Source organism: Prochlorococcus sp. MIT 0701, assembly GCF_000760295.1.
In the GTDB taxonomy this organism is placed as follows: domain Bacteria; phylum Cyanobacteriota; class Cyanobacteriia; order PCC-6307; family Cyanobiaceae; genus Prochlorococcus.
In genome coordinates this window covers 54,561-109,425 of record NZ_JNBA01000027.1, presented here as the reverse complement: position 1 = coordinate 109,425, position 54,865 = coordinate 54,561, and the positions used below count along the sequence as shown (strand labels likewise).

60 protein-coding genes, 2 tRNA genes and 1 pseudogene (2 of these 63 only partly in view) are annotated in these 54,865 nt (G+C 53.5%); 30 read left to right on the top strand and 33 right to left on the bottom strand.

All coding sequences use genetic code 11. From position 1 onward, the window contains the following. Positions 1–1,108, bottom strand: the 5' portion of a protein-coding gene (gene mtnA / locus EV12_RS06840; protein ID WP_036913699.1) for an S-methyl-5-thioribose-1-phosphate isomerase. Its footprint begins 5 nt before the window's first position; only the first 1,108 of its 1,113 coding nucleotides appear in the window; it begins with the start codon at positions 1,106–1,108; its stop codon lies beyond the left edge, outside the window. Positions 1,109–1,811: 703 nt separating this feature from the next. On the opposite strand from mtnA, the gene mtnP reads away from it, so the two are divergent. Beyond that, positions 1,812–2,726, top strand: coding sequence for an S-methyl-5'-thioadenosine phosphorylase (mtnP, locus tag EV12_RS06830; RefSeq protein ID WP_036913696.1), 915 nt, complete (start codon positions 1,812–1,814; stop codon positions 2,724–2,726). Between the two features lie 92 nt (positions 2,727–2,818). On the opposite strand, the gene EV12_RS06825 is transcribed toward mtnP, so the two are convergent. The 6 genes from EV12_RS06825 to EV12_RS06800 form a co-directional block, all read right to left on the bottom strand. Further along, positions 2,819–3,016 (bottom strand): photosystem II reaction center protein J, encoded by a 198-nt coding sequence (locus EV12_RS06825; protein WP_036913695.1) that lies wholly within the window; start codon positions 3,014–3,016, stop codon positions 2,819–2,821. A gap of 12 nt (positions 3,017–3,028) precedes the next feature. After that, positions 3,029–3,148 carry a photosystem II reaction center protein L gene (locus EV12_RS06820; RefSeq protein ID WP_036913693.1) on the bottom strand — a complete coding sequence of 40 codons (120 nt, stop codon included), beginning with the start codon at positions 3,146–3,148 and terminating at the stop codon, positions 3,029–3,031. A 16-nt stretch (positions 3,149–3,164) separates the two neighbouring features. Beyond that, entirely contained in the window at positions 3,165–3,314 is a 150-nt protein-coding gene (gene psbF, locus EV12_RS06815; RefSeq protein ID WP_011131263.1) for a cytochrome b559 subunit beta, read from the bottom strand. Positions 3,315–3,317: 3 nt separating this feature from the next. Then, the gene (psbE, locus tag EV12_RS06810; RefSeq protein WP_036913692.1) at positions 3,318–3,566 is read right to left on the bottom strand and encodes a cytochrome b559 subunit alpha; all 249 of its coding nucleotides are present in this window, start codon (positions 3,564–3,566) and stop codon (positions 3,318–3,320) included. A 107-nt stretch (positions 3,567–3,673) separates the two neighbouring features. After that, positions 3,674–4,681, bottom strand: a complete 1,008-nt coding sequence (locus EV12_RS06805) for a photosynthesis system II assembly factor Ycf48 (protein ID WP_036913691.1) — start codon at positions 4,679–4,681, stop codon at positions 3,674–3,676. 12 nt (positions 4,682–4,693) lie between these two features. Continuing rightward, positions 4,694–5,122 (bottom strand): rubredoxin, encoded by a 429-nt coding sequence (locus EV12_RS06800; RefSeq protein ID WP_036913690.1) that lies wholly within the window; start codon positions 5,120–5,122, stop codon positions 4,694–4,696. Between the two features lie 83 nt (positions 5,123–5,205). Between EV12_RS06800 and EV12_RS06795 the strand changes: the two genes are divergently transcribed. From EV12_RS06795 to EV12_RS06785, 3 genes are read left to right on the top strand one after another with little or no spacing between them, the layout of a single operon-like run. Beyond that, a complete protein-coding gene (locus tag EV12_RS06795) occupies positions 5,206–5,568 on the top strand; it encodes an NAD(P)H-quinone oxidoreductase subunit 3 (protein WP_036913689.1) in 363 nt (120 codons plus the stop codon). 4 nt (positions 5,569–5,572) lie between these two features. Further along, entirely contained in the window at positions 5,573–6,325 is a 753-nt protein-coding gene (gene nuoB, locus EV12_RS06790; RefSeq protein ID WP_036913687.1) for an NADH-quinone oxidoreductase subunit NuoB, read from the top strand. Continuing rightward, complete coding sequence (locus EV12_RS06785; RefSeq protein ID WP_036913685.1) at positions 6,322–6,879, top strand: NAD(P)H-quinone oxidoreductase subunit J; 558 nt, start codon at positions 6,322–6,324, stop codon at positions 6,877–6,879. Before nuoB ends, EV12_RS06785 begins: the two co-directional genes overlap by 4 nt. On the opposite strand, the gene EV12_RS06780 is transcribed toward EV12_RS06785, so the two are convergent. Further along, positions 6,873–8,231: a gluconeogenesis factor YvcK family protein gene (locus EV12_RS06780; RefSeq protein ID WP_052039483.1), complete on the bottom strand. Its 1,359-nt coding sequence runs from the start codon at positions 8,229–8,231 to the stop codon at positions 6,873–6,875. The two genes, EV12_RS06785 and EV12_RS06780, sit on opposite strands and share 7 nt — an antisense overlap. Positions 8,232–8,434: 203 nt before the next feature. Here EV12_RS06780 and EV12_RS06775 point away from each other — a divergent pair, with 203 nt between their 5' ends. Together EV12_RS06775 and EV12_RS06770 are read left to right on the top strand one after the other, a co-directional pair. After that, on the top strand, positions 8,435–9,178 hold the full coding sequence (locus tag EV12_RS06775) for an ABC transporter ATP-binding protein (RefSeq protein WP_036913911.1): 744 nt from the start codon (positions 8,435–8,437) through the stop codon (positions 9,176–9,178). Further along, a complete protein-coding gene (locus EV12_RS06770) occupies positions 9,178–10,047 on the top strand; it encodes an MlaD family protein (RefSeq protein WP_036913681.1) in 870 nt (289 codons plus the stop codon). The genes EV12_RS06775 and EV12_RS06770 overlap by 1 nt, the downstream gene beginning before the upstream one ends. 40 nt (positions 10,048–10,087) lie before the next feature. On the opposite strand, the gene EV12_RS06765 is transcribed toward EV12_RS06770, so the two are convergent. After that, positions 10,088–11,179, bottom strand: a complete 1,092-nt coding sequence (locus EV12_RS06765; protein ID WP_036931169.1) for a nucleoside hydrolase — start codon at positions 11,177–11,179, stop codon at positions 10,088–10,090. A gap of 52 nt (positions 11,180–11,231) precedes the next feature. Then, entirely contained in the window at positions 11,232–13,370 is a 2,139-nt protein-coding gene (locus EV12_RS06760; RefSeq protein ID WP_036913678.1) for a putative cobaltochelatase, read from the bottom strand. Between EV12_RS06760 and folK the strand changes: the two genes are divergently transcribed. Beyond that, positions 13,306–14,001 carry a 2-amino-4-hydroxy-6-hydroxymethyldihydropteridine diphosphokinase gene (gene folK / locus EV12_RS06755; protein ID WP_152562989.1) on the top strand — a complete coding sequence of 232 codons (696 nt, stop codon included), beginning with the start codon at positions 13,306–13,308 and terminating at the stop codon, positions 13,999–14,001. The two genes, EV12_RS06760 and folK, sit on opposite strands and share 65 nt — an antisense overlap. A gap of 69 nt (positions 14,002–14,070) precedes the next feature. Beyond that, entirely contained in the window at positions 14,071–14,631 is a 561-nt protein-coding gene (locus EV12_RS06750; protein ID WP_036913907.1) for an NUDIX hydrolase, read from the top strand. Between the two features lie 295 nt (positions 14,632–14,926). On the opposite strand, the gene EV12_RS13205 is transcribed toward EV12_RS06750, so the two are convergent. The 3 genes from EV12_RS13205 to EV12_RS06735 all read right to left on the bottom strand — a co-directional run bounded on the left by EV12_RS13205 (position 14,927) and on the right by EV12_RS06735 (position 18,616). Continuing rightward, the gene (locus tag EV12_RS13205; protein WP_072014290.1) at positions 14,927–16,447 is read right to left on the bottom strand and encodes a glycosyltransferase family 39 protein; all 1,521 of its coding nucleotides are present in this window, start codon (positions 16,445–16,447) and stop codon (positions 14,927–14,929) included. Between the two features lie 267 nt (positions 16,448–16,714). After that, positions 16,715–17,941 carry a DegT/DnrJ/EryC1/StrS family aminotransferase gene (locus EV12_RS06740; protein WP_036913667.1) on the bottom strand — a complete coding sequence of 409 codons (1,227 nt, stop codon included), beginning with the start codon at positions 17,939–17,941 and terminating at the stop codon, positions 16,715–16,717. A 54-nt stretch (positions 17,942–17,995) separates the two neighbouring features. After that, entirely contained in the window at positions 17,996–18,616 is a 621-nt protein-coding gene (locus EV12_RS06735; protein WP_241477277.1) for a thioredoxin family protein, read from the bottom strand. A gap of 33 nt (positions 18,617–18,649) precedes the next feature. Between EV12_RS06735 and EV12_RS06730 the strand changes: the two genes are divergently transcribed. The 4 genes from EV12_RS06730 to EV12_RS06715 all read left to right on the top strand — a co-directional run bounded on the left by EV12_RS06730 (position 18,650) and on the right by EV12_RS06715 (position 22,345). Then, positions 18,650–19,213, top strand: a complete 564-nt coding sequence (locus EV12_RS06730) for a hypothetical protein (protein WP_052039521.1) — start codon at positions 18,650–18,652, stop codon at positions 19,211–19,213. Between the two features lie 99 nt (positions 19,214–19,312). Continuing rightward, entirely contained in the window at positions 19,313–20,095 is a 783-nt protein-coding gene (gene fabI, locus EV12_RS06725; protein WP_036913663.1) for an enoyl-ACP reductase FabI, read from the top strand. Between the two features lie 27 nt (positions 20,096–20,122). Beyond that, a complete protein-coding gene (gene hisB / locus EV12_RS06720; protein ID WP_036913661.1) occupies positions 20,123–20,749 on the top strand; it encodes an imidazoleglycerol-phosphate dehydratase HisB in 627 nt (208 codons plus the stop codon). Positions 20,750–20,821: 72 nt separating this feature from the next. Then, positions 20,822–22,345, top strand: a complete 1,524-nt coding sequence (locus tag EV12_RS06715) for a carotenoid oxygenase family protein (RefSeq protein ID WP_036913902.1) — start codon at positions 20,822–20,824, stop codon at positions 22,343–22,345. 90 nt (positions 22,346–22,435) lie between these two features. Here the strand turns inward: EV12_RS06715 and EV12_RS12915 are convergent, their stop codons facing one another. After that, positions 22,436–23,152: a calcium-binding protein gene (locus EV12_RS12915; protein ID WP_052039522.1), complete on the bottom strand. Its 717-nt coding sequence runs from the start codon at positions 23,150–23,152 to the stop codon at positions 22,436–22,438. 58 nt (positions 23,153–23,210) lie between these two features. Between EV12_RS12915 and EV12_RS06705 the strand changes: the two genes are divergently transcribed. From EV12_RS06705 to EV12_RS13670, 3 genes are read left to right on the top strand one after another with little or no spacing between them, the layout of a single operon-like run. Further along, positions 23,211–23,927: an SIMPL domain-containing protein gene (locus EV12_RS06705; protein WP_036913659.1), complete on the top strand. Its 717-nt coding sequence runs from the start codon at positions 23,211–23,213 to the stop codon at positions 23,925–23,927. A 52-nt stretch (positions 23,928–23,979) separates the two neighbouring features. Further along, complete coding sequence (locus EV12_RS06700) at positions 23,980–25,188, top strand: MFS transporter (RefSeq protein WP_036913658.1); 1,209 nt, start codon at positions 23,980–23,982, stop codon at positions 25,186–25,188. Between the two features lies 1 nt (position 25,189). Next, entirely contained in the window at positions 25,190–25,624 is a 435-nt protein-coding gene (locus EV12_RS13670) for a mechanosensitive ion channel (protein WP_036972752.1), read from the top strand. On the opposite strand, the gene rdgB is transcribed toward EV12_RS13670, so the two are convergent. Then, a complete protein-coding gene (gene rdgB, locus EV12_RS06690) occupies positions 25,532–26,164 on the bottom strand; it encodes an RdgB/HAM1 family non-canonical purine NTP pyrophosphatase (protein WP_036913654.1) in 633 nt (210 codons plus the stop codon). The two genes, EV12_RS13670 and rdgB, sit on opposite strands and share 93 nt — an antisense overlap. After that, the gene (locus EV12_RS06685) at positions 26,161–27,624 is read right to left on the bottom strand and encodes a phosphoglucomutase/phosphomannomutase family protein (protein WP_036913652.1); all 1,464 of its coding nucleotides are present in this window, start codon (positions 27,622–27,624) and stop codon (positions 26,161–26,163) included. The genes rdgB and EV12_RS06685 overlap by 4 nt, the downstream gene beginning before the upstream one ends. Before the next feature lie 53 nt (positions 27,625–27,677). Between EV12_RS06685 and EV12_RS06680 the strand changes: the two genes are divergently transcribed. Next, positions 27,678–29,183 (top strand): TM0106 family RecB-like putative nuclease, encoded by a 1,506-nt coding sequence (locus EV12_RS06680; RefSeq protein WP_036913650.1) that lies wholly within the window; start codon positions 27,678–27,680, stop codon positions 29,181–29,183. A 181-nt stretch (positions 29,184–29,364) separates the two neighbouring features. On the opposite strand, the gene EV12_RS14640 is transcribed toward EV12_RS06680, so the two are convergent. From EV12_RS14640 to pyrE, 5 genes and pseudogenes are all read right to left on the bottom strand, one after another. Next, positions 29,365–29,619 carry a hypothetical protein gene (locus tag EV12_RS14640; protein ID WP_036913648.1) on the bottom strand — a complete coding sequence of 85 codons (255 nt, stop codon included), beginning with the start codon at positions 29,617–29,619 and terminating at the stop codon, positions 29,365–29,367. Positions 29,620–29,724: 105 nt separating this feature from the next. Continuing rightward, positions 29,725–29,793, bottom strand: a pseudogene (locus EV12_RS14945) (hypothetical protein); the annotation flags it as partial. Positions 29,794–29,795: 2 nt separating this feature from the next. After that, a complete protein-coding gene (locus EV12_RS06670) occupies positions 29,796–30,302 on the bottom strand; it encodes a hypothetical protein (protein WP_036913646.1) in 507 nt (168 codons plus the stop codon). A 239-nt stretch (positions 30,303–30,541) separates the two neighbouring features. Further along, a complete protein-coding gene (gene ygfZ, locus EV12_RS06665) occupies positions 30,542–31,393 on the bottom strand; it encodes a CAF17-like 4Fe-4S cluster assembly/insertion protein YgfZ (RefSeq protein WP_036913643.1) in 852 nt (283 codons plus the stop codon). Further along, positions 31,390–31,980, bottom strand: a complete 591-nt coding sequence (gene pyrE, locus EV12_RS06660; protein ID WP_036913640.1) for an orotate phosphoribosyltransferase — start codon at positions 31,978–31,980, stop codon at positions 31,390–31,392. Before pyrE ends, ygfZ begins: the two co-directional genes overlap by 4 nt. Here pyrE and EV12_RS06655 point away from each other — a divergent pair. The 5 genes from EV12_RS06655 to EV12_RS06640 all read left to right on the top strand — a co-directional run bounded on the left by EV12_RS06655 (position 31,980) and on the right by EV12_RS06640 (position 35,942). After that, on the top strand, positions 31,980–32,594 hold the full coding sequence (locus EV12_RS06655) for a hypothetical protein (protein ID WP_036913637.1): 615 nt from the start codon (positions 31,980–31,982) through the stop codon (positions 32,592–32,594). The genes pyrE and EV12_RS06655 overlap by 1 nt on opposite strands. Before the next feature lie 12 nt (positions 32,595–32,606). Then, a tRNA-Ile gene (locus EV12_RS13665) sits at positions 32,607–32,679 on the top strand. Between the two features lie 15 nt (positions 32,680–32,694). After that, a complete protein-coding gene (locus tag EV12_RS06650) occupies positions 32,695–33,978 on the top strand; it encodes a hemolysin family protein (protein WP_036913634.1) in 1,284 nt (427 codons plus the stop codon). A gap of 36 nt (positions 33,979–34,014) precedes the next feature. Continuing rightward, a complete protein-coding gene (locus tag EV12_RS06645) occupies positions 34,015–35,019 on the top strand; it encodes a Gfo/Idh/MocA family protein (protein WP_036913896.1) in 1,005 nt (334 codons plus the stop codon). Positions 35,020–35,198: 179 nt separating this feature from the next. Beyond that, complete coding sequence (locus tag EV12_RS06640) at positions 35,199–35,942, top strand: WecB/TagA/CpsF family glycosyltransferase (RefSeq protein ID WP_036913631.1); 744 nt, start codon at positions 35,199–35,201, stop codon at positions 35,940–35,942. 14 nt (positions 35,943–35,956) lie between these two features. Here the strand turns inward: EV12_RS06640 and EV12_RS06635 are convergent, their stop codons facing one another. Further along, a complete protein-coding gene (locus tag EV12_RS06635; RefSeq protein WP_011131230.1) occupies positions 35,957–36,100 on the bottom strand; it encodes a photosystem II reaction center protein K in 144 nt (47 codons plus the stop codon). 30 nt (positions 36,101–36,130) lie between these two features. Further along, positions 36,131–37,249 carry a tRNA guanosine(34) transglycosylase Tgt gene (gene tgt, locus EV12_RS06630; RefSeq protein ID WP_036913628.1) on the bottom strand — a complete coding sequence of 373 codons (1,119 nt, stop codon included), beginning with the start codon at positions 37,247–37,249 and terminating at the stop codon, positions 36,131–36,133. 92 nt (positions 37,250–37,341) lie between these two features. On the opposite strand from tgt, the gene cobS reads away from it, so the two are divergent. After that, on the top strand, positions 37,342–38,124 hold the full coding sequence (cobS, locus tag EV12_RS06625; protein ID WP_081939905.1) for an adenosylcobinamide-GDP ribazoletransferase: 783 nt from the start codon (positions 37,342–37,344) through the stop codon (positions 38,122–38,124). Here cobS and EV12_RS06620 read toward each other — a convergent pair. Next, positions 38,084–39,223, bottom strand: a complete 1,140-nt coding sequence (locus EV12_RS06620) for a sensor histidine kinase (RefSeq protein ID WP_036913625.1) — start codon at positions 39,221–39,223, stop codon at positions 38,084–38,086. The genes cobS and EV12_RS06620 overlap by 41 nt on opposite strands. Before the next feature lie 430 nt (positions 39,224–39,653). Here EV12_RS06620 and EV12_RS06610 point away from each other — a divergent pair, with 430 nt between their 5' ends. Then, the gene (locus EV12_RS06610; protein ID WP_036913890.1) at positions 39,654–40,022 is read left to right on the top strand and encodes a DUF3155 domain-containing protein; all 369 of its coding nucleotides are present in this window, start codon (positions 39,654–39,656) and stop codon (positions 40,020–40,022) included. 15 nt (positions 40,023–40,037) lie between these two features. On the opposite strand, the gene EV12_RS06605 is transcribed toward EV12_RS06610, so the two are convergent. After that, positions 40,038–40,643, bottom strand: a complete 606-nt coding sequence (locus tag EV12_RS06605) for an alpha/beta hydrolase (protein WP_036913620.1) — start codon at positions 40,641–40,643, stop codon at positions 40,038–40,040. Positions 40,644–40,703: 60 nt separating this feature from the next. Here EV12_RS06605 and purH point away from each other — a divergent pair, with 60 nt between their 5' ends. Beyond that, positions 40,704–42,257: a bifunctional phosphoribosylaminoimidazolecarboxamide formyltransferase/IMP cyclohydrolase gene (gene purH / locus EV12_RS06600; protein WP_036913617.1), complete on the top strand. Its 1,554-nt coding sequence runs from the start codon at positions 40,704–40,706 to the stop codon at positions 42,255–42,257. 41 nt (positions 42,258–42,298) lie between these two features. Here the strand turns inward: purH and EV12_RS06595 are convergent, their stop codons facing one another. The 5 genes from EV12_RS06595 to sfsA all read right to left on the bottom strand — a co-directional run bounded on the left by EV12_RS06595 (position 42,299) and on the right by sfsA (position 47,370). Beyond that, entirely contained in the window at positions 42,299–42,859 is a 561-nt protein-coding gene (locus tag EV12_RS06595; protein WP_241466538.1) for a DoxX family protein, read from the bottom strand. 73 nt (positions 42,860–42,932) lie between these two features. Beyond that, positions 42,933–43,565, bottom strand: a complete 633-nt coding sequence (locus EV12_RS06590; RefSeq protein WP_036913613.1) for a DUF1997 domain-containing protein — start codon at positions 43,563–43,565, stop codon at positions 42,933–42,935. Between the two features lie 62 nt (positions 43,566–43,627). After that, positions 43,628–44,824, bottom strand: coding sequence for a 4-hydroxy-3-methylbut-2-enyl diphosphate reductase (locus tag EV12_RS06585; RefSeq protein ID WP_036913612.1), 1,197 nt, complete (start codon positions 44,822–44,824; stop codon positions 43,628–43,630). 106 nt (positions 44,825–44,930) lie between these two features. Then, positions 44,931–46,409 carry an ammonium transporter gene (locus EV12_RS06580; protein WP_036913609.1) on the bottom strand — a complete coding sequence of 493 codons (1,479 nt, stop codon included), beginning with the start codon at positions 46,407–46,409 and terminating at the stop codon, positions 44,931–44,933. Between the two features lie 181 nt (positions 46,410–46,590). Next, positions 46,591–47,370 carry a DNA/RNA nuclease SfsA gene (gene sfsA / locus EV12_RS06575; RefSeq protein ID WP_036913884.1) on the bottom strand — a complete coding sequence of 260 codons (780 nt, stop codon included), beginning with the start codon at positions 47,368–47,370 and terminating at the stop codon, positions 46,591–46,593. A gap of 59 nt (positions 47,371–47,429) precedes the next feature. Here sfsA and murJ point away from each other — a divergent pair, with 59 nt between their 5' ends. Then, entirely contained in the window at positions 47,430–49,037 is a 1,608-nt protein-coding gene (murJ, locus tag EV12_RS06570) for a murein biosynthesis integral membrane protein MurJ (RefSeq protein WP_036913606.1), read from the top strand. On the opposite strand, the gene EV12_RS06565 is transcribed toward murJ, so the two are convergent. The 3 genes from EV12_RS06565 to EV12_RS06555 are packed head-to-tail and all read right to left on the bottom strand — an operon-like array spanning position 49,024 to position 49,900. Then, positions 49,024–49,287 (bottom strand): hypothetical protein, encoded by a 264-nt coding sequence (locus EV12_RS06565; RefSeq protein ID WP_036913603.1) that lies wholly within the window; start codon positions 49,285–49,287, stop codon positions 49,024–49,026. The two genes, murJ and EV12_RS06565, sit on opposite strands and share 14 nt — an antisense overlap. 25 nt (positions 49,288–49,312) lie before the next feature. Further along, a complete protein-coding gene (locus tag EV12_RS06560; protein WP_036913600.1) occupies positions 49,313–49,603 on the bottom strand; it encodes a DUF3181 family protein in 291 nt (96 codons plus the stop codon). Positions 49,604–49,645: 42 nt separating this feature from the next. Beyond that, positions 49,646–49,900 carry a hypothetical protein gene (locus tag EV12_RS06555; protein ID WP_036913597.1) on the bottom strand — a complete coding sequence of 85 codons (255 nt, stop codon included), beginning with the start codon at positions 49,898–49,900 and terminating at the stop codon, positions 49,646–49,648. A gap of 92 nt (positions 49,901–49,992) precedes the next feature. Between EV12_RS06555 and EV12_RS06550 the strand changes: the two genes are divergently transcribed. From EV12_RS06550 to leuC, 5 genes are all read left to right on the top strand, one after another. Then, positions 49,993–50,066, top strand: a tRNA-Arg gene (locus tag EV12_RS06550). A gap of 126 nt (positions 50,067–50,192) precedes the next feature. Next, on the top strand, positions 50,193–51,482 hold the full coding sequence (gene glyA, locus EV12_RS06545; RefSeq protein WP_036913594.1) for a serine hydroxymethyltransferase: 1,290 nt from the start codon (positions 50,193–50,195) through the stop codon (positions 51,480–51,482). 88 nt (positions 51,483–51,570) lie between these two features. After that, on the top strand, positions 51,571–52,716 hold the full coding sequence (locus tag EV12_RS06540; protein ID WP_036913591.1) for an MraY family glycosyltransferase: 1,146 nt from the start codon (positions 51,571–51,573) through the stop codon (positions 52,714–52,716). After that, positions 52,709–53,980: a competence/damage-inducible protein A gene (locus EV12_RS06535; protein ID WP_193742172.1), complete on the top strand. Its 1,272-nt coding sequence runs from the start codon at positions 52,709–52,711 to the stop codon at positions 53,978–53,980. The genes EV12_RS06540 and EV12_RS06535 overlap by 8 nt, the downstream gene beginning before the upstream one ends. Positions 53,981–54,005: 25 nt before the next feature. Next, on the top strand, positions 54,006–54,865 hold the 5' portion of the coding sequence (leuC, locus tag EV12_RS06530) for a 3-isopropylmalate dehydratase large subunit (RefSeq protein WP_036913585.1). 577 nt of this gene lie beyond the right edge of the window; only the first 860 of its 1,437 coding nucleotides appear in the window; its start codon is at positions 54,006–54,008; its stop codon lies off the right edge, out of view.

Sequence of the window (54,865 nt, the reverse complement as noted above, 5' to 3'; positions counted from 1 at the left end):
CATCGCAGTAAAGCTCCATGAGACCCGTCTCGCTTGCTGCCGCGACTCCGCGTTCGGTGATTAGGGCCGTTACGAGGCGCGCAGGGGTTACATCAAAAGCAGGGTTGAAGCCTTCGCTTTGATCGGGGGTGAGTTGCACGGTGGTGAGTTGGTTGTTGCTAGAAGCGTTGTTGTTTCGTCCTTGGATGTGGGTCACTTCCATCGCCGAGCGGGTTTCGATAGGGATTTCTGCGACCCCATCCGAGATTGACCAGTCGATTGTTGAGGCGGGTAGGGCCACATAAAAGGGCACGCCGTTGTCTAGGGCCGCTAAGGCCTTGAGATAGGTGCCGATTTTGTTGCACACGTCACCGCTGCGTGTGGTTCTGTCGCTACCTACGACGACTGCGTCAACATATCCTTGCTGCATAAGGTGCCCACCTGCGTTATCCACGATCACGGTATGGGGTACGCCTTCACGACCTAGTTCGTAGGCAGTGAGGCTCGCTCCCTGGTTGCGGGGGCGTGTCTCGTCAACCCATACATGAATGTTTAGGCCAGCCCGGTGGGCCTTGTAAATCGGTGCCAGCGCGGTCCCCCAATCAACGGTGGCCAGCCAGCCAGCATTACAGTGGGTGAGCACTTGTATGGGCTCTTGTCGTCGCACGCTTGGTCTGCCTGCAGCAAGCTTTTGGATGATTCCTAAGCCATGGTTGCCGATGGCTTCACACATGGCCACGTCCTCCTCGGCAATGAGGGCAGACTCGGCTCTGGCGGCCTCTGCCCGCTTAGCTGGTTGAAGGGGTTTTACTTTGTCTCGGATTCGTTTGAGGGCCCAGCGCAGATTGACTGCTGTTGGCCGGGTGGCATTGAGTTGCTTAAAGGCAGCCTCTAGGGCGTCATCGCTGGGGTCTTCTTGTAGGGCCAGCATTAATCCATAGGCGCCGGTGACTCCGATCAATGGAGCCCCACGCACCACCATGGTGCGAATTGCGGTTGCGGCCTCTTGGCAGTTGCTGAGCTTGAGGGTGCTGAACTTGTGGGGCAGCTGGGTTTGATCGATCACGCCGACTGAATGACCATCTTTTTCGAGCCAGATGGTGCGCCAGGCTGTGCCATCAATGTTCATGACATTGCACCATTTAGATGATCCTGGGCAGTGTTAACCGAGTCGATGTTTTGCCTGGGCAGATCCCAATTCTTAAAGCGGTCAGGTTGCATGACTAATTCATTCTGGTGTAATCGCCCATTACGATATTTGGCTACTAATACATTGAGTCTTGCTGCCCTCATGATTTCTGCGCTGAAATCATAGTTGAAGATTAGCTCAAGTGTGGCTTGTTGATCATTGCTGGGCCCAGTAATCACGCAGGCTGAATGAAAGCATTCGGCCTGGTCTAACCTTTGCCTGGGCTAGGCCTTTTGCGATCATGAGTTAACTCTTTTTTAGATTAACCTTGCCAAGATAAGTCTTGCCCTCAGGTTTAAAATGTTTTTTAAGCCAGTTATGATTTCTTCTGTTTCAACCCAATGCAGTGGATCAAGGTGGCTCTGTAGACGTTTGCCCGCTTGAATAGTTTAATTGTTGTTTCACGTGGGTACATGCATCTTGATGGCAAACACTTTATAAGGCAGCTAAGAGATTTATGGATTCCTTCTGCTGGAGACCTTGGCCAGTTCGATTCTTTGAAGATTGAATAAATATTTGCTAATTAAACTCATGACTTGATGTGATGCTTTGACTTATCAGTCGTTTATATTAAGCCCTTCAAGGCTATAAGTATTGATGGAGTTATTGACGGGCTATGCTATTTAAAGCTGAAAGACGTTAATTGAATCGCCTAACAACTTCTCCTCTCGAAGGTGCTCGTTTGGGAGTTTTGGGAGGCAGTGGGCTCTATGCCATCGAAGGCCTTGAGAACATTCAAGAATTGGAGATTGATACTCCCTTTGGAAAGCCTTCGGATGCTTTTCGACTCGGCACCCTTGACGGTATGGAGGTGGTATTTCTTGCTCGCCATGGGCGTAATCACACTTTTTTGCCTACGGAAGTTCCCTATCGAGCGAATATTTGGGCGATGCGTTCGCTTGGTGTGCGTTGGATCCTTTCGCCTTCAGCAGTTGGTTCATTGCAGGAACAGGTGCGCCCCTTAGACATGGTGGTACCTGATCAATTCATTGATCGGACTCATCAGCGACCACTGACTTTTTTTGGAGATGGGGCGGTGGCTCATGTGGCAATGGCTGATCCTTTTTGCCTCACGCTTTCTCGCTTATTAGCGGATGTTGGCGAAAGCCTGATGCCGGACGGACGCCAATTGCATCGTAGTGGTACCTATCTGGCGATGGAAGGTCCGGCCTTTTCCACTCGGGCGGAATCGAAACTTTATAGGAGTTGGGGCTGCATGGTGATCGGAATGACCAATCACACTGAGGCTCGACTGGCTCGGGAAGCAGAGATTGCCTATGCTTCTTTATCAATGGTTACTGATTACGATTGTTGGCATGGTCACCATGACAGCGTGACTGTGGAGATGGTGCTTGCAAATCTGAGGGCCAATGCACAGGTGGCCACAAAGATCGTTCGGGCAACAGCCAAAATGGTTGCAGATATTCGCCCCGTCAGCACAGCTCACAATGCTTTGGAAGATGCTTTGCTAACCGCCAAAAAACATGTAACTGACACAACTCGCCGCAAACTTGACCTCTTTACAAGGCCTTACTGGGGCGAGTTTGGCGGTAGTTGATGGTCAGTTTTTGTTCTTTTTAGAAGATCTAATTCTGCATGTAAATCCCCACCCTGCTAGGTAGGGTTTACACACAGAATCTTGACTCTAAATCAAGCTGAACCGACTCCAGTGAAGGAGCCGAAGAAGAAGAGGCCTAGGACTGAGAGGACAGCCATGCCGCCAACTGTGGCCACTAACCATAGAGGTAGGGCTCCTTCTGTCCAACGGCGTTCCCATGAAACGGCTGGAGTGCCGTCTGGAAGACGGTCAGGGATACGTCCGTCAGGGCCTTTAAGTTTCGTACTCATGCTTCAGATCCCTCAGTTGAAGAAGTAGCTGGTAAACAGCACGGCAGTAACAAAAACCAGCAAAAGCCCTAAGTAAAGGCTGGTGCGGTTCATCTCTGCCGGCAGGTTGTTCGGGTTTGGGTTTTGCTCCATGGTTTGGGAGAGTTGATCAGCGACGGATGAGCTGCATGGCGGTTATGGCGCCAAGAAAAAACACTGTGGGTACACCTAGGACGTGTACAGCCAGCCAACGCACCGTGAAAATCGGATAGACACGGACGTTGAGAGCTTGAAGAGGTGCGGAAGAAGATTGAGCCATGGCTTATTGCAGGCGCAGGTCGAGTTGGGATTTGGCTTCGTAGCGTTGACTAACGACAGGAGCCTTACTTTCGCTTGCCTGGAAATAGGCATCAGGGCGAGGTGTCCCGAATGTGTCATAGGCAAGGCCCGTGGACACAAACAGGTAGCCGGCGAGGAAGATCGCAGGCAGGGTAACGGCGTGGATCACCCAGTAGCGGATGCTAGTGACGATCTCGAAAAAAGGGCGTTCCCCGGTGGAGCCAGCAGCCATGGCCTCAGGCGTATCAGCTTTTAGATCTTATAAGGCTGAGCCTCAACACTGCGTCTGGTGAACGGGCATGGTTACAGAGCGTTGCTCATTTGGCTGAAGGTCAAGCCTTAGCCAACCCAGCGCAGAAGGTGGCCGCGTTCTCCAAGGACAAAGCCCTTGGCTTGGCTTTCAGAGCTGGTGTCGAACAGGATCCTGATCAAGTTCGAGGGCTGTGTGTCGCCCATGGGATCGATCTGCCAGCTTTTACCGTCGTCCTTGGTCTTAATAAGCGTTCCGTTGCCGCCCGCTGCCCAGATGCCCCCATTGGGATCCCAGGAAAGATCCAGATAGTTGTAGCCATTGGTGATTGGAATAATCGGTTTGCCCCAGCTGTCGACGTTTCCGGGTTGATCGTTGAGGCGGATCTCGGCCCCCCTGGCCACCATCCATAGTTCACCGTTGGGTTGATAACCCAGGCTCTGCACCCGCTTGCTGCTCACCCTCTCATGGTTTTGCCAAACATCCTGGCCTATATCCAAGGTGGAGAAGAAATTGCCGAGACTGCTCACGCTCACGTAATTGCCAGCTGCACTGCGCCTGAGGTCGCGCACTGCTCCCGCCGCTTCACTCACAGTTGCTTTCCAGGTGGTGCCACCATCGCTTGTGCGATAGATGGCACCTGCATTGGTGGCAAGCTCAGCATTATTGGGACCTAGGTTGGTAATCAGATATGGATCCCCTGGGAGTTTGTTTTCAAGCTTCAGTCGTGACCAGTTCTTGCCTGCGTCGGTGCTGTGCATCACCAGCCCTGGCTGCCCAGCGATCCAACCCTCATTGCCGTTGAAATCGATACTGATTAGCCGGAAGTTTTCCTCCTCTTCAAGATCCAAGCTGCGCTTCTTCCAGCTGACACCGCCATCATTTGATTCCATGATTAAGCGGTTGGTACCAACAACGAAGCCGTGGTTGGCGTCAGAGAAACTGATGTCCAGCGGATTTGACTCAGTGTTCAACTCCAAGGGTTGCCATGGGCTGGTGCTGGCGACCGGAAGCCGGCTGGTGACGCACCCACTGAGGCCGAATCCGATGGCCACAATCAGCACCAGGTTGAAAAGGTTCGAGAACAGGCGGATCATGGGAGGGATGCGTTAACGCAGTGAGTAGAGGGAGAGGAAGAAGGCGAAGGCCAGAGCCAGGCCTCCAAAGATCAGGACATTCTTTTGTCCAGGTGTTAGGCGGTTGACGCCGATGCCGTAGTTGAGATTCTCGTCAAAGCCGCTAGGCGCACTGCGAGGACCGATGTTTTTGAAGGCGTCGATGCGGGCACGGCATACGGGGCAGCGAAAGTTGGTTGGATCGAGATCCTTGAAAGCTGTTCCGGAAGTGATACCAAGCTTCTTTACTCCTTCCTCTGGGTCATAGACGTAACCGCAACTGCGGCACTCAAAGCGATGGGTGAGCTGGTCGGTGTCGGACTCTGCTGAGACGATGGATTCTGTGGCCATACCATCAACGTCAGTTTGAGCAACTGATTCGGCTTCTGTCGAGTCTTCGGCAGATGTGGTTTTGTCGCTCACAGCTGCTCTGTCAGGTGGAATAACTCTATCGGCGTTAGCCCATGGCAGTGAATGCCAGACTGAGTAGCAAGTCGTACTTGTCCATGTTTGCGCTGCCGGGTTATGACGCTTTTCTCGGCTTTCTGCTGATCTCAGCGGCAGTACCGATCTTGGCGCTTGTCACCAACAAGCTCTTGGCGCCTCGCAGTCGCAGCGGCGAGAGGGAGCTGACCTATGAATCAGGGATGGAGCCCATTGGTGGTGCCTGGATTCAGTTCAACATTCGCTACTACATGTTCGCTTTAGTTTTCGTCATCTTCGATGTGGAGACTGTTTTCCTTTATCCCTGGGCTGTGGCATTTCATCGCTTAGGTCTATTGGCTTTCATCGAAGCCCTTATTTTTATTGCCATTCTTCTCGTAGCACTGGCTTATGCCTGGCGGAAGGGTGCCCTCGAATGGAGTTGATTTCATGTCAGTGACCCCCTCCATCGATGCCGTTCGTGACTTGCGTGCAGCGAGTTGTGGCCCTGTCGGTGCTCCCAGTGTGACCAGTGAATTGAGTGAGAACATCATTCTCACAAGTCTGGACGATCTACACAATTGGGCTCGGCTTAGCAGTCTCTGGCCGTTGCTGTATGGCACCGCATGTTGCTTTATCGAGTTCGCGGCTCTGATTGGATCACGTTTTGATTTTGACCGTTTTGGATTGGTGCCCCGAAGCTCTCCTCGGCAGGCAGATCTCCTCATCGTCGCGGGCACGGTGACCATGAAGATGGGTCCAGCCCTGGTCAGGCTTTATGAGCAGATGCCTGAGCCTAAATACGTGATTGCTATGGGTGCATGCACGATCACTGGTGGCATGTTCAGTGCTGACTCCACTACCGCTGTGCGTGGAGTAGACAAGCTCATCCCCGTAGATCTGTACCTCCCAGGGTGCCCACCTCGCCCTGAAGCGATTTTTGATGCGGTGATCAAGTTACGCAAAAAAGTGGGTAATGAATCGGTCGCTGAGCGGATCAAGATTGCCCAGACCCACCGCTACTTCACAGTGCCCCATCAAATGAAGCGAGTTGAGCCAATTGTCACCGGGGCCTACTTGAGTGCTGATACCCAGAAAGCTGCTTTGAAGCCTGGTGCTGGGCTACCAATTGCTGCGGAGTTGAACACCACTCAAATTGATACCAGCCCAGCTTCTCAGTCTTCATCAACCTACGAGTCATGAGCGAGACCCCTTCCACCCCCACCATGGTGCCGGCGGGTCCGGAACCTGGACCTGTAAGCCGGTGGCTCAACCAGCAGGGTTTTGAGCATCAGTTGCTTGATCCTGATCATCTTGGTGTGGAGGTGATTGGTGTGGAGTCGATGTTCCTGCAGGTGATCGTTGCAGCTCTCAAGGCTGATGGTTTTGATTATCTTCAATGCCAGGGTGGATATGACGAAGGCCCTGGCCAGCAGCTTGTGTGCTTCTACCATCTCGTTGCCATGGCTGAAATGGTTGCAAAGATGGGGGTGGGAGATTCGTCGGTCGCGGCCAAGGTCCGTGAGGTACGTCTCAAGGTGTTCTTGTCTCGTGAAGACACACCTTCGCTCCCATCGATCTACGGCTTGTTTCGAGGAGCTGACTGGCAGGAGCGGGAAACTTTTGACATGTTCGGCATCAACTTTGAGGGACATCCCCATCCGAAAAGGTTGCTGATGCCTGAAGACTGGAAGGGCTGGCCACTGCGGAAAGATTATGTGCAGCCCGACTTTTATGAGATGCAGGATGCTTATTGAGCATTCTTTTTATGCTTTCGATAGAAGCGCATCACCGCTAGGGCAAGGCTGCGAGGGTCATGGCGCAGTGTTGCGCGAGGCCGTTTCCCTTGCAATGGAGCTTGCATCAACTCATAGCCCTTGGCGATCAGTGCTTGAGCATCACAGTTGACCGGCTCAGCACCTCGGGCTTGATAGTGCTTCACCAATGGGGATTGTCCTAAGTCGTCCTGGGCCAATACGGCGTTGAATAGTTTCTGGCTGATGCCCAGGCTGGCGAGTTGGGCTTCGATTGCTCTTAGGTGACCAACAACATCCAGTCCATCTGTTTCGCCGGGTTGAGTCATTAAGTTGCAAATGTAGAGCTTCGGTGCTCGGCTCTGTTGGATGGTTCGAACTAATGCCGGTACAAGCAAATTGGGTAATAGAGATGTATAGAGGCTGCCAGGTCCTAGAAGAATCAGGTCTGCATTAGAGATTGCCTCTAGGGCACTGGGCAGGGCTGGCGGTTGTTCGGGCAAGCAGCCAAGCCTCACGATGGGACTTGGGGCCTTGCCGATTGCTGATTCCCCTTCAATGCGCTGGCCGTTTTCCAGTTCTGCCCAGAGCTGTACATCTGCATTGGTTGCGGGAACCACTTGACCCTGAACTGCGAGTACTCGACTAGACGCTGTGATGGCTGTCTCTAGATTGCCCGTGATGGCTGATAGTGCGGAGAGAAAGAGATTGCCGAAGCTGTGGCCCTCTAGACCACTACCTGCCGAGAAACGATATTGAAACAGTCGTGTGAGCAGGGGTTCTTCGGTGGAGAGTGCAGCCAGGCAGTTGCGAATATCGCCTGGTGGCTGAACACCAAGTTCACGACGAAGGACTCCGCTACTACCGCCATCGTCAGCCACTGTGACGATCGCTGTGATGTTGCTGCTGTAGCGCTTCAGGCCACTGAGCAGAGTAGAGAGGCCTGTTCCACCTCCAATGGCGACGATGTTGGGGCCGCGGTTGAGTTTGCTTTTGGCACGAAGGGCGTCAACGAGCACGGTGTCCTTGTCGGGCGCTAGTGCTTGTTGAATCGAACCAAAGCTGCGGCTTTGTCCCCACAGCACTAGGGCGGCCCCGATCAAGACCACCAAGGGACCTGTAATGCTGCGTGGCAGCACAGTTGTGATTGTTCCCAGTAGCCAGATGAGGGTCTCGATCATCCAGTAGATGGGCTTGAGGTCCGCCCAGATGGCTGCTCCTAGAAGTGCCATGAGAAGGCCGAGGCCCGAAGTGAGCAGCCAGCGCTTGACGACCAGTCCAGGTAGGAGCCAACTCACTGCTCTGCGAGAACGGATCATTAGACCCCTTTCGCTAGCAGCCTTTATTCCTTTCATACTGGCGCGGCGCTGATGAGAGCGGCGCTGAATAAAGCGGTGTTTGGGCGAGGTCACATGCGCGGGGAAAAACCGGCCATAGGTCTTTAAGGCAACTGTACGAAAGCTTTCCTTCTTCGACATCCCGGGCAAAATGACTCGGTTCCCAGCACAGGGTATTTGTGTCAAAAGCCACCCCCGTGGTCGAGATGTGTGATCTCACCATGCAGTGGGGACAATGGCCAGTGCTTGATCAGGTCAACTTGGTCATGCAGCCTGGGGAACGCTTGGCGGTCGTGGGGCCTTCTGGTGCTGGTAAGTCCACGGTGTTGCGGCTGCTGGCAGGTTTGGAGTTGCCTACGAGCGGAGAGCTTCGTCTATTTGGTGAGCAGCAGGCTTATTTGCGTCTTGATCAGGAGCAACCCCCTGATGTGCGCCTTGTTTTTCAAAACCCAGCGTTGCTGGCCTCCCTAACGGTCGAGGAGAACGTGGGGTTTTTGTTGATGCGGGGAGGACGCATTAAGCAGAAGGAGATTCGTGAGCGAGCCATAGCTTGTCTAGAAGCTGTAGGGCTTTACGATGTGGCTGATCAACTTCCAGGCCAGCTCAGTGGTGGCATGCAGAAACGAGTAAGTTTTGCTAGGGCCCTGATTGATGATCCTGATCGTGAGAGCGGAGCGATGCCGTTATTGCTTTATGACGAGCCAACCGCTGGCCTTGATCCTGTGGCGTGCACACGAATTGAAGATTTAATTGTTAAGACCACCACCGTGGCCAGAGGTTGTTCGGTAGTGGTGAGCCATGTACGCAGCACGATTGAACGTTCTGCAGAAAGGGTGGTGATGCTTTATGGAGGCAAGTTTCACTGGGCTGGCTCTATAGAAGACTTCGGTAATACGGATAATCCCTATGTCGAACAGTTCCGTACCGGTAGTCTTCGCGGGCCAATGCAACCTGAAGAGCATTGATGTCTATGCGACGCAGCGTTCGTGATGCCATTGTCGGATTCTCCATCGTTGGAGCAGTGGTTGCCTTTGCAGGAACCTTGCTCTGGTTAAGGGGTGTGCGTCTTGGCGCCAAGGTTTGGAGCATCAAGGTGAACTTCCCCGATGCAACTGGTCTTGCTGAACGTTCCCCCGTGACTTATCGCGGCATCTTGGTGGGCACTGTCGTCAAAATCGATGTGACTTCACAAGCTGTGCAGGCCACCCTTGAAATCAATAAGGGTGATCTGCGCCTTTCCAAGCCGGTCGTCGCCAAGGTGGCTTCTAGTTCATTGCTTGGGGGTGACTCTCAGGTGGCGTTGGTGAGTCTTGGCAAGCAGTTGCCTGCTAATGCTCCCCTGCCTGGATCAAAGGATTGTTCTGGCAGCAAGGTGTTGTGTAACGGGGCAACGATTATTGGTGAACCTCCGGTGAGCATCTCTTCAGTGACAGAGACGCTTGAGCGCCTCCTGCAAGAGGCAGAGAAGCAGAAGTTGGTCACCTATTTGGTTGACTCCACCAAGCAGATCGAGAGCACCGCCAAAGATGTCTCCAAATTAATGAGTCAGCTCAAGGATGAGGTGGCTCGCGCTGAACCGATGATCAGCAATCTCAATCTTGCAACCGGACATATCAACAATGTGGTTGAAGCATTCGACAATCCCAAAACAGTTAATGATCTCAAGCAGACTGTGAGTTACGCCCGCTCTCTTACCGCAAAATTTGATGCAGTTGGTGGAGATGTGGAAAAACTTACGAATGATCCGCAATTCATGAATGCTGTGCGTAGCGTTACTATTGGCTTTGGTGCATTTTTTGATGAGCTTTATCCCGCTGAGACTTCAAAAGAATAGAATTAAATTGTTCTTGCTCATCAGTTCGGATCAGTTGTTTTTAGCTGAAAGTCTCAATGAGCTCCTTTTCGTATTGTTCAATATCAGCATCAAAGATGACATTCACCAGTTCCCCGGAGTGGCTCCGTTGTGTGCGTCCTGCGTTGTAGGGATTGAAGGATCGCCGTGTATGTCCTTTCCAATTGAGAATGTCGAAATCTGACTTTTCTCCAAAGATCACATCGCCGTCTTGTTGGCTCAGTGTTGTGTTCGCCTGAACAGTGATTTTGACTGCTTTCTGCTTGGTAATGATACCTGGGTTGATCGCAATAGCTGTTGCTAATGGGTCCCAATTGTAGTACTCGCCGGTCTCTGGGTTGAGGTTTTTTTGCCACCATTCAGCCATGGCGGTGGCTGCTTCCCCTGAGGTTTTTGCTTTGAATCTTTCGAGGAAATCTTTAGTGAGCGATGCTTTGTTGGTGACATCAAGTGGGATCAATTTGATCGGGATGCCAGATTCAATAACCATCTTGGTGGCAATGGGATCGATCCAGGCGTTGAATTCAGCGAATCTGTTCTTTGCCTGGTCGGAAAATCCATGAACCCTGAGGTTCCCGGGAACATCCACAGCTCCTGCCATGCAGATAATTTGGGTGATCTGTCCTCCTAGTTCAGGACTCTCATGAAGAACTTTGGCAATGTTGGTAAATGTGCCAAGGGAGAGGATGGAAATGGGTTGATTCGTCCTTTTGGAGCGGATCAAATGTTGCTTAAGCAGACTTTCTGAGGATTGATTGTGTTCTTTCCAGGCTTCCTGGTAATCAGGTATAGAGACATGACTGAGGTTGTCATTGTTATATCTCCAGTCGGCTGGATATTGATGAAAGCCATCGAGTCCGTACTGACTACCGGTGCCCACATCTGGCAGCTCAGTTGACTTCAGGCCAGCTAGTCGTAGTAGTCGCACAGCGTTATTTTTGGCAGGGCCGGCATGGGCCATTCCATTGCCCTGGGTTAGGACGGCTTTGATGTTGATCGCATCTGATGAGAGTGACTTGGTTGCCATGTACACAATCGAGATCTGATCATCCACACCCATATCGGTTTCGATGATCCAGTCCATCGCCTGCGTTGCGATGGGAAAGGCGACCATTAAAAGAGCCGAAAATGCAATGGCAAACAGATGACGAAGCACGATTGTGCGTTTATTTGAGATCTCCGATCGCGTCCTGAGCGATGGCAGCGATCGCTTGATCGCTGGCCTTCGGTAGTTGTACGTATTTGCCGCCAGCAGCTTCTGCCAGCTCTTTCCCCATGCCACTGCCGATGAATTTGCGCTCAGTGTCAATGACCAGCAATTTGATTCCAAGGCTGCGATAGCGGCTTGCAACATCAAGTAATTCTTGCTTCAAGTCCGGGGGGTCTTCTCCTTCGAGCTGCGGTTGGCCTAACGAGGTTCCTAAAGGTACATTTCCGCGTCCATCAGTGATAGCAACAACGACAACTTGGGCGAGATCTCCTTTTGCCAATGCGTTAGCACCCACACGAGCAGCCTGGGTAAGGCCATGGGCGAGAGGAGAGCCGCCACCGCAAGGCATCACTTCAAGCCTTCTTTTTGCTGCAGTAATCGATTTGGTTGGAGGTAGTAAAACCTCTGCTTGTTCTCCTCGGAATGGGATGAGTGAAACCTCATCTCGGTTTTCATAGGCTTCGGTGAGCAAGCGAATGACTGCTCCCTTGGCGCCCTGCATGCGATTTAGAGCCATCGAACCGCTTGCATCTACAAGAAAAATGACGAGTGAACCAGCCTTGCGCTGCAGCAACTTGGCTCTCAGGTCTCCTTCTTCAACAATCACTGTGCGATCCGGCTGTCTGGATCGACGAGCTTTTTGATATGGGGCTGCCGCTCTTAATGTCGCGTCGACGGCGATACGTCGAACAGGGCCACGAGGGATGATGGGCCTGACGTAGCGGCCACGGTTGTCACTGAGTACTGCCGAACGGTTCCCACTGTTTCCACTTTTTGACTTGGCTGCAGAAAACAGCAAAAGGTCTGGATCGATTGCGATTGCTTCTGGATCAAGCATGAACTCTTCTGGAACCGGTGGTGCTGTCTGCTCTTCAGGGCTGTCTTCGTCATCATCTTCATCCTCTTCAGAAGTGTCTTCTTGCGATTGATCTGGTGGTGGCGGTGCTTGCTGTTGCTCTGGTGGAGGAGGCTCCATTTGCTCTTCTTGAGGCGGCAACTGCAAGGCACGCGGTGCAATGACCAGCCGCACGGCGACTTGGAGGTCGTCTGCTTCAACCTGGTCTCGGCCGCTGAGAGCTGCGTGGGCCCTTGCCACACGTACTGCATAAAGCTCGGAGCGATGCCCTTCCACGCCTCCACGAATGGCTTCATTGACCAGGTATTCGATTTGTGCGTGGCTGATTTGTACATCCGGCAGCCATTGACGGGCCAGTATCAGCTGGGTTGCTAGTGCTTCGGTCTCCTGGGCCCACTTTGCAGCGAAGCTGACACTGCATTGGCCATGGGCCAGGACTGCCTCGGTGATCTCAACACGTTGCTCGTTGCTGATGAGCTGGTCGGCGGAGAGCGCGATGGCGAAACGGTCTAGTAGGTGGTCGCGCATTGCCCCTTCTTCAGGGTTGTAAGTGGCAATGAGTAGTGGACGGCAGGGATGGCTGAGGCTGAGGCCTTCTCGCTCTACTCGGTTTTCGCCGGCCCCCACTGCCGCCAGCATCAGGTTGACGATGCCGTCATCCAACAGATTGAGCTCATCTAGATAGAGCACTCCCCGATGGGCCTCTGCTAGTAGTCCAGGTTGGAAAACAGGGGTTCCGCTGGTTAGGGAGGCGGTGACGTCAACAGCGCCAACGAGTCTGTCTTCAGTGATGCCAATTGGAACTTGTACAAAGGGTGCTGGGATCACACGGCTCGGCAGTGGCTCCGATGAGTCCTCCTCAAGGTTGGCGCCCTGCTGCGTCATGAGCCGTTGGGTCGCTTCGTCCCATTCCTCAGGGAGCTGTGGGTCCAGGTTGAGGCCAATGGGGCGATGAATTTCTGAAGGCTGCTGATCTTTGCTAATGGCTTCGAGATCGAGCACATCGATTGGCGGTAGCAGTGCATGCAGCCCCCGAGCCAAGACCGATTTACCAGTGCCGCGACCGCCGGCAATCACCACCCCACCCAGTTCTGGATCAACCGCTGCTAGGAGCAGTGACAGCTTGAGCGTTCCATGTCCTGTGATTGCGGCAAGAGGAAAAGCGCGAGTGGCCATGTCCTGGCCTGCTCGATTGCTGGACCTTTTGTTGGCAGTTACGGCCGATCCGCTTGCAACCATGGAGTCTCCCCGGCTCGATGACGTGTCTGCCAGTCTCGCTGATCAGCTCGGAACCTCCACAGCCAATCCTGCTCCAAGCACCTTGGCTGTGGCACTAGGAGCCAATTTGGCTAGTGAGGTTGGACCTCCTCGGGCCACCCTGCTGGCAGTGCGGCCCGAGCTTGAGCAGACCATCCATGAGTGGATCTCAGCATCGCTTGGAGAGGTGCCAGGCGTGAAGGTGAATCCTGCAGGTTTGCGTTGTCGTTGGTCGCCATTGTTTGAGACCGACCCCGTTGGCGGTCCACCCGAACAGCCTGTCTATATCAATGCTGTTCTTGTGGTAGATGGGCCACGACTGGCTTTGTTGCAGCCTTGTGAAGCCGCTGCTCTGTCCTTATTAGACAGCCTTCTAGCCCTGGAAAAGCTCTTCGGACGAGATCGCCAAGCAGAGTTGCTCCGCTGGGGGTCTCGCTCCTTGGATCTTGATTTGCTGGCCTGGGGAGCGCTACATGTTCAGCACGAGGTCCTAACCCTTCCTCACCCCCGTCTGATTGAGCGAAGTTTTGTCGTGGTGCCACTTGCAGCGGCCCTAACGGGAGTGGGTAAGGTGCCGCGCCGTATTCCCCCAGATTTGGACTGGCTTGAATAGGGGTGACGCAATTCAATGCCGTGTCGGGGCATCAGCCACCATGTTGGGAGTTCTTTGTTTGTGGTCAACATGGTGCCTCTTCCACCCCCTGAGCCGTCTCTGCTGTTGGAAACCACAGCAGCGTTGGAGGCAAGAAAGATTCGCTTTGAGATCAACCGTTTTGAGCTGCCGATGGGGGTACAGGGTCTCTTTGGTCTGATTCGCCATCCCGGTGCTTCCTTAGCGGTGCCAATCACAGCCGATGGCAGGGTTGTGGTGCTTCGTCAGTACCGCTTTGCAGTAGCCCGACGCATCCTGGAATTCCCTGCTGGCACGCTTGAGGAGGGGGAAGATCCGCAGGCTTCGATGGAGCGGGAACTGGCAGAGGAAGCTGGCTACAGCGCAGCTCGCTGGGATTCTCTGGGGCAGATGCTGCCCTGCCCTGGCTACTCCGATGAAGTCATTCACCTTTTTCTTGCCCGCGACCTTAAAGCCCTGAGCGAATGTCCTGCTGGTGATGAAGACGAGGATCTTGAGGTGCTGCATATGACCCCAGCTGAATTTGATGCTTGCTTGGCTAGTGGTGATGAAGCTCTGGACGGCAAGAGCATTACCGCTTGGTATCGGGCGCGTCAGTTGTTGGGTCTCTGAATCTCACCATTAGGCTGGCTGTTCTGGTATGACTGCGAAGCAGTATCTATTTCTGCATGTGCTGCCTAATAACTAGTAATAGCAAATATTAAGCAAGGGTTTTAAGTAGCCTTGCTTGTGTGAGTTGTGGTTGCTTAGTCGAACAGATTATAGAGAATAGTGATTGACATGTTGTTTGTTTTAGCCTATTCAGTAGGCACCCCTATATGTAATTGGCTCCATTCCGGTGTTCGCTTTCTGGCTTATTTCTCTAAAGGAATGGTAATAGCCATTCTATTGGCTCATTCCCCTTTTGCTAACGCCAGCAACGTATGACTTGGCTTGCAGGCTCGATCACTTCTGCTTTAGAGCAGTTGAATCCCATTCCTTCTAGCACTTTGGCATCTTTCTGTAATCGATGCTTGCGTAGGTTTCTTGATTTGCTATCGGCCATTACGACTTCTTGGCCACCTTTGATTTTTGAAGCGATTTTAGGCAGTCTATTATTATTGATGCAAATCCAGTTTGGGCCTGGCAATAATATTCTGCCTTGCCTTAGTACATAATCACTGGCATTGAGCGCACTGCATTCACGCGTGAGTTTTATTTCGCTTGTTGCTGCGTTAATCGACAGGGCCCTATAATTTGAATCATTGCGTTGTTTATATGGTTTTTCTGGGGCTATCCTTAGGAATGAATCCGTCCAGAAAAGTGATAATAGAATTGCTATTACTCCTGTTAGAAGCACCCCGCGCCATTGCAGCAGATCTTTGGAATGTATGTGTGACCCTAGCCAGCAACTAATGACTCCTAGGCAAGCAGGTGCTAGAACTATGTAATAACGAGGCAATGCAGAAGGCTTCCAAATAGATATTGTATAAGTGATTATTAAGAGTAACAGTCCTGCATCTAATCCCCATGCTTGTATAAGAAATAGACCTGAGGGCGAAGAGGTATTTGTTTGGGTGAGTTTCAGTAGAAGGAAGGTTCCAAGACCTATTGCAATTACTAGTTTCCAGTGTGGACCTAAGGCAGTTAAAAGAAGATTTTGAAGTAATTTTAGGGAGAGAAGGTTAGTAGGCGCTAGCCATTCTCGCCCACCTTGGCCAGTCAAGAATTCTAAGTTGATTAACATCCAAAGGCTTGGCAGCACAAGAGCTAAGCAACCACAAGAAAAAAGGCGGCTTTTATTACGGATTCCGTCTGTTAATGTTTGTGCTATTAATAGACCAAGCCCATAATAATGAGTAAGGCCTACTGCGGCAGATGTAAGTACGTATAAGTAGCTTGAATTAGGTTTGTTTTGTATTACGCGCAACCGAAATACTAGTGCGGTGCTGATCAATGCAAATAAGAATGCATAAGCTTTGCCCTCGACTGAATAGCTAACTGTGAAAGGTATTGAACAAGAAAGTAAGAGCGCACAGATTGATGCAACTGATGATTTCTGATAGCTCCAGGCTGCAGCGCTTATTGCTGCACAGCCAACCACATATGCGACCCAGGAGAATGATCGCAGTACGATTACAGTTTCTCCGAAGATCTTTCCTGCTAACCAGAGAATGACGTAATAAAAAGGGGGGTGAACATCGGTACGTAAATAGTCAATCAGAAAACTTAGTGATGGTTGAAAGGATTTCTCTACTGTGGAGAGTTCATCATTCCAAAGGCTGGTGAGATTTACCGCCACCAAGGCTTTAAAGATGAACGCTGCTGAGCAGATCAGGGCGATTATGAGCAGGCGTATTCTCCATCTTCTTGGCGATGGCGAGGAAAATATTGTAAGTGCCGCTGAATTTGCATCATTAGCAGGCTGAATAATCTTTTTCTTGTTCATTCTCCGTGATTTAGCCCTGGCTAGTTGTTTCTTTTTGCTGGTCTAATTGCAAATCTCGCATGATTGATAGGGATGAGTAGATCTCGATCATTGAGCGGATGTGGAATGAAATCGCTAATGAGAATTGCTGTCCCGTCTGTGAAATGAAGGTACTCCTACACCTGTGAAATTATCATTGCAATGATTCTTGCCGTTGTGAGTGGCAGATAGTGATCTCGAGCAGCGTCGCTGATTAAAAACCCACACTTAACGATGCTACAAGGCTTTTTAAGCAACTACACGCACTTGCGTTGTGCTTGTTGGACTCAGCAGCTTTTGCAACATAAAGACAACCTGTTGCTGCTGCTCTTGTCTCAATTCTGGGAAGATCGGCAAGCTCAGAACTTGACTGCAAAGCTGCTCAGTGACCGGCAGGCTGCCTGGGCCTTGGCGTAGTCCTTCATATGCCGGCTGGAGATGGATAGGGATTGGGTAGTAAATGATGGTGTTAATGCCATGTTCTAGAAGACTTTGTTTGAGCCAATCACGGCAACTGCTATCCGGCAGGCTATTGCTGCCATTGCTTTTTGACGGTTTGCAAAGGTTCTCAGAGTTGGTTTGGTTCATTGGGCAGCTCGTTACCCGCACCACGAATTGGTTCCATGCATGCTGTAGATGGCTTGCTTTTGTTGGATCTGGAAGCTCGAGGCAAGGAAGGTTTGTGAGCAACTTTTGATAACGCGTCGCGATGGCTTGTCGTTTTTGAACCCATTGCGGAAGTTTTGATAGCTTCACGTTTAAAACGGCGGCTTGCAGCGCATCCAGTCGGCTGTTATATCCCAGTTCGGTATGCAAATATCGACGAGGCATTCCGTGAACAGCGAGTTCTCGCATTCGCTGAGAAAGCTTTGCGTCATGTGTGCTGACAGCTCCACCATCGCCAGCGCCGCCAAGGTTTTTGGTGGGAAAGAAGCTGAAGCAGCCCACATCGCCCCAACTGCCTACGGACCGTCCGTTCCATGCTGCACCAGTGGCTTGGGCACAATCTTCGATTACTTTCAGCCCATGTTTGTTGGCTATGGCCATCAGCTGCTCCATGTTGACGGGGCGGCCGAAAAGATGAACCGGTAGAAGGGCACGGGTGGCCGGGGTTATTGCTGCTTCGATTTGTTCCAGGTCGATGAGATAGGTGTCTGGCTCGACATCCACGAAGACAGGTGTTGCGCCTACCGAACTGATGGCTTCGGCAGTTGCAAAAAAGCTGAACGAACAGCTGATCACCTCATCTCCTGCTCCGATGTCAAGTGCCCTCAGGGCCAGGATCAAAGCATCGGTGCCGCTGTTGCAACCAACTACATAAGGCACGCCAACTGAGTTAGCAAAGGCTTGCTCAAAAGATTCAATTTCGGCGCCGCCGATGTATTGGCCACTGCGCAGCACGCGCAAGACCGCCTCATCAAGGTCAGGCCCCAGTTCGGCTAGCTGTTGAGTAAGGCTAAAAGGGGGCACCTGCATGAGATGCACCTTAAGCCGAGCCGAAGATGGTTTAGCAGCTCAGGAAGTGGCTGATCAGCCGTACCAGGGTGGTTCTTGGCCTGGGTGCCACTTGATGTTGCAGCCGATCGAGGCCTGCTGGTTGGGAGATACATCTTGGCCGTTCAAAACGGCACCTAGGGCAGCACGTAGGTCGGATCCAGTCACAGGTGCATGGTTCCCGGGGCGGCTGTTATCCAGTTGGCCGCGGTAGCAGAGTCGCTGCAGTCCTTGTGGAGAGGGGGCAAATAGGAAGAAGTCTGGTGTGCAGGCGGCTTGTAGGGCCTTGGCGAGGCTTTGGTCAGTATCCAGTAGATATGGGAACCGCCAGCCTTGTTGCTTGGCCTGAGCGGCGAGCTGCTCAGGCCCGTCTTGGGGATGAGTGATCAGACTGTTGCTTGCGATAGCCAGTAGCTGCACGGAATCTCCGTAGTCCTGATCAAGATGGGTCAGTTCTTTTTCAATGTGTTTCACGAAAGGGCAGTGGGCGCAGAGCGCCATCAGCAGTAGGGGCTTGGTTGGGAGGGTGCTTGTGCTGATTGTGTTCAGGGCGCCAAGCCCGCCATCGATCTCAAGATTGGTACCGGGTACCACGTCCAATTCAAACGACGGTAAGGGGGTACCGAGAGGCAGCATCGTGGAGGGAGTGAGGGCCATGTTGGGAAAGCAGCCCTTCAATGCTGATTCAGGATGACTTCGCATGGCGGCATCAATGCCTTGAAGCAAGTCAATGCAAAAGGTAAGACCTTCTTGCTAGGGGCTTTGGCCGTAGTCCTTAACGGCTGTATGACGTCGTCTTCAGAACCCAGCTGGGCTATTTATCCCTTGCAGCGGCATCAAGCTCATGACGGCCTGGCGGTGGTGAGTGAGCCTGATGGCTATGGCGTGCATCTCTTTCTCGAAACGGACACCAGTGATCCAGCCATCTGTACGCCCCGTTGGTTGCCAGACCCTGCACGACTCTTTAACGGCAATGGCAATGCCCCATTCAGCTCAGGCCTTGCGTCCCGTAAGGAATTTTTCGTGGTAGTGGCCCGCGGGGATGTCCGCCATGCCTTGAAGCGTGAGCTGAAGGCTCTCTGTCTTGAACGGGCCTCTACGGCGAGATGGCTCTGGCAGGAGCCGCCCCGTGCTGCTGATCAGGTGAAGCCTTTGAGATTGCCCGCTTTGGAGGAAGAAGACCTGCTCAGGGATCCAGAAGAAGAGAGGAGGCGTCAGGAGGAGTTGCTAAACGGCAACTCGTCCGGAAGCTGATCGAATAGAAATCTTGGCGACCTTATTCGGGTTATCCAGTGAAACTCGGCGTGGCATGGGAGAGAATCGCTGCCAATGTTCCCTAGTTCGTTCGCTCTGATGCTTCTCGATCTAAGCGGTAAGAAGATCCTCGTCACTGGTATCGCCAACAACCGTTCCATTGCCTGGGGCATCGCTCAACAGTTGAAAGCAGCCGGCGCTGAGCTGGGCATTACCTATTTAGCGGATGAAAGGGGCCGTTCGGAAGGCAAGGTGCGCGATCTCACTGCTCCTCTAGAGCCCAGTTTGTTTCTGCCTTTGAATGTGCAGGACGGCAATCAGATCGAGGAGGTGTTTGCTGAGATTGCCAAGCAGTGGGGCCAGTTGGATGGTCTGGTTCATTGTCTTGCCTTTGCAGGAAAGGAAGAATTGGTGGGTGATTACAGCGCCACCTCGGCCGAGGGATTTGCACGCGCCTTGGAGATCAGTGCCTACTCGCTGGCACCGCTTTGTCATCACGCCAAGCCTTTGTTTAGTGACGGTGCAGGGGTTGTGACGTTGACCTATCTCGGTGCAGATCGTGCCATTCCTAATTACAACGTGATGGGTGTGGCAAAGGCCGCTCTGGAGGCTTCAGTGCGTTATCTCTCTGCAGAACTGGGCCCTGATAAGCAGGTACGTGTGAATGCGATCAGTGCCGGTCCAATTCGCACCTTGGCTAGTTCTGCGATCGGCGGCATCCTCGAGATGATCCATAACGTTGAAGAAAAGGCTCCCTTGCGTCGCACTGTGACCCAGCTCGAAGTTGGCAATACAGCCGCGTTCTTGTTGAGCGATCTTTCCAGTGGTATCTCCGGTCAGACGCTCTATGTGGATGCCGGTTACTGCATTAACGGAATGTGATTTGACTGGCAGCATGACTTCATTTGGATGGGCATCATGACGTCGCTAAGGCAGGGGGATGTTCATCGCGTCACCGCTGAAACAGACGTGCTTGTGCGTGTTGGGCTTGATGGCTGTGGCCAGTGCAACGTTGCTACGGGGGTCGCCTTCCTCGATCACATGCTTCACCAGCTTTCCAGCCATGGCCTGTTGGATTTGGAGATCACCGCGACGGGCGACACCCACATCGATGACCATCACACCAATGAGGATGTTGGTATTGCTGTTGGTCAGGCCCTATCTCAGGCCCTTGGAGATCGACGTGGCATCCACCGCTTCGGTCATTTTGTGGCACCACTCGATGAGGCGTTGGTTCAGGTCGTTCTTGATTGCTCCGGTAGGCCTCATCTCAGTTATGGCCTGCAAATCCCCTCTCAGCGAATTGGTGGCTACGACAGCGAGTTGGTGAAGGAGTTCTTCGTGGCAGTTGTGAACAACAGCGGTCTCACCCTGCATATTCGCCAGTTGGCAGGTACCAATTCACACCACATCGTTGAGGCCTGTTTCAAGGCCTTTGCCAGAGCTCTGCGAATGGCAATTGAAATAGACCCGCGTAGGGCCGGTGCGATACCTAGCAGCAAGGGTGTGCTGGAGCAGGCTGGCGGACAGAGCTGAATCTGAATGCTTTGGGAGTGGGGATTTCCTCGCTCGCGGCTGCAAGCCCTTTTGCGTAAGGATTGGACAATCTTGATCAGCCTTGCAGTGAGCACAGTTAGCGATAGCCCTTCAACAGTGTCCGCGGCCTCAATAGATGTACCCGGCGGGTTTGATCGGGATGACTGGGCAAGTGGTTATTGCAATGTTGAGCAAGAGCTCAATGCTGTGTCTGTACGTCCCCTGAGGGGACAGATTCCAGCTGAGCTACAAGGCAGCCACTATCGCAATGGTCCAGGCAGGTTTGAACGCGATGGGCAATGGGTGCATCACCCCTTTGATGGTGACGGCATGATCACTGCTGTGCGTTTCAGCGATAGCAAGGCCACGCTGAGTAATCGCTTTGTGCGAACGAAATATTGGCAGGAAGAGGAAAAGGCCGGTCGCTTCCTTTATCGGGGGGTGTTTGGTACGCAGAAGCGTGGTGGGGCGAGGGCGAATGCTTTTGACGTGCGTTTTAAGAACATTGCCAATACCCAAGTGGTTCAACTTGGTGATCAGTTACTGGCTCTTTGGGAGGCGGCTGGTCCGCACGCGCTTGACCCTGTCAGCCTGGAAACCCATGGGCTTTCGAGTCTGAATGGGGTGCTGAAGTCTGGAGAGGCCTTTAGCGCTCACCCCCGCTTCGATCCTGGCCACCATGGTGAGCCTCGCATGGTCACCTTTGGTGTGAATACAGGGCCGACTAGCAAGATCCGGCTGATGGAGTTTGCCACTGAGGGGCCAGATGCGGGACGCCTCATCAGTGATCGCACAGACAATTTTAAGGGTTTTGCTTTTCTGCATGACTTCGCGATTACTCCCAACTGGTCGCTCTTTTTGCAGAATGCCATCAACTTCAATCCGTTGCCGTTTGTTCTTGGTCAGAAGGGTGCGGCGCAATGTTTAACGTCTAAGCCTGGAGGACAGGCAAAGTTTTGGCTGATTCCTCGTGATTGCGGCACGTTTGCTGGGCAGCCGCCGCGCATCTTTGATGCCCCCGATGGTTTTGTTTTTCACCATCTCAATGCTTGGGAGGAGGGGGATGAGTTGGTGTTGGAGAGCATTTACTACGGCGATTATCCCTCGATTGATCCCGGCGAGGACTTCCTTTCGATGGACTTTGACTTTTTCCCTGAGGGTCGATTAGAGCAGTGCCGCATCAATCTTTTGGGGAAAGGAATCGAAACCAAGCGCTTTAGTGAGCGCTGTTGTGAATTTGCGATGGTCAATCCACGCCGAGAAGGGTTGCCGGCTCGTTATGCATGGATGGCTGTGGCAGAGCGTGAAACCGGCTATGCCCCCCTTCAGGCGATCAAGAAACTGGATTTGATCAATGGTGATCAATGCTTATGGAGTGCAGCGCCGCGTGGATTTGTCAGTGAGCCATTGATGGTGCCACGCCCTGGCAGTGAAGCTGAGGATGATGGTTGGCTGTTGGTTTTTGTATGGAATGGAGAGCGTCGTGCCAGTCAGTTGTTAATTCTGAATGCACACGATTTAAGCGAGCAGGCTGTGCTTGAGATGCCCATCACGATTCCATACGGATTGCATGGAAGTTGGGTTGCGGATGATTGATTGATGGCGCTGTGAGTTGCTTGGCGAACAAAATCTAAGCTTATTTTGATCTTGATTGTTCGCATTAAGCTGAAGGGTTTGCTTGGTTGACTAGATGTAGTCAATGTAATCAGCAGCTAGGAAGTTATTCTTATCCACATCAAGCAATGTGCTGTGAATGGCAACTCCTTTAATCAATAGATTATCACCAACTTGCCGGAATGATAAGTCAACACCTTTCCCTACCACAGCCTGATCATTCTCATCGATTGAGAAAGACTCATAGATATTCTCCCCGCTACTGAGGATGTAATTATCAGCTCCACAATCACCTTTAAGGGTGTCATCTTCTAAGCCACCATCAAGCTTGTCATCGCCATTGCCTCCAGTGACTTGATCATCTCCACCGCCTCCTAGCAAAACATCATTACCATTTGCACCAAAGATCACTTCATCTGCAGACGTTCCAGTTAATGAATCATCAGCATCAGAACCAATGATTCTTGTCTCACTCAAGCTATCAGGAAGAACACCAAAGAATGGTTTTGTATAGAGCTCAATATCATTGCCATCGCCACCTTGATAAGTCACGAAAAGATCAAGTCTTCCTCCGTGCTCACTTTTAAAACGCCCTGCAGAATCGCCTTCATTAAGGCCATCGTATTCACTAGTGAGATCACCATCCACTTCTGTGATCACAAATGAATCACCAGCAGAAAGTTTGAAGTGATTAAGTATCTTGACTTTTGCTTCTCCTGCTAGCTTTAAATCACTCTTGATTTCAATCCAGTCATGTTTGGTTATGAGTTGGTGAGTTCGGTGTGCCATTCATTAACACTTTGATGGCTCAAGGTCGCTAGATCTAAATTAGACATCTAAGTGTTCAATGTTTTCAGCTCCGATGCGGTTGTTGTGCTCTCCCTTGATGTTTGCTTGGCTTGTTGGCACGAGTGGATTGCTGGGGTTGGCGAGCTCGCCTGTTCATGCTGGTGAACTTCGATGTGATGGAACTTTGCTGCAGTTCAGTGTTCGTGAAAGTGGTGAGCTGCGATCAGATCGCTTTCGCTTCTCTCTTCAACTGGAGGCCGAGGCTGAAACTCCATCGGCAGCAATGGATCAGCTCAATAAGCGCTTAGCCACAGTTCGCAGTCGCCTGAGGCCACTCAGCCTGGGCGATCTCAAGATTCCTGCTCCACGTAGTTATGCCATTGATGGCAATGGCGGCAAACCTCGCCTGCAGCGTGCTTCTACGAGCGTCAGTGGTGAGGTGGGCCGATCCAATTACGACGCGTTGATTCAGATCGCAGGCAGACTGCCTGGCGTTGATCTGCAAGGCATGTCTTCACGTGCTGATCTTGCTAGTGAACAGAAGTTGAAGAATCAGTTGTTACGTCGGGCTCTACAGCAGGGCAAGCATCAGGCTGAAACCACTTCCGATGCACTTGGCCTCAAGCAGGTACGACTGCTGCGCATTGATCAGCGCGGTGGTGGAGCGATTCGTTCGCTCAGTTTTTCAAAAGCAGCAAGCTCACGTTTCAATCCCGACGAAGCACCGCAGCCGCGCCAGTCGCTCACACTGAATCTCGATTACTGCTTGTCTTGAAGACAAACAGATTCGCTCCAAATACATTTCCCTGGATGTATTCAATGACTTGATGCGCGATCGCTTGCTTTGGATCCTCAGCCTGCTCTTCGTGGCCTGGATGGTTTGGTCTGAAACGAGCTTTCAATATTTCGATCAATCGCTCGCTGATGAGCTTGCTCTCTCCTCTGCTGATGTTGCCGTTGTGGGGGGAGCCTTCCTTCTCCCCTATGGCCTCGTTCAGATCCCTGTCGGTTTGGTGTTGGATCGTGGTCGCGCAGAACGTTTGTTGTTACTCGGCGCAATCACGGCTACCGCACTGACACTGGCCTTCGCTCGAGCTGAAACCCTCAATGGCTTGATCATCAGTAGAGCTGGCATGGGTCTTGCTTGTGCTGTCGCCTTTCCGGCCTCAGGGCTGCTCGCCAAGCGGACCCTGCCGCCGCAACGTTTTGCCTTGGCGATGGGTGCCACTGACAGCCTGCTTGGTTTTGGCGCCGCCTTGGCAGCCGTGATGCCTGTGTTGATCCATTTGGGCTCCTGGCGACAGCAGGTGACGTTGCAGATCATGGTGCTGGCGTTGCTGGTGGCAGCACCGTTAGTTGTCGTGGTTGTTGCAACCTTGCGGCAGAGTCATGCAAAGACCAGCCAATCGATCAGCGAACGCCAAGTCACTGATCATTCAGGGTGCTGGAGTGCCGATGCCATCAAGAAGGTTGTCCATGCGGCCTTGATTTATGCCTGGGGTGCTGGAACTCTTTTTGGCTTTTGTCAATATGGCTTGCTTTCCCAGGTTGAGGGCTGGAGCGGTTCGCTCAAGGTTGGAGTGGGAATGGTTCTTTCCCTCTTTACATCAGCAGGAATGCTTGGGGCAGGTTGGCTCGGCAGTCATCAGTCCAGGCGTGGTCCCATCCTGTTGGCGGGCAGCTGCAGCGCCGCCGCCGCTCTGCTGCTCCTGGCGGGGTCCAACCCTCAATCAGTCATCGTTTTGATTTTGGCCGGAGCCATTCTCGGTCTTGGTCTCGGCACGAGTGTTTTGGCTTTTCCTCTTGCAGAAGCTGCAGCCCCTCCAGCTCAAACAGCTCTTGTTGTGGCCTTTGTAAATACAGCAGGCACGTTGATGGGAGCGTTGATGATCATGCTCTCTGGGGTGTTGCTGCAGGTATCGCCCCCCGGCAATACAACTCTGGTGGAGTTGACCTACGGCAGCCTTGCTTTGTTGGGGATCGTGTTAGCTGCACTGCTTCAGATGCAAAACATCAAAGGCACTTCACAACGATGAGGTGATTAGTTGGCCCAATTCCTTTGTTCTCAATGGAGCTGTGATCAATTACAGCCTGAAGCGACGCGAACGGCAGCAGCCGGTAGCGCTTGCTGTGAAGGTCCATGTGGACTTGGAGGTGCCATGGCGAGTCGTTAGAGATTGTTTGGCTGGTGCGGTTCTGGGCACAGTTGGTGTTTGCAAAGATCCCAATCCTGAGGTGAGACAGGTTGCTCTTGAGCGTTTTTGCCTCTCTTATGAGATCAACGTGGGGGTAGAGAAAGTAGAGGCTTACGGTCTTCTCACCCGCGCCAATTTGCTTGCTTCGGTTCAAGATGCTTTTTCGCTGCAGGCATTAACCTCGTCACCCCAGAGCCTCTGGCGATTCAGACGGGCCGCAAATCAACTGGCTCAGCCTTGGTCTAAGAGCGTTAAAGGCACGGCCACGATGGCCTAAGCGATCTTTCATTGCCTTGTCCATCTCAGCAAAGGTTTGGCCTACTTCTGGCATGTAGAACACTGGGTCGTAGCCAAAGCCTCCTTCCCCTCGGGGCGTTTTCAGAATCATGCCGGGGCAGCTTCCCGCCACTTCTATCTGGATCTTTCCACTTGGGTCGGCAACTGCCAGGGCCGCTGTGAATTGGGCGCTTCGGTCTGAAGCTTTTGCTTCTTCTAGCTCGAAGAGCAGCCGAGCGATTCGTGCATCATCGCTGTCGGCAAAGCGAGCGGAGTGCACCCCAGGGGCTCCATTTAGGGCATTAACGCTTAATCCCGAGTCATCGGCTAAGACCCAATGACCCGTGGCTTGAGCGACTGTCAGGGCCTTGATGCGTGCATTCTCAGCAAAGGTCTGTCCTGTTTCTTCTACCGCAAGATCTTCTGGTTGGGCTTGCACGCTGAGCGGCAGGTGTGACAGCAACTGACGGAACTCACGGATTTTGCCAGCATTGCCGCTGGCGATCACCAGAACCCGCTCTGGTAATTCACTGTTGCTCATGTTCGTTCTGCGAGCTGCTTTGCCCAGTTCAGAGCTGCCTTGACGTCTGCCTTGCTGGGAGCTTCGCAGTAGATCCTTAGCAGGGGTTCGGTGCCGGAGAAACGCAGCATCAACCAGTGGCTAGGTCCAAGTCGAAATTTCACGCCATCTGTACGGATCACGTCTTGAACAGGTTGATCAGCAACTGTGGCTGGAGGGGTTTGCTCGAGCAGAGTTTCTAGTCGTTGTCGCGAGTCCATGTCAGCAAGGCGTAGATCGAAGCGTTCGTAAAAACTGACTCCCCCACAACGCTGTTGCAGGGCTTTCATGCGTGCGCCGAGGGGCTGCCCTCCCTCCACAAGTGCTTCCAGTACAAGCAGGGCTGCGAAGAGGGCATCCCTCTCAGGCAAGTGCATCCCGAAGCCCACCCCCCCTGATTCTTCACCACCTATCAGGACGTCACCCGTCAGCATTTCTGCTGCGATGTATTTGAAACCAACCGGCAGTTCCAGCACCTCCCGGCCTAGATCCTCAGCAACCAGACGCATCAGGTCAGAGCCACTCACGGTTTTCACAACCTTGCCTGGCAGTTGTCTGGCTCGGGCGAGGTGATCGATCAGCAGGGGCATCAGCAGTTGGGTGCTGCAGAAGTTGCCAGCTTCATCCACGGCTGCGATTCGGTCGCCGTCGCCATCAAACACAAGCCCTACGGCGTCCTGGCCAGCATCGCTGGAAGCTCGCACGGCCGCGATCAGCTCTTGAAGATAGGGAGCCAGGGGTTCGGGAGGATGGCCTCCGAAGAGGGGATCACGTTGACTGCGGATTTCCTGGACGAAGTCTTCGTTGTCCTGGGCAAGCAGTTCACTGATGCAGCCCGCTGCGGATCCATGCATGGGATCAACGATCACCTTCAGGCCTATTGTTTTAAGACCATCTTTGAGCGTTTCAAGATCAAGCTTGCTTCTGAGTCCTTCCAGGTGTTCCCGGCGACAATCGAAGCGCTCAGTACCTTTATCGATCGGCACGGTGATCCCACCAGCTGTGAGCCGTTGTTCAACGGCGGCTGTGAAATCACCTTCAACAGAGCCCCCGAAGGGGCCTTTGATTTTCAGCCCTAACCACTCCGGGGGATTGTGACTGGCTGTGATTACTAAGGCGCCAAGGGCTTGATGCTGAACGACTGCCCAGCTGCAGGCAGGAGTAGGTACAGGCGTTTCGGTGAGTAAGGGCTCCAGCTCACAGCCGCGCACGGCGGCAGCAATGGCTTCTGCCATTTCCGGAGCTAGGAAACGGCGGTCGTAGCCGATGATCACTTTGCGGCTCTTGAGTTCTGTGGGTGCGCGATAGGCCAACTCCTGTGCTGCTGCTGCTGCAACGGTTAACAGCCTTTCGATTGTGATATCAACGCCGATTACCCCGCGCCAACCGTCTGTACCGAAGTGGATGGGGGCCGCGGCCAGCGGCAGGGGGGCCGATGCCATAGATGATCAACTAATGGACTGGATCTAGCAGGCAGGGGCCGTAACGTCGACTGATGGGTGCCACCCCTCTCGCTGCCAACGTTCTGACTGATCGCTTGCTGCGTAGTTGGCTGCGCTGTCGTCGTAGGGCTTGGTTAGACCGTTATGGCGATGGAGAACAACGGCTTTGGACTGCTCACCGCACTCTGCAACTCGATGATCAGCAGCGCAACTTTGTTGCTTTGTTGCCGCGCAAACCATGCAGGGGTCTAGACGGTTGCAGTCAAGGATGCCCAGGGGTGGTGGGGCTGAGGCTTAAGGGGGTTGGTCCTGCGGGGCAGTTATTGGAGGCCCATCCTCCATTGCTGCAGAGGGTCGAGGGGCAAAGTCGTTGGGGGGCATTTGCTTACCGACCGGTGCTTGCACGTCAGGGTCGACGATTGACCAGAGAGCATCGCTTGGCTTTGGCCCTTGCTGGTCGTTTATTGGCACCGCTGCAGTCGGCTCCCGTGCCTGAAGGATTGGCTCTAGCTGGAGCTGGTCGGAGTCTTCACATGGAGCGAGTTTCATTGTTGGGGGGGCTGCAGCGGCAGCTTGAGGAAGTACTGGTCAAGTTGGCCGCCGACCTCGAGCTGAGCGAGCCTCCGCCTTTGGTTGCTGATCGGCGTAAGTGCAAGTTGTGTTCCTGGCGGGGTGTTTGCAATGCCGTGGCTGCTGCAGAGGGACATCTCAGTGAGGTGAGCGGTATCGGGACTCGTCGACGGCAGATGCTTCAGGAACTGGGGATCCTTGGTTTGCAGGAGTTAGCGGCAGCCGATCCGAATGAACTCGGAAGTCGTTTGCAACATTTCGGCGAGCAGCACGGGGAGGTAGCTCCTCAGCTTGTCGCTCAGGCCCGGGCTCAGCGGGATGGTCGTTATGAGCGGTTGGACTCCGCATCAGCTTTGCCGGAATTGGCCACTGCCCCTGGGGTGTTGTTGTACGACATCGAATCTGATCCAGATGCTCGCGATGATTTTCTACATGGTTTTGTCCGGCTGGGCCGCAGGCCAGATGGCAGTTGGGATTTAGAGGGAGCGCATTATCACCCTTTTCTGGTGCTTTATGAGCACGGCGAGGCACGTTGCTGGCAGCGGCTGCAACGCATGCTGAAAAGTTATCCCGACTGGCCAGTGATGCATTACGGCGAAACGGAGTCTCTGGCTCTTCGCCGCATGGCTCAGCGGCAGGGAGCTGACGAGGCTGAGTTGAGTGCTCTGAGCAAGCGCATGATTGATGTGCACGATCGGGTGCGGCGTTATTGGCGATTGCCTTTAAACAGTTATGGGTTGAAGTGCGTGGCTAGTTGGCTGGGATTTTGTTGGCGTCAGGTGGGGGTCGATGGTGCTCGAGCTCTGCTTTGGTGGCGCCAGTGGCGTGGCTCAGGTCTTCAAGATCGGGGCAGTTCCTATTCCTTGCGTTGGATCTTTGATTACAACCACGATGATTGTCTCGCTACTTGGGCCGTGGCGGCATGGCTGTTGAAGCAAGACGAGCTGTTGAAACAAGATGAAGCTGGTTTAAGCAATACGGGCACTTAGCACCCTCAGATAATCCTTAGGCGCTCCTTAGTAAAGGCTGTATATCTTTAGCTAGACAATTCACCATGTTGCCTATTCTCTAAAGGCCAAAACTTAGTGAACTTCACTGCTACAGAATATGCCTGCTTGTCATTGTGGCCTGGATCGCTCTAATACTGGCAATATTGGCTTGGGCTGCAATTTATAAGTATTCTTTTGCTTCTGCTAATAATCTCATTGAGATAGAAAACTCATCCATGTCATTATTGATATCCAGGTCGCCATTATCAACCTTGTCCCATATTTGCCGTATAGTATCGTTAGTCAGATGATGGTAATAATCATTCAAAGTCTTGAAGCCCTCTGCAGCAAGGCCGGGTAAGCATAATATGGCGCTAAATACGTATGCAAATCCTCTTAAAGTTTTAAAAGTACCAAGCTCATTTTCTCGCGGCATGCGTTCAAGATATAGGCTTAAAATGTCGGAATTTTCATCTTGGCTAATAGCTTGATAATTGCTAAAATATGCTAAATCATATAGAGGGTGACTTGGCCCAGAAAGCTCCCAGTCTATTAGTTGAAATTGTTGATTAAAAAGTAGATTATCTGATCTAAAGTCATTATGTGTAATGACTAATTGATCCAGGGGCCATTCCTTTTGGCATAGGATTTGATAATTTCAACATAAGCAGTCTGCAAAAAGTCTTGAGGAGTATTTGCTAAACTATAAGCAATGTAGTCTTGAGCTATCCGGTAAGATAAGTTTTTATCCTCACGTGGAGTTTTATGCAATGTTCTCATCAGTTTAATGATCTTATCTAGACCATTTGGTATATTATTTAATATATTTGGACTACGACCTTTTGGCAGTGTATTCTCAATGAAATCCATTACAATAATGCCTAAATTGGAATCACTGTAATAAACTTTAGGTGTAATTTGCTTATTGCTCATGAACTCTTGAATGTAAAATTCTTGGTGAATTTCTTTGCTCCCAAAAATGCCGGAAGTATGGCGAATAAGATAATCATGGCCATCGACGCAAACTTTATAAAGTTTTGCGCCAGACAAGCCACCTGTTACCGGCTGGAGTGTGTAGCTATCAGTTTGCAGTATGTCTTTAATTGCATCAGCTGACAAGTCGCCAATCGCTTCTCCGCTCGAAATATGAGGACTATTGTGTGAATTATATTGAATAAATAGATTGTATATGGCTATAGCAAAAGTGCAACAGCCTATTTACATAGGCTCAAGAATAAATCTCAAAGAAATCGCGGCAAATAAGTGCATGTTCTATATCTATACATGCACTTATGTAGTGGCAATTTATATGTCAGTGTTTTTGCAGAGTTCCCTTCTGTAAAGTTATCTGGGTGTCCCTAGTCACTCCTTGATGGAGGCTCAAATCCACTAGGAATGGAGAGGCACACTTTTGTTGAGTCTTCCTCCTCAAACAGTTCAGGCTCTGCTAGCGACTGGTGGCGCACCAAGGCCAGGCCAAGACTGCCTGTTGACTCTGGGTCTTGCATCGCTGAAGTGATCACTCCGGCGCGATTGCTGGCGCCTTCCTTTGGTTGACGAGTAATCAGCTTCTGGCCTACGGCAAGCGGGCTATCTGTCTGCCAATAGCGCAGTTGTTGTTTGATGCCACCGCTGTTGGCCAATTTGGCCAAAGTTTCTTGCCCCAAGTAGCAGCCTTTGCTGAGACTCACCCATGCTGCAAGTCCAAGCTCAAATGGGTTGGTGTCGCCATTGATTTCACCAGGTTCAAGGGGGAATCCTTGCTTGAGCCGCCAGCGTTCTACTTGCTCTTTATTGGCTTGCTCCATCGCAGCCCAGTGTTTTGGCAGAGGTTCGTCTGGCAGCAGCCAGATCACCTCAGGAGTTTGCTCCTGTTTGAGTTGGTCGAGTCTCTGTAGTCGTCTAATTGTGTTGATGGGCTGCAGACGAACCTGATCTGCAGGGAAGATCACCTGTTCAAATCCCGTGGCTACTGCGTTGTGATCGCCGGCGAGAACAAGCACATCTGCACCATTGTCATCCAGGCGAATCTCCAACAGCGCCCGCACTCTTCCTGTGGCGGTGAGCCAGCAGCAGCGAAGCAGGCAGCCTGTTTCGGCAGCCAGCAGATCGGCACTGGTCTGGCCGTGAAGAAAGTCTCGACTACCAGAACCCTCCAGCCTCAATAGGGGTTTAAGGGCGTCCCAGCGTTGCTTGATCGCGTTGCTCATGTCTCTGTCTCCAGCTGTCTGGCCCGCTCAGCGACCTGATTGAGCTGGTACAAACTGACAAGCTCTAACTCAGCAGCATTCAAGGCCTCTTTACCACCTTCTTGTCGATCGACGATCGTGACGACGCGTGTCACCAGATAGCCCGTCTCACGCAGCTGCTGCACTGCTTTTTGTGACGATCCGCCTGTGGTGACAACGTCTTCCAAAACGGTGATGCGTGCACCGCTGGGAGGTAGTGGACCTTCAAGCCAAGCAGCGGTGCCATGGCCTTTGGCTTGCTTTCTCACGATCAGAGCATTGAGAGTGCGTTCCGCTTGTGCTGCTGCCATGGCAACTGCACTTACTAGCGGGTCCGCGCCGAGGGTAAGGCCAGCTACAGCAACAGCATCAGGCTCCACATGTTCGAGTAGAGCAAGACTGAGTAGCTCTAGACCCGATCCACTTAGGCTCACGGGCTTGCAATTCACGTAGTGGTTGCTTTGGCGACCAGAGGCCAGGGTGAAGTCTCCATGGCGGTAGGCCTCTCGCGCTAGCCGGTTGAGCAGCTCATCGCGGCAGGCCTCCGCCGATGGGGGAAGAGGGCTCATTGGGCTGGTGCGTTAAGGATTCATTGCCTAGTTTGCGCGTAGTCGTGTTTTTTGCAGTTATGGCTTGGGTGTCCTTCCATAAGCTAAGGATGCTTGGTTTGGCCCTGGTGACACCATTGGCAGTCACTGGATGGGGTGGCGGTTTGGCCTGGGCGAGGCCTGTGGTTTGCACCACGACTCTTGAAGCACCGGATGCCAACCAGTCGTCAAAGGGCCCTGTGGAGGTGAGCCAATGTGGGCCGTTGGAATCCACTGGTGCCTTAATCGAACGTCGTTTTTACAGTTGGACTGCTCCTTATGCCAGGGGTGTGGATGTGCTTCATCAGCTCACGGATATGCTCGGCATCGCTGTGGCGAGTCATGAGGGCAATCGCTTGATGGGATTTGGTTTCCCTGATCAGACGATCATCTGGGATAGTTCTGCTGTGCAGAACACCTATCAGGTGCTTCTAGAAGAGCAGAGCCCTTCCCTACCTTGGCGAACTGTTGATATCTCCAGCGGGTTTGATAACAGCCTTGCAGGGGATGTTCCTTCAGAAATTGTCATGGTGGAGGATGGTCCTGAGATGAATGTGGCGCCTGAGGCCTTCACTCCTATCCGTGGCATGTGGTAGATCCGTGATTGAGGGGGTCTAGCAATCTGGTGAATGCAGCGAACTCATAATTCGCCTAAGGCGAGTTCGATCCTCGCGACCCCCATATTTTCTTCATTCAATGAGGTTGCTTTTCCTGGCTGTATTGCTGGTTCTACCGGCTTTCTTCGCGGCTGGAGAGGTTGCCTTGTTGCGGCTGCGGCCTAGTCGGGTACAGGTTTTAGTGGAAGAGCAGCAACCCGGAGCTTCCGCCGTCCATCGTCTTCAGCGCCGTTTGAGGAGGGCGTTGATGGTGTCTCAACTGGGTGGAATGCTGGCGTTGGTAGCCCTGGGCTGGGTTGGCCGTGGTGTTGGACATCGCTGGTGGCCTCTCGCTGATCCTGCTAGTCGCTGGTTGGACGGGGGGCTTTTTCTGCTGCTTGTGGTGTTGGCCACCTTGTTGGCTGGTTTTCTTCCTAAGGCCTGGGTGCTGAATCGTCCGGAGGCTGCAGCTCTAAACCTCGCTCCATTGTTGGAGATGGTGATGCGTGTGCTTGCTCCCCTTTTGGCACTTATGGAAGCTGTCGCTTCGATGATGTTGCGGCTGGTTGGTTTGAATGCACATTGGGATTCTCTCGTTCCTGCTCTCTCTGCTGGTGAGCTGGAGTCTCTGATCGAAATTGGTGGTGTAACAGGCCTTCGTCCTGATGAGCGCAACATCCTTGAAGGTGTTTTTGCCTTGCGCGACACTCAAGTTAGAGAGGTGATGGTGCCACGTTCTGGCATGGTCACCTTGCCTGTTGGGGTCTGCTTCGCTGAACTGATGAAAGTGGTGCATAGCACCCGCCATGCGCGCTTTCCAGTGATCGGTCAGTCCCTAGATGATGTCAGGGGTGTGCTTGATTTACGTCGGTTGGCGGAACCCATCTCCCGGGGTGCTTTGCAGGCAGAATCTCCGCTTGAACCTTTTTTACAACCAGCTGCAAGGGTTCTTGAGACGAGCACTTTGGCTGAATTGTTGCCGATGATCCGAAGTGGACAGCCCCTACTGCTTGTCGTTGATGAGCATGGCGGTACCGAAGGCTTGGTTACAGCTGCCGATCTCACTGGTGAGATCGTGGGCGATGAGCCCCATGCTGACGACGACGAGCCGGATCTTGAGCTGATTGAGGGTCAGTCAGACACATGGATGGTTGCAGGGGATCTTGAGATCATTGAGCTCAATCGACAGCTCAATCTGGACTTGCCTGAAGCTGATGGCCATCACACCTTGGCTGGCTTTCTGCTTGAAAAGTTGCAACACATCCCTTCTGCTGGAGAGGCCTTGCGCTGCGATGGTTTGCAATTCGAGATCGTGGCGATGAAGGGTCCTCGTATCGAGCGTGTGCGACTGATTCTTCCCAGTCACGATCACACTGAGGAATGATCGTTGATAATTTCCCCGATGCGCCATGGCCTGCCGATGACCGATCCCATGGTTCCGGTGAAGGTCGGTGTGATCGGGATTGGCAATATGGGTTGGCATCATGCCCGTGTGCTCAGTCTGCTTAAGGATGCGCAGCTGGTGGCAGTCGCTGATCCCGATCCTGAGCGTGGTCAGCTGGCGACTGAACAGTTTGGATGTGATTGGTTTCCTGACTACCACAGCTTGCTAGGCGAGGTCGAAGCTGTCTGCATTGCTGTGCCGACATTGCTCCATCACAAGGTCGGGCAGGCATGCTTGGAGGCAGGCCTGCATGTGTTAATCGAAAAACCGATTGCGGCCAGTCAGGAGGAGGCATCCGCATTGATTGTGGCGGCTAATAAGGCTGGACGGCTCTTGCAGGTTGGCCATATTGAACGCTTTAACCCTGCCTTTCGAGAGTTGATCAAGGTGGTGGAAAATGAGGAGGTGGTGGTTCTTGAGGCTCGTCGCCATAGCCCTCATGGAGACCGAGCCAATGATGTGTCGGTGGTGCTTGATCTGATGATTCATGACCTCGACTTGGTTCTTGAGCTGGCGGGTGCTCCGGTGGTAGGTCTTGCTGCTGCAGGGGGCCGCACTGCCGAGGGTCCGATCGATTACGTCAATGCCACGCTTGGCTTCAGCAATGGTGTGGTGGCGAGCCTCACGGCTAGCAAGATGAGCCACCGCAAAATTCGCAGTCTCAGTGCTCATTGTCGGGGAAGTCTTGTTGAGACTGATTTCCTTAATCACACCCTGCATATCCATCGTCGTGCTCATGAGTGGTATTCAGCCGATCACGGTGAGTTGTTGTATCGCAATGACGGTTTTATCGAAGAGGTCAGCACGACTTCTATTGAGCCTCTCTATGCCGAGTTGGAGCATTTTCTTCAGTGTTTGCGAGGTCGTGAGACACCAGCGGTGGATGGGCAGCAGGCTTCGCGCGCGCTGCGTTTGGCTGACCTGATTGAACATGCCGTCGAACACCCCGGCATGGGGCTTTCATTGGAGGAGCCCATCTGAGTCGTTAGGAACACATCAGTCCAACCAACCCTCCCGGCTCGCACAGCGCTACTTTTTCAGGGGCTTCTTTGCAAATCGGCTGTTGCTCCATTCGCTTGCTTGTGGCGATTGGGCTCTGGACTCCATCGATTGCGTTCAAGGTTTAGAGAACTAAATTTTCAACCTCAGTTGTCTTGCTGATGGAATCAACCAGCACCGCACCGAGCGATCAATACCGTCGAAGTGTTCTAGGTGTGCCAGTGGACGCATGCCGCGATGTTCAGGCTGCAGCCATTGGTTTGCATGCTCGTGGAGGTGGCCAGATCGTCACGCTTAATGCGGAGATGACGATGGCGGCTAGGGAGAACCCGAGGCTAGGTGATGCCATTGCGGCGGCAGATCTAGTCATCCCAGATGGGATTGGCGTGGTTTGGGCGCTGAGGCGTCAGGGAGTTGTGGTGCCGCGCAGCCCTGGCATTGAACTGGCACGTTCGTTACTTGCCTATGCAGAGGCTCATGATTGGAAGGTGGCACTAGTGGGAGCAACGCCGCAGGTCATGGATCGTTTGAGGCAATTCCTGAAGCAAGATCTGCCTGCTCTGCGACTTGTGATGTCTTCGCATGGCTATCAGCCCCAAGATGCTTGGCCTGGCATGGAAGCCAAGTTGAGAGCGTTGCATCCTGATCTTGTGCTTGTGGCACTAGGAGTTCCCCGTCAAGAAACATGGATACCGCGCGTAAGGCGGGCATGCCCAGGCCTCTGGATGGGTGTTGGGGGAAGCTTCGATGTATGGGCTGGCATGAAAAAGCGAGCCCCTCAGTGGATGTGTCACTTAGGGCTCGAATGGCTCTATCGGTTGGGCCAAGAGCCAAGCCGATGGAATCGCATTCTTTGCCTGCCTACCTTCGTCTGGGAGGTATGGCGGCGAGGGAAAAAGCGTTGATTGAAATGAATGCTTCAGCGGAAGCCCACAGATGCTTGCCAAACAAAGACAAGCAGGAAGAAGAAAATGGGGATGAGTGGAAGAACATCCACTGCTGGAGCGTAGGCCTGATAGGCCTCTGGCAGTTGGGCCATCAGATCGAGAGTGAAGGCTGCCATCCCTAGTTGCTCAGCTGCGTTTCATGGACGTTACCACGTGTGATGTGCTGCTGAGTCCGGTTGCCAAGGAGCGAAATCCTCTGAAAAACAGTCATCTTGAATTGCTTGGCTAATCGCTGAGGTGAATCTGATCAGCTGGGTGAGGTTGTGCAGGCTTAGAAGCGTGAGCCCTAGGAGCTCCTCGTTGCGAATTAAGTGATGCAGATAAGCCCGGCTGTGATGGCGGCAGGCTGTACAGGCACAGCTTTGATCTAGGGGTGTGTGATCTTCACGAAAGCGGGCATTGCGTAAATTCCAGCGCTCGCCAGCGACAAGTGCTGTGCCATGTCTTCCCAGGCGGGTAGGCAGCACACAGTCGAATAGATCGATACCACTTGCAACTGCAATCGCTATTTCTCGAAGGGTGCCAATCCCCATCAGATAGCGGGGGCGATCCTGGGGAAGCAGAGGAGAAACCTGGCGCACGATGCGATGAATGTCTTCAACCGGCTCACCCACGCTGACGCCACCGATGGCAATGCCAGGTAGATCAAAGCTGGCAACGATATGAGCACTTTGCTCTCTGAGGTGGGGAAAACATCCTCCTTGAACAATGCCGAATAGGGCTTGGCTTGTGTGCTGATGGGTGTTTGAGCAGCGTTCCAGCCATGCATGAGTGCGCTTACAGGCAGCCTCCACATCGCTTTCGCTGGCTGGGTATGGGGGACATTGGTCGAAGGCCATAGCGACATCAGCGCCAAGGGCCATTTGAATTTCGATGGCTCGTTCTGGCGTGAGTTCAATCTGGCTGCCATTGCGAGGGTTGCGAAAAACGACCCCGTGATCATCAATACGATTCAGGTCTGCCAGGCTGAAAATCTGAAAGCCACCTGAGTCGGTAAGCAGTGGGCGGTCCCAGCCCATGAAGCGATGTAGGCCACCGGCATCTGCCACGATCCCCTCGCCTGGCTGAAGATGGAGGTGATAGGTGTTTGCTAACACCATCTGAGCTCCGGTGTCGGCCAGTTGAGTGGCTGTGATGCCTTTCACCGTTGCCAGCGTGCCCACAGGCATGAAACGAGGTGTGTTGACAGAACCATGAGGAGTGCGGAAGCAGCCAACGCGAGCACGTGTGTGTGAACAGTGGGCGTTGATCTGAAAATCAAACACGGCTAGTGCTACGGCGATACTCCAGCGCCAGAGGGCACCAGGCCGATCATGACCCTACGTTGGACTTTGCCTTTGACTGGAGGTTGGAGATCTTGCGCGCTCCACTTTGGCTCCGGGATTTGGCTGGAGCATGGATCTTCTACTCCGTATTGCCTGCTTGGCCAGGGCTGAAGCCACGCTTTGAACGGATTGCTCGCTTTGCTCCTTGGATCGGATTGGTGCTGGGAGGACTGCAGTCTTTGCTTTGGCTTGTCTTGATTCGTGCCGATTGGCCGACCTCGGCAGTGGCACTTTTGGTCATCGGGCTGGGTGCCTGGCTTTCGGGTGGTCTTCACCTTGATGGGTTGATGGACACGGCCGATGGTCTGGCGGCTGGTCGTGAGCGCTGTCTGCAGGCTATGGATGACAGCTGTGTTGGAGCTAGTGGAGTTCAGGCTCTACTTGTGGTGGTTTTACTTCAGATTGCAGCCCTACTTCGGCTTGGTTCCCTAGCCCCTTTGGCTTTGCTGATTGCTGCCTTTTGGGGGCGTTGTGCGCCGCTTTGGGCAATGGCGCGCTTCTTTTACTTGCGTGAGGGTCAGGCTGGCACCGCATCCTTTCATCGTCGTTATCGCCAGGGATGGCAGGAAGCATTGCCAGCATTCTTAGTGCTGCTTTTGGCATTAACGGTTGTCCCTTCACTCATGATCGTGGGGTGGCCCAGTCAGATGGTTTTGATGGCAGGAATTGGTGTGGGTGTCTTGCCGGCGTTTTTAGTGCCTGAAGTGCTTGGACGTCGTCTTGGTGGGCATAGCGGGGATTCTTATGGCGCGTCAGTCGTGCTGGTGGAAACAGTCACGCTTCTGTTGCTGGCGGTGTTACTGCCGGCAGGCTGAGTAGAAAGGCATTCCCTTCGCTGGGAAGGGCTGGATCAAGGTTTGCTGGCGAGGTGATCAGTTGCAGCGAACCTCCCAAATCTTCAGCCAGTTGGCGTCCTAGGGCGAGGCCAAGGCCGCTGCCGGGGCGATCGCCACTGCTTTGGCCTCGAATGCCTTTGCTGAAGATGAGTTCACGGTCTTGCTTGTTGATGGGTTCACCTCCATCCCAGACGCATACTCCGTCTTGTCGCAGGCACAGGCCGATAGGGCGGCCTGCAGGGCTATAGCGGAAAGCATTCTCCAGCAGGTTGGCCACGATTTCAGCGACCACTCCATCTCCTGAAGGACGTAGCTCTTCAGTCCAGGCAGGCCACTGGCTGGGTCCATGCCAAGGACGTTTTTGCAAGGCTGATGTGGCTATGGCGCGTTCGATCAGTGGTGTTAGTAAGGATCTGATAGTGAGATCAGTGGCTTGTGGCAGTAATGGAGGCAGCAGCAATGGGGCCTTGATGCTTGCTTGTATTGGCAGATTGTCCTGGCCGATTTGGTCGAGGCTGGAGATATAGCGATCTAGTTGTGCTTGCTCGCTCAGCAGACCCTTAATCAAGGTGCGGTGACGACTATCGGGCTCTAGGCGCTTCATCAAGAGTTGGGCATAGGTTCGAAGCGCGGCTAGCGGATTGCGCAGTTGATGCACCATCAGGCTGATTTGTTCACGTTGCTCGGCTAGCTCATCAAGCAGCCTGGCGCGCTCAAGCTCAAGACTGAGGCAATGGGTGATGGCACTCGCAGTAGCAAGCAGCCGTCGGTCTAGGCGGGTGGGCCAGGATGGCGAAGAGAGGGGCTTTTCGGCTCTGAGTACTCCAAGCAGGATCGTTCCTTCTTGAAGCGGGTACCAGCGTCGATCAGGAGAGGGTGCACGAAGCTCAGGGTCTGCCTCTACAGGTGGCAGGGATTTGTTCCCTGTGGCAGGCCACTGACTTACGGCTTCCAGGCTGGGCGCGCGCCCGTCTCTTGCTTGAGCGATATAGACCACAAGCTTCTCTAGTGGAGCCTCCGCTTCGAAGCTGCTGAGTTGTTGCTTCACCAGATTGAGGAAGCGGTTTGACAGCTTCATGGCGACCGATGTGCCTCTGGACACCGACACCAAGAGGCTGATATGAATTGCACCTTGAAAATTCTGAAAAAAGTATTAAAATTTGACCGCCGATTTGCTGGAAAGCCTCGTCCAGAGGCTGTAGCTCAAGGTCGGACAAGGTAGAGGTTGCACAAATTGTGTCACCAAAGCCACAGCAGAGGTTGCACAAATCGTGTCACCAAAGCTACAGCAGAGGTAGATGCGTCCTTTGTTGGATCCTCGGCCTCGGCCGGTCATGTTGAAAGTGATCCCTCAGGGTGTTGTGGCTGTGCTGCGATGCCCCGAGTATGGCTTGCTGACATTTGGGCATCGCCAAGCTCTTGCATCTTGTTTGAGCACCATCTGCTGGACGGTTCTAAGCCGCCCCGTTCCCCTCTCCATCGCACTCCTATACAGGAGTTTCCCGTTTATGTCTAAGAAGCGCAAGCGGATCAGCCGCAGACGACTGGCTGGTCAACGGGTGTTGGCTCATGTGCCTACTTTCCATCTCGAAACCGGTGAGTACAAGCCTGTGACGGCAGCTCGTCGCTATATCGCCGAATCTGGTTTGATCTCACCGGCGATCCTTAATGTTCGTCGTAACGAGCACACCACTGATCGCTTTTTCTGGGGCGAGAAAGGCTTGTTTAGTGCTCAGTACGCTGAAGAGAATCATTTTCTTTTCCCTTCTTTGCGCTTGATCGTTGACTCCGTTGGGGAAGAGACCATGTTTGAGGGTCTTGAACTGACTTCAGACGACTGGGAGGAGATCGAGGAGTACGAGTACGCCTTCGTTTGAAGAGATCGGGATTGATTAGTGGAACCAGGAGATCAGAGCTTGCTGAATCCGGGGGATTAGTTCTCCCGGAATGCAGTGGCCCCCTTCGAAGCTCACCAATGCCGTCTCAAATCCGCTTGTTTTTAGGCTTTTGAGGAGTTGTTCAGAGGCGGAGTAGGGAACTACGTCGTCTTGGCGCCCATGCAGGAGAAGCACAGCGGGGCGAATGCTTGGAGCTACCCAATTTGGATGTGGGTATGCACTGCAGCCGATTAGGCCTGCTAGAGGTAGGTCACAACCACTGGCCAGGGCCATTGCTCCCCCCTGGGAGAAACCCAGCAGAGCCGTTCTTTGTAGAGGAATTTCTGGGGTTTCCAGGGCTTTCAAACGAGCCTGAAGTTGAGAGATCGCATCAGGAACGGCTTTCCAGTCGCTTGGAAAGAGTCCATACCATTGCCGACCCAGACCTTGAGGATGAAGTTGTTGTGCTCGTAGAGCCACTAGTTCTACGGGAGGCTTGATGGCTTGGCAGAGCTCTCGGCCAAGGGGCATCAGATCGTCTGCATCTGCACCCCAGCCATGCAGTAGCACCAGCCTGTAGTAAGCACCTTTGGGAATGTCGCGGAGAAGGTTTTCGTTCACGGCAGGGGTTGTATCGCTGCTGCGTAGGTTGGCCCACGGAATGCTTTCGTCTCTGCTGCCATGGCTCCCATCGCCTTGTTGAGCGTTTCAAACAAACATGGGATTGTGCCTCTAGCGGAATCCTTGCATCGCATTCATGGGTTTCAGCTTCTTTCCAGTGGTGGCACAGCCAAAGTGCTGGAGGAGGCCGGTCTGCCCGTGACGCGGGTTGCTGAGCACACAGGTGCTGCGGAAATTCTTGGAGGACGGGTGAAGACTCTGCACCCTCGTGTCCATGGAGGCATCTTGGCGATGCGGGGCGATCCTGATCATGAGGCCGATCTGGAGAAGCATCAGATCCCTCCTATTGATGTGGTGGTGGTGAACCTTTACCCGTTTCGGGAAACAGTGGCCAATCCGCAGGTGAGTTGGGAAACCGCAATTGAGAATATTGATATCGGTGGCCCCGCCATGGTGCGAGCGGCGGCAAAGAACCATGCGCATGTGACTGTGCTCACTAGGCCGGATCAGTACGACAGATTCCTAGTGGCTTTAAGTGATGGTGTGGATGGCCAGCTCCGTCGCGAGCTGGCCCTTGAAGCCTTTGAACACACGGCCGCCTATGACGTGGCCATCAGCCATTGGATGGGCGAGCGGCTGACCGAGCAAGCTTCCCAATGGCTTGAGGCTATTCCCCTTAGGCAGAGGCTGCGCTATGGCGAGAATCCCCATCAGCAGGCGGCTTGGTACAGCGCTCCGAAGCAGGGTTGGGGCGGTGCCATTCAGTTGCAGGGCAAGGAGCTCAGTACCAACAATTTGCTTGATTTGGAAGCTGCCTTGGCCACTGTTCGGGAGTTTGGATATGGCATGGATGGGGCTCATCGAGCTGTTCAAGATGCTGCCGTGGTGGTTAAGCACACCAACCCTTGTGGCGTCGCGATTGGCACTGGTGTGGCGTCGGCCTTAAAGCGTGCCTTGGATGCTGACCGGGTGAGTGCATTTGGAGGGATCGTGGCTCTGAATGGATTGGTGGATGCCATGACTGCTCGGGAGCTCACCAGTTTGTTCTTGGAGTGTGTTGTGGCACCAGGCTTTGACCCAGAAGCTCGGGAAATTCTTGCCAGCAAGGCCAACTTACGCTTGTTGGAACTGGCTCCAGGCGCCGTTGATGCGGCTGGTCATGATCACATTCGCACCATCCTCGGCGGGGTGTTGGTGCAGGACCAGGACGATCAATCGATTGACCCCACCAGTTGGACTGTGGCCAGCAAACGCTCGCCTACTGCTGAAGAAAATGATGATCTCACTTTTGCGTGGCGCCTGGTACGACATGTGCGCTCTAACGCCATCGTGGTGGCTCGTGCTGGTCAGAGTCTCGGAGTTGGAGCTGGACAGATGAACCGGGTCGGCTCGGCGCGTCTAGCCCTTGATGCAGCTGGCGATCAGGCCAGGGGTGCTGTTTTGGCTAGTGATGGCTTCTTCCCCTTTGACGACACGCTGCGCTTGGCGGCTAGCCATGGCATCCGTGCCGTGATCCAGCCTGGTGGGAGCAAGCGTGATGGAGATTCAATCGCTGTTTGCGATGATTTTGGTCTTGCAATGGTGTTAACCGGAAAGCGCCACTTCTTGCATTAAGTTAGTAATAATCAAAGCTAATATAGAGCTACTTTGTTGCCCTATATTTTGACTTTATTGATTTCCTTGATGAGTTTCATTCTGACTGAATTTGCTTTGGCTTTGTTCCTTGCTGCCAGTGAAATTCGCCCTGGCCCTGCACAAAGGAAGTAAAAGAAAGTAGTGGCGTAAACACCAGACAATTCAAAGGCATAGCTATGGTTTTCGACCACGGCGAAGGGGAAGCCTTGCAGGCCAGTATCAAATAAGTGGTATGTAATCGCAAAAGCCATTGTCGATAGAAGGCCCAGCGCACAGAGCCTAGTAGCAAGTCCGAACGCGATTCCAATTGGACAAATGATTTCTGTTAAAGCTGCTGCATAGGTCCAGAGCAGAGGGTCGCCTGGTAAGAAGTCAAGGTGTTGGCCGATGACAAATTCCGAGAATCCTTCTGGATTTTGGAGCTTCTCTAATCCGTTGTGGACCATCAAAATGCTGATCCCCAGCCGGAGTATGAGAATTCCAAATTCGGAGAAGTAGTTAATCGATTCTGACGATGTACTGGCTTGAGGTCCTAAGTCAGAGTCAGATCCCTTTGCTTTAGGGGTTTCGGAGCCGGCCATCATCACCATGGATTGCAGGTGATCAGTTTAGAGAATGGGTTTGCAGATCAAGGCGATAACAGGGTTGACCTGCTCAGAAAGCTGCATGGCGACGTGGTGGGCAGGTCAGTCCATGGGTGGCATGGAAGTCTTCTTGAACCTTCCAGGTGAGTCGTCGCGAGATTTGTCGCACGATTTGCCTCAGCAGCTGGTCACCACTTGTCTGGACAAGACCATCCGGGAGCAGGGTGATCACTTTCGGTAGTTGGATCCACACCGAAAGATCCAAATCCCAGTTCACGATGGTGGTTTGTTGGACAGTTTTGCTGGCTTCTGTTTCTGATGGCTCAAGTTTCAGCCCAGCCTTGAAGTCCACATCGTAATGATCACAAAGGGGCTGATCTTGATGAGTTAGGTCCACATTGATGATTTGGTAGAGCCCTTGCTGCTGTGGAAGCAGCTTTAGGCCGATGCAAGGCTCCACTTCAAAGCCAAAATTTCCGAATCGACCAAGGGTCAGGAGATAGGACTGATCATCGAGGGTCTTGACCTCCATGGGTGCAGCGCAGCGTTGAAACCAGCCTTGATGGTGGTCAAGATATACGGCCACGCTTTTTGGCGGCGCAAGCATCTCCATGCGATCGGAAAAATGACTTCGATAGCAACGGACCTGTGATTTGTTGCTGAGGCGCAGGTATTCGTCGGCAGGTATCGACAAGGGCGGCACGGATGGTCATCCCTGGCTGGGGTTAGCCGGGGATATTAACAAATGTAAAGCCAGGATGTTGCTCAGTCGGTGGTTAGGTCGATCAGCTTCTGAATCACATGTTCAACCACTCGATCGGGTGTTGAGGCTCCGGAGGTGATGCCGACATTCACGCTCCCAGCAGGTAGAAAATTACTTTCGATGAACAGATCTTCTCCCAGTGGCTTGTGTTGGATGCTGTTGTTATCACCAATACGTTCTGGGGTATCGATGTGGAAGGATCGGATTCCTCGGCTGATGGCGATTTCCTGTAGGTGAGTGGTGTTGGATGAGTTGAAACCGCCAATCACCACCAGGAGATCTAGAGGTTCATCAACTAGCGAGAACATTGCTTGTTGCCGTTCCTCTGTGGCGTCACAGATGGTGTTGAAGGAAAGGAAATGTTTATTGAGCTCGATTGGGCCATATTTCCTGAGCATGGTGCGCTCGAATAAACGACCGATTTCCTCGGTTTCACTTTTCAGCATGGTGGTCTGATTGGCCACCCCAAGGCGTTGGAGATCTTGATCTGGGTCAAAGTTTGCAGAGCATGCTTTGGCAAAGCGTTTCATGAACGCAGCACGATCTCCTTGGCCCAGGATGTAATCGGCGACTAGTTGGGCTTCATCAAGGTCTAAAACAACCAGATAGGTCCCTGCAAAGGAGCTGGTGGCCAAGGTCTCTTCATGCTTCACCTTGCCATGAATAATTGAGGTGAACTCTTGCTTCTTATGTTTCTCTACGGTGTGCCACACCTTGGAGACCCATGGACAAGTGGTGTCGATGATGTGACAGCCACGCTCATGAAGTAGCTCCATCTCCTGAACAGTGGCACCGAAGGCGGGCAGGATTACGACATCGCCGTCACTGACGCAGGAAAAATCTTTAACACCTTCTTCAGCGTGGATGAACAGCACGTCCATTTCGCGTAAGTGTTCATTCACTGAAGGGTTGTGAATAATTTCGTTGGTAATCCAAATGCGCTCGCTTGGGTAGTGCCTCCGGGTTTCATAGGCCATCGCAACTGCTCGCTCTACTCCCCAGCAGAAACCAAAGGCCTCAGCCAATTTCACCTGTAGTCGGCCATGTTGAAGCACATACCCGTTGTCTCGGATCGAGCCAATGAGGCTGCTTTGGTAGGCCTTCTCAAGGTTGCTGGCGACTTCGTTGGCTCGCCCGAAGCCCCTACGGTTGTAACGCTCAGAGTGGTGTAGCGAGCGTTTGAAAGCTTGTGTATCCATCGTGGCAGCCGCAATCTTCTGACTCTATGGGCAGCTCAATACTTTTGAAGCAAAAAAAGCCCGGCACTGGGTCGGGCTTAATGGGATTCAGGTTGTCGATCAGGTTTTAGTTGCCGGCTGAGGCGAAGTCGGGATAAGCCTCCATACCGTGCTCACCGATATCAAGACCTTCGATTTCCTCGGCTTCCGTGACGCGGATACCTCCAAACAGTGCGCCGATGACAGACCAGGCAATCCAGCAGGTCACCACGGTCCAGATGGCGTAGGCAACGCAGCCTACAAATTGAGCCCAAAGCTGACTTGCGCCACCTCCAACGAATAGCCCAAGGGCGGAACCATCACCTTGGATGTCAAAGCCCCAAAGGCCGATCACGAGGGTTCCCCAGATGCCACAGACGCCGTGGACAGAGAAAGCTCCAACTGGATCGTCGATGCCTAAAGAGTCAAGGGCTGAGACCGCGAACACCACAATGACACCACCGATTAGGCCTGCAAGCCAGGCCCCTACCAGCGTGAGATTGCCACAACCCGCTGTAATGCTTACTAGGCCGGCAAGGATGCCGTTGATGATCATCGTTAGATCAGGCTTGCCGGAGTAGAGGGTGGAAATGATCGTTGCGCCGATGGCGCCACCTGCAGCCGCGAGTGTGGTTGTTACAGCCACGTAGGGGACCCATTGATCCATGGCGAGCTGGGAGCCGGGGTTGAAGCCATACCAGCCGATCCAGAGGATTAGGGCGCCAAGGGTGGCGATGGACATGTTGTGTCCTGGAATCGCTTGGGCCTTGCCACCGACAAATTTGCCGATGCGGGGACCGAGCAGCATTGCTCCTACCAGACCTGCCCAGGCACCGACGGAGTGAACGATCGAGGAGCCTGCGAAATCAATGAATTCAACGCCTTCGCCAAAGGCAGTGTTGAGCCAGCCCCCGTTCCATTCCCAGCTGCCGGCGATTGGGTAAATGAAACCAGTTAGCACTAGGGAGAACACCACGAACTCGCCGAACTTGACGCGCTCTGCAACGAGTCCTGAGACGATGGTGGCAGCGGTGCCTGCAAAGGCTGCTTGGAAGAGGAAGTCGACGCTTGGGACAAGACCTCCTTCGCTGATCAGTTCAGGGGTTACAGCAGGATCAAAGAACAGGCCGTTGAAATAGAGCCATCCTGCCGAAACAGGATCGCCGTACATCAGCGAATAGCCGATGAACCAGTAAGCCGTTACCGCTAGGGCAAAGACAAATAGGTTTTTGGCGAGGATGTTGACCGCGTTTTTTTGACGACACATTCCTGCTTCGACCATCGCGAAGCCGGCATTCATGAAGATCACCAGAATCGTTGCAACCAGAAGCCAGAGATTGTTGGCCAGGAAGGCAGCATTCAGTTCTGGCATCTCGGCGGCATGGGCCGAGAGGTTGAAGAGTCCTAGGCCGAAAAGAGCCAAGGGCACGCAAGCCAGCCACGTCAGTGAGCGATTGGAGCTGAAGCCACGGATACTGCGCAGGAGGAGCATTGGCCCCTCCAGGAGACTGGCCTCCTGGAGGCGTACCGTGCGCCGCCTGGAGGGCGGAAGCGGAGCAGTTGTCATTGGAAGAAGCAGATCTGCAAAACGAGCTGGAAAGCTTTGTGATAGCTCAAAGGGGAAACTTGCTCAACTTGGGATTTTTTTATGTTCAGGTTGATACGAAATATGGGATTAGTGGACGCTTTTAGGTCTATTTGCCGGGGTGAAAGTTCTTTTTGTTACATCTGGAGCTCTTTTTGCTGTGTCAACTCTGTGTCGTCTTGGTAGGCCTAAGGCCTTGCCAGGTGATCTGGTCGCGGTGAAATCCGAAGCAACAAGGAATTACTTCCACGCCAGCTGCCAGAGCCTGGCGAAAGAGCTTTCCATAGTGGGGGTCTGCGCTATCCCCTGGGGCGAAAGCTTTGACATCGTGGCGGCTGAGGCAGGGCACCAAGACTGCTCTGGACTCTGGCAGTACACCGATTAGCTCTTTGAGATGTTTTTGCCCTCGTTCTGTCACCGTGTCGGGAAAGAGGGCTAAGGAGTGTTCGGTCCAGGTGGTGTTCTTGACCTCTAAGTAAATGGGTCTGGTGTCCGAGCAATTGGTATCAGGGGTTAAAAGCAGGTCAATGCGGCTGCGGCGGTTGCTTCCATAAGTCACTTCCGGACGGATTGCTGCGATCGGACCGAGGACTTGCTTGAGGTGTCCGGCTTCAATCGCGGCTCTGATCAGGCTATTGGCCAAGGCTGTGTTGATACCCACCCAGCAGAGGCCGCCCTGGGTGCTTGGTGCCTCCGCTTGCTCCCATGTCCAGGCCAACTTGCGCTTGGGAGAAGGCGCATGGCGTAGTCGCACTCTGCCTCCAGGATGAAGAACACCAGTCATTGGGCCCGTGTTGGCGCAGTGGGCTGTCACGATTTCGCCGCTGATGAGCTCCACATCGGCAAGGAAGCGCTTGTAGCGCTTGACCAATACTCCTTCCTCGAGTGGTGGGAATGTGAGCAGTGGACTCCCTAACGATCCTTCCGGGATTGCCTCGGTCATGGGGATGCTTGCAGGGCTTGAGAATGCTGCTAAATGATCAGATGGTCTGAGGCCCAAGGATGGGGAGATCCTTAAAGCGTATTGCTCTGGTTGTCACAGTCGGCACCTTGCTTAGCAAGGTGGGTGGGCTGGTTCGTCAGCTTGTGATCGCTGCTGCTTTCGGTGTGGGAGCGGCTTATGACGCTTACAACTACGCCTATGTCTTGCCGGGGTTTCTGTTGATTCTCCTGGGTGGGATCAACGGTCCTTTCCACAGCGCCATGGTCAGTGTCCTCAGCAGACGGCCGCGGCATGAGAGCGCTCATGTGTTGGCGGCGCTCAACACCATGGTTAGTGCTGCTTTGTTGTTGTTGACGGCTCTATTAGTGCTGGCAGCCAATCCGTTGATCACTCTGTTGGGCCCAGGTCTGAGCCCTGAGCTGCATCGGATTGCGGTGGTTCAGCTTCAGGTGATGGCACCAATGGCTTTGTTGGCGGGTTTGATCGGCCTGGGCTTCGGCTCCCTTAATGCTGTTGATGAGTTCTGGATTCCGGCGGTTTCACCAATCATGTCCAGTCTTGCTTTGGTGGTTGGTGTCGGAGTTTTGTGGTGGCAGGTCGGGACGGACATCGGCTCCATGCAGTTCGCCCTCAGGGGTGGCATTGTTTTGGCACTAGCCACCTTGGTGGGAGCCCTGTTGCAGTGGCTGATTCAGCTGCCGGCGTTGATCAGGCAAGGCTTGACCAAGATGCAGTTGGTTTGGGACTGGCATCATCCAGGTGTGCGGGAGGTATGGCAGGTCATGGGTCCGGCCACCCTTTCTTCAGGCATGTTGCAGATCAATGTCTTTACAGATCTGTTTTTTGCTTCCGGCATTTTGGGTGCGGCAGCTGGTCTGGGCTACGCCAATCTTTTGGTGCAGACGCCTTTGGGGCTGATCTCCAATGCATTGCTGGTGCCACTGCTGCCAACATTTGCCAGGCTCACTGCCCCGGAAGATCGGCCTGCACTAGTCGCTCGCATCCGTCAGGGGTTGATGTTGTCTACGGCCAGCATGGTTCCTCTGGGGGCAATGTTCGTAGCTCTGGGGACCCCAATCGTTGCTTTGGTGTACGAGCGAGGGGCCTTTGATGCCCAGGCGGCCAGCTTGGTTAGTGGATTGCTGATGGCCTATGGCGTGGGCATGCCTGCCTATCTGGCTCGTGATCTGCTGGTGCGTGTGTTTTATGCCCTAGGTGATGGCACTACCCCCTTCCGACTTTCTACGGCAGGGATTGGCTTGAATGTGTTGTTTGATTGGTTGTTGGTTGGTGGCCCAACCCCTTGGGGCCCTCAGTTGCCATTCAATTTCGGGGCTACCGGTTTGGTGCTGGCGACGGTTGCAATCAATCTGCTGACCTGCGCAGCTCTATTGGTGGGTTTGCATTCTCGGCTAGGGGGCTTGCCTTTGCAACGGTGGGCTTTTGATGGCATCAAGGTGCTTTGGGCTGGTCTGGCGGCAGGGTTTGCGGCTTGGGCTCTGGCGACCTTGGTGGAATGGCCTCAGGACCTGCTGGGTCTTTTGATTGAGGTGTGTCTGTCAGTGGTCACCGGCCTTGTTTTATTCGCTCTAATCAGCATCTCTCTTGGTGTCGCTGAGGTGCGTGAGCTAGCGAGGGAGCTGCGTTACAGAGTTAGTCCTCGCTGAGGCGAACTTCGCGATCCTCACGGACTTGAATCGGTAGTTCCAGATGGTCTCGGCCCACCAGCTGGGGTCCATGTACCGAAACGATGCGTGCTTCGATCCCGAATTCCTGGAAGGCGTTTTCGAGCTCTTGAATCAGGGCTTTCTCTACCTGGTCTTCAGCATCCACAACTTTGCCGATGAGTCGCTCCCCTAGTGGTCCGATGCGTTGACGCATCACTTCGCGGGCGTTGGTGACCTCGATGATCAGCACTGGCCCTCCATGGATGGCAGCAACCTTATCGGCAGTAGGGCTCCAGAATCTCCTCAAGGTCACGAAGTTGAGAGGCTGGGATTAGGCGCGCCAGTGGTAGGCGGGTGCTTCCTCCACCCAGGGGCACTTGCACTGATTCCAGGGCTTGGCGGGCTGCCACATTGGCACCCTCATTGAGTCTGACGCTGCATTCGATGGCAAGGTTTTCTGCAAGCCCCGCATCGCCCAGATAAAGATGCCAGCTGGCGATCTGAAGGTAGATGCGATCGGCAAGGGAGATTTGTAGCTCTTTTAAATCCGCTGGATCGATTGTCATAAGGGATGGTCTCGCTAGGTGGATGCTGGTTTGATGTTGGGATCAGGCTTGCTCTCCGGTGGTCTTGGCCTTGGGTCTTTTGACTAAGACAAATGCAAGGTGGAGGAAGAGTCCAGCCAGCCAGATTTCGCTGAACCAATCCAAGTGTGGCCATGGGTGGCGGATTTGTTGAATGAACCAAAGGCCACTGTTGAAAGCCGCAAAGGCCATGGCATGCAGGGTGAAGTTGACGATTCGAGCGAAATGTTGATAGGTCGGGTCGGTTGTGTCGGCGTTGCCGTACCAGCGAATTGGCATGAGCAGTGTCCTTGTAGATCTCTCGATTGTGGCGCTTGGATGTGATTCGGTTGACGAAGGCCCCCATGATGCAGTCTGATGTTTCCTTCTAAGCGCCTGTAGCTCAGCGGATTAGAGCATCTGACTACGGATCAGAGGGTCGGGAGTTCGAATCTCTCCAGGCGCGCTGATTAACTGCCCTTCGGGCAGTTTTTTTTTGGCAGTTGGTTCCGCCGGCGGTCTCAGGGCTAAGGGCTGTTTTTAAGACGTGAAGAACCATTGCCTACGATCCGAAAACTGTTGGATTCTGTAAATGACGGATCGCTTCTTGGCTTCTATTAATGCTGCCCTGACAGATTCCGACCCGGCGATTGCAGGCTTGATCGATCAGGAGAGGCAACGTCAGGAGACCCATCTAGAGCTGATAGCCAGTGAGAACTTCACTTCTCAAGCTGTGATGCAGGCTCAGGGTTCTGTGCTCACCAACAAGTACGCCGAAGGTCTTCCCCATAAGCGCTATTACGGCGGTTGTGAGCATGTCGATGCGATTGAGGAGTTGGCGATCGAGCGTGCTCGGCGGCTCTTTGGTGCGGCCTGGGCCAACGTGCAACCTCATAGTGGCGCGCAGGCCAACTTCGCCGTCTTCCTGGCGTTGTTGCAGCCCGGTGACACCATCATGGGGATGGATCTATCCCATGGGGGACATCTCACTCATGGTTCTCCTGTCAATGTCAGCGGCAAGTGGTTCAAGGTCGTTCATTACGGCGTGGAGCGTGATAGTCAGCAGCTCGACATGGAGGCTGTTCGTCAGCTGGCCCTGAAAGAGCGTCCCCAACTGATCATCTGTGGCTACTCGGCCTATCCCCGCACGATCGATTTTGCTGCTTTCCGCAGCATCGCTGATGAGGTGGGCGCTTACTTGTTGGCGGACATGGCACACATTGCCGGCCTTGTTGCGGCTGGGGTCCATCCGAGTCCTATGGCCCACTGTGATGTGGTGACTACGACCACCCACAAGACATTGCGCGGCCCCAGAGGCGGCTTAATCCTTTGTCGTGATGCGGACTTTGGCCGTAAGTTTGACAAGGCAGTGTTTCCTGGCAGTCAGGGCGGCCCTTTGGAACATGTGATCGCAGCCAAGGCTGTGGCCTTAGGAGAAGCTCTTCAGCCAGAGTTCCAGGCTTATAGCTGCCAGGTGGTGGCGAATGCTCAGGTCCTTGCTGGTCGCATTCAGGAGCGCGGGATTGCGGTGGTGAGTGGAGGAACAGATAATCACCTTGTCTTGCTGGACCTGCGCAGCATTGGAATGACCGGGAAGGTTGCTGATTTGCTTGTCAGTGACGTGAACATCACCGCCAATAAGAACACAGTGCCGTTTGACCCTGAGTCGCCTTTTGTGACCAGTGGTCTGCGGTTGGGCACGGCGGCCCTAACAACACGTGGCTTTGATGAGGAGGCATTCCGCGAGGTTGCTGATGTGATTGCAGATCGTTTGCTTAAACCGCAAGATGAATCGGTCAAGGCGCAGTGCTTGGAACGGGTGAGACAACTTTGTGGCCGTTTTCCTCTCTACAGGGGTGCCCTCCAGCCAGCGCTTGCTTGACTGGCCCTTCGCTCTGGAATCAAAGGCTTGCTCTGCCTAGGATTCATCCTATCGGCCCATCTTTAGGTCGCTTGCTACAGGAGCAAACTTGACTCTCGCGAGCAGCCCCTTTGCTTTTGCTACGGCGAGCTTCGTGATGGCTGCTGTACTTACCACGTTGGTTGTCCCACTCGTGCGGGCCCTAGGCCTTCACCTCGGGCTCACTGATCAGCCTGATTCCCGCAAGCAGCACAGCACTCCGATGGTGCGTCTTGGTGGCATCGCCATGGTGCTGGGATTTGGTTTGGCTCTGGCAGTGACATGGGGGCTGGGGGGGTTTGGTTTACTTGCGCCTGCGAAGGATCAGCTGATCTGGTCCACGCTGGCGGGGGCTCTTTGCTTTTTTGTGATTGGCCTGGCAGATGATTTGTTTGTTTTGTCTCCTTGGCCGCGTTTGGCAGGACAGGTGGCCGTTGCGTTTGCAATGTGGACTCAGGGGGTACGCATCGGAACGATTGAGTTGCCCTGGTTGGGGGAAGGCTCTTCTTTAATTGCCTTGCCGGATTTGCTTAGCCTTGCTGCCACGCTGGTGTGGCTTGTGGGTATTACCAATGCCATCAATTGGCTAGATGGTCTTGATGGTCTTGCGGCAGGAGTGGCTGGTATTGCCGCTGTTGGTCTTGTGTCAGTCAGTTTTTCACTTCATCAAGTGGCTGCAGGTTTTCTTGCAGCTGCTTTGGCGGGCTGTTGTCTTGGTTTTCTGCGTCATAACTTCAATCCAGCGCGCATTTTTATGGGTGATGGCGGCTCATATTTCCTTGGCTTTACCTTGGCAGCAATCAGCATCGTGGGACCAGCCAAGGGACTCACCACCGTCAGTCTGTTGCTGCCACTGTTGATTTTGTCTCTGCCTTTGGCTGATATGTCGGCAGTGATTATGGGGCGTTTACGGGAGGGCCGTTCTCCCTTTTATCCTGATCGGCGCCATCTTCATCACCGTCTGCTGCGCGCCGGTTTCAGTCATCGCCGAACGGTGTTGTTGATCTACGTGTTTACGCAATGGCTAGCAGCATTGGCTCTCGTGGTGGCCAATGCTGAAATGCGTTTTTTGTGGTTGGCTTTAGCGACAGCCATTCTCGTGGCGACGGTCGTGATCAGCCGTCGTCAACGTAGTGCTGCAGGTGCCTTCGTAGACCCTTCTAGCCCCCTTGCAGCTCCTAGTGATCCACGTGCCTATCGGGATGGTCATGGCTGAAGCTTCGGCTAGGCATGGTGTTGAGATCCTTTGCATTGGTACTGAGCTGTTGCTTGGCAACATCCTCAATAGCAATGCTCGTTGGTTAGCGGAGGAGCTGGCTGCTCTGGGGCTCCCTCATTACCGGCAAACTGTTGTAGGAGACAACGTTGAACGTCTCAAAGAGTCAGTTCTGGAGGCTGTTGATCGCAGTCGGATTCTGATCACCACTGGTGGTCTAGGACCAACGCCTGATGATCTGACTACTGAAACTTTGGCGGCTGCTTTTGATACGCCGCTTGAGGAACGTCCAGAACTTTGGCTCGAGATTCAGGCCAAGCTCACTGCTGGCGGCAGCATTTCTGCAATCAGCAATCGCAAACAGGCGTTGTTTCCTCGTGGAGCTGAAATCCTTCCAAATCCCTCCGGCACTGCGCCGGGGATGATCTGGTGTCCTCGGCCGGGGTTCACTGTGCTCACCTTTCCGGGTGTGCCTTCTGAAATGAAGCAGATGTGGTCCCAGACAGCCGTGCCATGGCTGCGTCAGCACGGAGGAGTGGCTGACATCTTTGTGAGCCGGCTGTTGCGGTTTACAGGCATTGCTGAATCCACGCTGGCTGAAGAGGTGGCTGATTTGCTTGAGCAGGGCAATCCAACAGTGGCCCCTTATGCCGGACTGGGAGAGGTGAAGCTACGGATCACGGCCCGGGGGGCAACGGGCGAGCATGCGAGGCAGCTATTGGATCCAGTGGATGCAGAGCTACGTCATCGCACCGGCTTGTTCTGTTACGGCTCGGATGATGAGAGTTTGGCTTCGGTTGTGCTGGATTTATTGCGTCAACGTGGTGAGACGGTTGTAGTAGCAGAGTCCTGTACAGGTGGTGGAGTTGGTGCCGCTTTGGCTGCTGTTCCGAGAGCTTCTGAGGTTTTTCTTGGCGGGGTAATTGCTTACAGCAATGCCATGAAGCAAGCCCTACTGGGTATATCCACAGACCTTTTGCATCAGCACGGTGCAGTTTCCGATCCTGTGGTGCGGGCTATGGCTGAAGGCGCGCGTCAACGGCTCGGGGCAGATTGGTCCATTGCGGTGAGCGGTGTGGCAGGGCCCGGCGGTGGTACGCAGGCCAAGCCTGTGGGGTTAGTCCATATCGCAGTGGCTGGTCCGCATGGCTGTGAGGCAAGCCCGGTTCAGTTCGGTGTCCGTCGTGGAAGGTTGGCAATTCAGGAGTTGAGTGTGGTTCGCAGTCTCGATCGGCTGCGCAGGTTCCTGCTGGATGGGAGCTAAGGTTTTCGGCTACTGCCTCTGAACCTTGAGCTCCGGCACCCTCTACGACAAGGTGTGGGATCTACATCGGGTGGCTGACCTGCCTGGTGGATCCACTCAGTTATTTGTGGGTTTGCATTTGATCCATGAGGTCACCAGCCCGCAGGCGTTCGCTGCTTTGCATGACAAGGGTTTGCCGGTGCGGTGCCCTGAGCGCACCGTGGCGACTGTCGATCACATCGTGCCGACGATTAGTCAGACGCGTCCGTTTGCTGACCCATTGGCTGAGGAGATGCTCAGCACCTTGGAGCGAAACTGTGCCAATTACGGGATTGTTCTTTGTGGCCTTGGCAGTGGCCGTCAGGGCATTGTGCATGTGATAGCTCCCGAGTTGGGGCTGACCCAGCCGGGCATGACTGTGGCTTGTGGTGACTCACACACGTCCACCCATGGGGCGTTTGGCGCCATTGCGTTCGGCATCGGGACCAGCCAGGTGCGGGATGTGCTTGCCAGTCAGAGTCTTGCCATGAACAAGCTCAAGGTGCGCCGGATCTGGGTGGACGGTCAGCTTGGTTCCGGTGTTCATGCCAAGGATTTGATCCTTCATGTGATCCGAAGCCTTGGGGTCAAAGCTGGCGTGGGTTATGCCTATGAGTTCGCCGGACCGGCCATTGATTTGCTCTCCATGGAAGAACGTATGACCCTCTGCAATATGGCGATTGAGGGAGGTGCCCGCTGCGGATATGTCAATCCTGATGGCATTACTTTTGCCTATTTGCAAGGACGGTTTTATGCACCTATTGGGGAGGCCTGGCATCGGGCATTGGCCTGGTGGAGCAGCTTGGCCAGTGATCCCAATGCTGTCTTTGATGATGAGGTGCGTTTTGATGCGGCCAGTGTTGCTCC

Excerpts from the sequence above, each read along its gene's own strand:
- EV12_RS06825 (WP_036913695.1), bottom strand. The coding sequence starts at position 3,016 with ATGAGTACGAAACTTAAAGGCCCTGACGGACGTATCCCTGACCGTCTT.
- EV12_RS06820 (WP_036913693.1), bottom strand. The coding sequence starts at position 3,148 with ATGGAGCAAAACCCAAACCCGAACAACCTGCCGGCAGAGATGAACCGC.
- psbF (WP_011131263.1), bottom strand. The coding sequence starts at position 3,314 with ATGGCTCAATCTTCTTCCGCACCTCTTCAAGCTCTCAACGTCCGTGTC.
- psbE (WP_036913692.1), bottom strand. The coding sequence starts at position 3,566 with ATGGCTGCTGGCTCCACCGGGGAACGCCCTTTTTTCGAGATCGTCACT.
- EV12_RS06805 (WP_036913691.1), bottom strand. The coding sequence starts at position 4,681 with ATGATCCGCCTGTTCTCGAACCTTTTCAACCTGGTGCTGATTGTGGCC.
- EV12_RS06795 (WP_036913689.1), top strand. The coding sequence starts at position 5,206 with ATGTTTGCGCTGCCGGGTTATGACGCTTTTCTCGGCTTTCTGCTGATC.
- nuoB (WP_036913687.1), top strand. The coding sequence starts at position 5,573 with ATGTCAGTGACCCCCTCCATCGATGCCGTTCGTGACTTGCGTGCAGCG.
- EV12_RS06785 (WP_036913685.1), top strand. The coding sequence starts at position 6,322 with ATGAGCGAGACCCCTTCCACCCCCACCATGGTGCCGGCGGGTCCGGAA.
- EV12_RS06780 (WP_052039483.1), bottom strand. The coding sequence starts at position 8,231 with ATGAAAGGAATAAAGGCTGCTAGCGAAAGGGGTCTAATGATCCGTTCT.
- EV12_RS06775 (WP_036913911.1), top strand. The coding sequence starts at position 8,435 with ATGCAGTGGGGACAATGGCCAGTGCTTGATCAGGTCAACTTGGTCATG.
- EV12_RS06770 (WP_036913681.1), top strand. The coding sequence starts at position 9,178 with ATGTCTATGCGACGCAGCGTTCGTGATGCCATTGTCGGATTCTCCATC.
- EV12_RS06765 (WP_036931169.1), bottom strand. The coding sequence starts at position 11,179 with ATGGTCGCCTTTCCCATCGCAACGCAGGCGATGGACTGGATCATCGAA.
- folK (WP_152562989.1), top strand. The coding sequence starts at position 13,306 with ATGTCCTGGCCTGCTCGATTGCTGGACCTTTTGTTGGCAGTTACGGCC.
- EV12_RS06760 (WP_036913678.1), bottom strand. The coding sequence starts at position 13,370 with ATGGTTGCAAGCGGATCGGCCGTAACTGCCAACAAAAGGTCCAGCAAT.
- EV12_RS06750 (WP_036913907.1), top strand. The coding sequence starts at position 14,071 with ATGGTGCCTCTTCCACCCCCTGAGCCGTCTCTGCTGTTGGAAACCACA.
- EV12_RS13205 (WP_072014290.1), bottom strand. The coding sequence starts at position 16,447 with ATGAACAAGAAAAAGATTATTCAGCCTGCTAATGATGCAAATTCAGCG.
- EV12_RS06740 (WP_036913667.1), bottom strand. The coding sequence starts at position 17,941 with ATGCAGGTGCCCCCTTTTAGCCTTACTCAACAGCTAGCCGAACTGGGG.
- EV12_RS06735 (WP_241477277.1), bottom strand. The coding sequence starts at position 18,616 with ATGGCCCTCACTCCCTCCACGATGCTGCCTCTCGGTACCCCCTTACCG.
- EV12_RS06730 (WP_052039521.1), top strand. The coding sequence starts at position 18,650 with ATGACTTCGCATGGCGGCATCAATGCCTTGAAGCAAGTCAATGCAAAA.
- fabI (WP_036913663.1), top strand. The coding sequence starts at position 19,313 with ATGCTTCTCGATCTAAGCGGTAAGAAGATCCTCGTCACTGGTATCGCC.
- hisB (WP_036913661.1), top strand. The coding sequence starts at position 20,123 with ATGGGCATCATGACGTCGCTAAGGCAGGGGGATGTTCATCGCGTCACC.
- EV12_RS12915 (WP_052039522.1), bottom strand. The coding sequence starts at position 23,152 with ATGGCACACCGAACTCACCAACTCATAACCAAACATGACTGGATTGAA.
- EV12_RS06705 (WP_036913659.1), top strand. The coding sequence starts at position 23,211 with ATGTTTTCAGCTCCGATGCGGTTGTTGTGCTCTCCCTTGATGTTTGCT.
- EV12_RS06700 (WP_036913658.1), top strand. The coding sequence starts at position 23,980 with ATGCGCGATCGCTTGCTTTGGATCCTCAGCCTGCTCTTCGTGGCCTGG.
- rdgB (WP_036913654.1), bottom strand. The coding sequence starts at position 26,164 with ATGAGCAACAGTGAATTACCAGAGCGGGTTCTGGTGATCGCCAGCGGC.
- EV12_RS06685 (WP_036913652.1), bottom strand. The coding sequence starts at position 27,624 with ATGGCATCGGCCCCCCTGCCGCTGGCCGCGGCCCCCATCCACTTCGGT.
- EV12_RS06680 (WP_036913650.1), top strand. The coding sequence starts at position 27,678 with ATGGGTGCCACCCCTCTCGCTGCCAACGTTCTGACTGATCGCTTGCTG.
- EV12_RS14640 (WP_036913648.1), bottom strand. The coding sequence starts at position 29,619 with ATGCCGCGAGAAAATGAGCTTGGTACTTTTAAAACTTTAAGAGGATTT.
- ygfZ (WP_036913643.1), bottom strand. The coding sequence starts at position 31,393 with ATGAGCAACGCGATCAAGCAACGCTGGGACGCCCTTAAACCCCTATTG.
- pyrE (WP_036913640.1), bottom strand. The coding sequence starts at position 31,980 with ATGAGCCCTCTTCCCCCATCGGCGGAGGCCTGCCGCGATGAGCTGCTC.
- EV12_RS06650 (WP_036913634.1), top strand. The coding sequence starts at position 32,695 with ATGAGGTTGCTTTTCCTGGCTGTATTGCTGGTTCTACCGGCTTTCTTC.
- EV12_RS06645 (WP_036913896.1), top strand. The coding sequence starts at position 34,015 with ATGACCGATCCCATGGTTCCGGTGAAGGTCGGTGTGATCGGGATTGGC.
- EV12_RS06640 (WP_036913631.1), top strand. The coding sequence starts at position 35,199 with ATGGAATCAACCAGCACCGCACCGAGCGATCAATACCGTCGAAGTGTT.
- EV12_RS06635 (WP_011131230.1), bottom strand. The coding sequence starts at position 36,100 with ATGGCAGCCTTCACTCTCGATCTGATGGCCCAACTGCCAGAGGCCTAT.
- EV12_RS06620 (WP_036913625.1), bottom strand. The coding sequence starts at position 39,223 with ATGAAGCTGTCAAACCGCTTCCTCAATCTGGTGAAGCAACAACTCAGC.
- EV12_RS06610 (WP_036913890.1), top strand. The coding sequence starts at position 39,654 with ATGTCTAAGAAGCGCAAGCGGATCAGCCGCAGACGACTGGCTGGTCAA.
- purH (WP_036913617.1), top strand. The coding sequence starts at position 40,704 with ATGGCTCCCATCGCCTTGTTGAGCGTTTCAAACAAACATGGGATTGTG.
- EV12_RS06595 (WP_241466538.1), bottom strand. The coding sequence starts at position 42,859 with ATGGCCGGCTCCGAAACCCCTAAAGCAAAGGGATCTGACTCTGACTTA.
- EV12_RS06585 (WP_036913612.1), bottom strand. The coding sequence starts at position 44,824 with ATGGATACACAAGCTTTCAAACGCTCGCTACACCACTCTGAGCGTTAC.
- EV12_RS06580 (WP_036913609.1), bottom strand. The coding sequence starts at position 46,409 with ATGACAACTGCTCCGCTTCCGCCCTCCAGGCGGCGCACGGTACGCCTC.
- sfsA (WP_036913884.1), bottom strand. The coding sequence starts at position 47,370 with ATGACCGAGGCAATCCCGGAAGGATCGTTAGGGAGTCCACTGCTCACA.
- murJ (WP_036913606.1), top strand. The coding sequence starts at position 47,430 with ATGGGGAGATCCTTAAAGCGTATTGCTCTGGTTGTCACAGTCGGCACC.
- EV12_RS06560 (WP_036913600.1), bottom strand. The coding sequence starts at position 49,603 with ATGACAATCGATCCAGCGGATTTAAAAGAGCTACAAATCTCCCTTGCC.
- EV12_RS06555 (WP_036913597.1), bottom strand. The coding sequence starts at position 49,900 with ATGCCAATTCGCTGGTACGGCAACGCCGACACAACCGACCCGACCTAT.
- glyA (WP_036913594.1), top strand. The coding sequence starts at position 50,193 with ATGACGGATCGCTTCTTGGCTTCTATTAATGCTGCCCTGACAGATTCC.
- EV12_RS06535 (WP_193742172.1), top strand. The coding sequence starts at position 52,709 with ATGGCTGAAGCTTCGGCTAGGCATGGTGTTGAGATCCTTTGCATTGGT.